The sequence below is a fragment of the Pseudoalteromonas luteoviolacea genome, from assembly GCF_001696455.1.
Lineage (GTDB): Bacteria > Pseudomonadota > Gammaproteobacteria > Enterobacterales > Alteromonadaceae > Pseudoalteromonas > Pseudoalteromonas luteoviolacea_C.
The window spans coordinates 1-42,176 of record NZ_MAUJ01000019.1 but is presented as its reverse complement, the minus strand read 5'-3'; the positions used below and the strand labels follow the sequence as shown (position 1 = coordinate 42,176).

At 43.3% G+C, this 42,176-nt stretch carries 39 protein-coding genes and 10 tRNA genes; 22 read left to right on the top strand and 27 right to left on the bottom strand.

The features are described 5' to 3' along the window. Positions 1–135 precede the first annotated feature (135 nt). A complete protein-coding gene (locus A7985_RS24735) occupies positions 136–948 on the top strand; it encodes a DUF4437 domain-containing protein (protein ID WP_218061307.1) in 813 nt (270 codons plus the stop codon). 135 nt (positions 949–1,083) lie between these two features. Here the strand turns inward: A7985_RS24735 and A7985_RS24730 are convergent, their stop codons facing one another. From A7985_RS24730 to miaB, 7 genes are all read right to left on the bottom strand, one after another. Continuing rightward, on the bottom strand, positions 1,084–1,620 hold the full coding sequence (locus A7985_RS24730) for a GNAT family N-acetyltransferase (protein WP_081310729.1): 537 nt from the start codon (positions 1,618–1,620) through the stop codon (positions 1,084–1,086). Then, a complete protein-coding gene (locus tag A7985_RS24725) occupies positions 1,617–1,874 on the bottom strand; it encodes a hypothetical protein (protein ID WP_065793058.1) in 258 nt (85 codons plus the stop codon). The genes A7985_RS24730 and A7985_RS24725 overlap by 4 nt, the downstream gene beginning before the upstream one ends. A 188-nt stretch (positions 1,875–2,062) precedes the next feature. Beyond that, complete coding sequence (gene lnt / locus A7985_RS24720; protein ID WP_065793057.1) at positions 2,063–3,640, bottom strand: apolipoprotein N-acyltransferase; 1,578 nt, start codon at positions 3,638–3,640, stop codon at positions 2,063–2,065. After that, a complete protein-coding gene (corC, locus tag A7985_RS24715) occupies positions 3,618–4,496 on the bottom strand; it encodes a CNNM family magnesium/cobalt transport protein CorC (protein WP_065793056.1) in 879 nt (292 codons plus the stop codon). Before corC ends, lnt begins: the two co-directional genes overlap by 23 nt. Positions 4,497–4,514: 18 nt before the next feature. Further along, positions 4,515–4,976: an rRNA maturation RNase YbeY gene (gene ybeY / locus A7985_RS24710; protein WP_065793055.1), complete on the bottom strand. Its 462-nt coding sequence runs from the start codon at positions 4,974–4,976 to the stop codon at positions 4,515–4,517. Next, positions 4,973–6,022 carry a PhoH family protein gene (locus A7985_RS24705; RefSeq protein WP_065793054.1) on the bottom strand — a complete coding sequence of 350 codons (1,050 nt, stop codon included), beginning with the start codon at positions 6,020–6,022 and terminating at the stop codon, positions 4,973–4,975. The genes ybeY and A7985_RS24705 overlap by 4 nt, the downstream gene beginning before the upstream one ends. Positions 6,023–6,076: 54 nt before the next feature. Beyond that, positions 6,077–7,510 (bottom strand): tRNA (N6-isopentenyl adenosine(37)-C2)-methylthiotransferase MiaB, encoded by a 1,434-nt coding sequence (miaB, locus tag A7985_RS24700; protein ID WP_065793053.1) that lies wholly within the window; start codon positions 7,508–7,510, stop codon positions 6,077–6,079. A 265-nt stretch (positions 7,511–7,775) separates the two neighbouring features. Here miaB and A7985_RS24695 point away from each other — a divergent pair, with 265 nt between their 5' ends. Further along, complete coding sequence (locus tag A7985_RS24695) at positions 7,776–8,939, top strand: FAD-dependent oxidoreductase (RefSeq protein ID WP_065793052.1); 1,164 nt, start codon at positions 7,776–7,778, stop codon at positions 8,937–8,939. A gap of 201 nt (positions 8,940–9,140) precedes the next feature. On the opposite strand, the gene A7985_RS24690 is transcribed toward A7985_RS24695, so the two are convergent. From A7985_RS24690 to lolB, 15 genes are all read right to left on the bottom strand, one after another. Continuing rightward, a tRNA-Leu gene (locus A7985_RS24690) sits at positions 9,141–9,225 on the bottom strand. Positions 9,226–9,256: 31 nt separating this feature from the next. After that, positions 9,257–9,331, bottom strand: a tRNA-Gln gene (locus tag A7985_RS24685). A gap of 37 nt (positions 9,332–9,368) precedes the next feature. Then, a tRNA-Leu gene (locus A7985_RS24680) sits at positions 9,369–9,453 on the bottom strand. Between the two features lie 23 nt (positions 9,454–9,476). Next, positions 9,477–9,550: transfer RNA gene (locus tag A7985_RS24675), tRNA-Gln, on the bottom strand. 145 nt (positions 9,551–9,695) lie between these two features. Continuing rightward, positions 9,696–9,780, bottom strand: a tRNA-Leu gene (locus tag A7985_RS24670). 22 nt (positions 9,781–9,802) lie between these two features. Further along, a tRNA-Met gene (locus A7985_RS24665) sits at positions 9,803–9,879 on the bottom strand. A 2-nt stretch (positions 9,880–9,881) separates the two neighbouring features. Then, positions 9,882–9,956, bottom strand: a tRNA-Gln gene (locus tag A7985_RS24660). 33 nt (positions 9,957–9,989) lie between these two features. After that, a tRNA-Leu gene (locus A7985_RS24655) sits at positions 9,990–10,074 on the bottom strand. Between the two features lie 46 nt (positions 10,075–10,120). Further along, positions 10,121–10,197: transfer RNA gene (locus tag A7985_RS24650), tRNA-Met, on the bottom strand. A 320-nt stretch (positions 10,198–10,517) separates the two neighbouring features. After that, positions 10,518–11,609 carry a redox-regulated ATPase YchF gene (gene ychF, locus A7985_RS24645; protein ID WP_063358081.1) on the bottom strand — a complete coding sequence of 364 codons (1,092 nt, stop codon included), beginning with the start codon at positions 11,607–11,609 and terminating at the stop codon, positions 10,518–10,520. Between the two features lie 46 nt (positions 11,610–11,655). Further along, entirely contained in the window at positions 11,656–12,240 is a 585-nt protein-coding gene (gene pth / locus A7985_RS24640) for an aminoacyl-tRNA hydrolase (RefSeq protein WP_065793051.1), read from the bottom strand. Between the two features lie 19 nt (positions 12,241–12,259). Next, complete coding sequence (locus A7985_RS24635) at positions 12,260–12,868, bottom strand: 50S ribosomal protein L25/general stress protein Ctc (RefSeq protein ID WP_046356450.1); 609 nt, start codon at positions 12,866–12,868, stop codon at positions 12,260–12,262. A gap of 200 nt (positions 12,869–13,068) precedes the next feature. Further along, a complete protein-coding gene (locus tag A7985_RS24630; protein ID WP_063358080.1) occupies positions 13,069–14,016 on the bottom strand; it encodes a ribose-phosphate pyrophosphokinase in 948 nt (315 codons plus the stop codon). 84 nt (positions 14,017–14,100) lie between these two features. Continuing rightward, positions 14,101–14,955 (bottom strand): 4-(cytidine 5'-diphospho)-2-C-methyl-D-erythritol kinase, encoded by an 855-nt coding sequence (gene ispE / locus A7985_RS24625; RefSeq protein ID WP_065793050.1) that lies wholly within the window; start codon positions 14,953–14,955, stop codon positions 14,101–14,103. Then, positions 14,956–15,543 (bottom strand): lipoprotein insertase outer membrane protein LolB, encoded by a 588-nt coding sequence (lolB, locus tag A7985_RS24620; RefSeq protein ID WP_081310730.1) that lies wholly within the window; start codon positions 15,541–15,543, stop codon positions 14,956–14,958. It abuts the gene before it with no gap. 83 nt (positions 15,544–15,626) lie between these two features. Between lolB and hemA the strand changes: the two genes are divergently transcribed. The 12 genes from hemA (at position 15,627) to A7985_RS24560 (ending at position 28,108) form a co-directional block, all read left to right on the top strand. Then, positions 15,627–16,883, top strand: a complete 1,257-nt coding sequence (gene hemA / locus A7985_RS24615; protein WP_065793048.1) for a glutamyl-tRNA reductase — start codon at positions 15,627–15,629, stop codon at positions 16,881–16,883. A gap of 7 nt (positions 16,884–16,890) precedes the next feature. Next, on the top strand, positions 16,891–17,976 hold the full coding sequence (gene prfA / locus A7985_RS24610) for a peptide chain release factor 1 (protein WP_065793047.1): 1,086 nt from the start codon (positions 16,891–16,893) through the stop codon (positions 17,974–17,976). After that, on the top strand, positions 17,966–18,823 hold the full coding sequence (gene prmC, locus A7985_RS24605) for a peptide chain release factor N(5)-glutamine methyltransferase (RefSeq protein WP_065793046.1): 858 nt from the start codon (positions 17,966–17,968) through the stop codon (positions 18,821–18,823). The genes prfA and prmC overlap by 11 nt, the downstream gene beginning before the upstream one ends. A 63-nt stretch (positions 18,824–18,886) precedes the next feature. Continuing rightward, the gene (locus tag A7985_RS24600) at positions 18,887–20,434 is read left to right on the top strand and encodes a DUF3369 domain-containing protein (RefSeq protein WP_065793045.1); all 1,548 of its coding nucleotides are present in this window, start codon (positions 18,887–18,889) and stop codon (positions 20,432–20,434) included. Between the two features lie 7 nt (positions 20,435–20,441). After that, a complete protein-coding gene (locus tag A7985_RS24595) occupies positions 20,442–20,816 on the top strand; it encodes a SirB2 family protein (RefSeq protein WP_065793044.1) in 375 nt (124 codons plus the stop codon). A 139-nt stretch (positions 20,817–20,955) separates the two neighbouring features. Then, positions 20,956–21,759 (top strand): tetratricopeptide repeat protein, encoded by an 804-nt coding sequence (locus A7985_RS24590; protein ID WP_065793061.1) that lies wholly within the window; start codon positions 20,956–20,958, stop codon positions 21,757–21,759. Between the two features lie 458 nt (positions 21,760–22,217). Then, on the top strand, positions 22,218–23,069 hold the full coding sequence (gene kdsA / locus A7985_RS24585) for a 3-deoxy-8-phosphooctulonate synthase (RefSeq protein WP_065793043.1): 852 nt from the start codon (positions 22,218–22,220) through the stop codon (positions 23,067–23,069). Positions 23,070–23,166: 97 nt separating this feature from the next. Continuing rightward, on the top strand, positions 23,167–24,060 hold the full coding sequence (locus A7985_RS24580; RefSeq protein ID WP_065793042.1) for a transcriptional regulator GcvA: 894 nt from the start codon (positions 23,167–23,169) through the stop codon (positions 24,058–24,060). Positions 24,061–24,070: 10 nt separating this feature from the next. After that, positions 24,071–24,715 carry an alpha/beta family hydrolase gene (locus tag A7985_RS24575; protein WP_256096852.1) on the top strand — a complete coding sequence of 215 codons (645 nt, stop codon included), beginning with the start codon at positions 24,071–24,073 and terminating at the stop codon, positions 24,713–24,715. Then, the gene (locus A7985_RS24570; RefSeq protein ID WP_065793040.1) at positions 24,708–25,076 is read left to right on the top strand and encodes a DUF423 domain-containing protein; all 369 of its coding nucleotides are present in this window, start codon (positions 24,708–24,710) and stop codon (positions 25,074–25,076) included. The genes A7985_RS24575 and A7985_RS24570 overlap by 8 nt, the downstream gene beginning before the upstream one ends. A gap of 16 nt (positions 25,077–25,092) precedes the next feature. Further along, entirely contained in the window at positions 25,093–26,178 is a 1,086-nt protein-coding gene (rlmM, locus tag A7985_RS24565) for a 23S rRNA (cytidine(2498)-2'-O)-methyltransferase RlmM (protein WP_065793039.1), read from the top strand. Positions 26,179–26,479: 301 nt separating this feature from the next. After that, a complete protein-coding gene (locus A7985_RS24560) occupies positions 26,480–28,108 on the top strand; it encodes an FAD-binding protein (RefSeq protein WP_065793038.1) in 1,629 nt (542 codons plus the stop codon). A 60-nt stretch (positions 28,109–28,168) separates the two neighbouring features. On the opposite strand, the gene A7985_RS24555 is transcribed toward A7985_RS24560, so the two are convergent. Then, the gene (locus A7985_RS24555) at positions 28,169–29,383 is read right to left on the bottom strand and encodes a glycerophosphodiester phosphodiesterase family protein (RefSeq protein WP_065793037.1); all 1,215 of its coding nucleotides are present in this window, start codon (positions 29,381–29,383) and stop codon (positions 28,169–28,171) included. A 63-nt stretch (positions 29,384–29,446) separates the two neighbouring features. After that, on the bottom strand, positions 29,447–30,172 hold the full coding sequence (gene cysZ, locus A7985_RS24550; RefSeq protein WP_065793036.1) for a sulfate transporter CysZ: 726 nt from the start codon (positions 30,170–30,172) through the stop codon (positions 29,447–29,449). Positions 30,173–30,405: 233 nt separating this feature from the next. On the opposite strand from cysZ, the gene A7985_RS24545 reads away from it, so the two are divergent. Together A7985_RS24545 and A7985_RS24540 are read left to right on the top strand one after the other, a co-directional pair. After that, positions 30,406–30,678, top strand: coding sequence for a hypothetical protein (locus A7985_RS24545; RefSeq protein ID WP_065793035.1), 273 nt, complete (start codon positions 30,406–30,408; stop codon positions 30,676–30,678). Between the two features lie 52 nt (positions 30,679–30,730). Beyond that, positions 30,731–31,324, top strand: coding sequence for a hypothetical protein (locus A7985_RS24540; RefSeq protein WP_065793034.1), 594 nt, complete (start codon positions 30,731–30,733; stop codon positions 31,322–31,324). A 62-nt stretch (positions 31,325–31,386) separates the two neighbouring features. On the opposite strand, the gene A7985_RS24535 is transcribed toward A7985_RS24540, so the two are convergent. After that, entirely contained in the window at positions 31,387–31,680 is a 294-nt protein-coding gene (locus A7985_RS24535; protein WP_065793033.1) for a hypothetical protein, read from the bottom strand. Between the two features lie 245 nt (positions 31,681–31,925). On the opposite strand from A7985_RS24535, the gene A7985_RS24530 reads away from it, so the two are divergent. The 6 genes from A7985_RS24530 (at position 31,926) to msrB (ending at position 40,213) form a co-directional block, all read left to right on the top strand. Then, positions 31,926–32,657: a TrmH family RNA methyltransferase gene (locus A7985_RS24530; protein ID WP_065793032.1), complete on the top strand. Its 732-nt coding sequence runs from the start codon at positions 31,926–31,928 to the stop codon at positions 32,655–32,657. Between the two features lie 46 nt (positions 32,658–32,703). After that, the gene (locus tag A7985_RS24525; RefSeq protein WP_065793031.1) at positions 32,704–36,093 is read left to right on the top strand and encodes a chromosome segregation SMC family protein; all 3,390 of its coding nucleotides are present in this window, start codon (positions 32,704–32,706) and stop codon (positions 36,091–36,093) included. A 16-nt stretch (positions 36,094–36,109) separates the two neighbouring features. Then, positions 36,110–36,826, top strand: coding sequence for a cell division protein ZipA (zipA, locus tag A7985_RS24520; protein WP_065793030.1), 717 nt, complete (start codon positions 36,110–36,112; stop codon positions 36,824–36,826). A gap of 97 nt (positions 36,827–36,923) precedes the next feature. Beyond that, complete coding sequence (ligA, locus tag A7985_RS24515) at positions 36,924–38,945, top strand: NAD-dependent DNA ligase LigA (protein WP_065793029.1); 2,022 nt, start codon at positions 36,924–36,926, stop codon at positions 38,943–38,945. Positions 38,946–38,982: 37 nt separating this feature from the next. After that, positions 38,983–39,456, top strand: coding sequence for a DUF2919 family protein (locus A7985_RS24510; protein WP_065793060.1), 474 nt, complete (start codon positions 38,983–38,985; stop codon positions 39,454–39,456). Positions 39,457–39,760: 304 nt separating this feature from the next. After that, complete coding sequence (gene msrB / locus A7985_RS24505; RefSeq protein WP_065793028.1) at positions 39,761–40,213, top strand: peptide-methionine (R)-S-oxide reductase MsrB; 453 nt, start codon at positions 39,761–39,763, stop codon at positions 40,211–40,213. Positions 40,214–40,261: 48 nt separating this feature from the next. Here the strand turns inward: msrB and A7985_RS24500 are convergent, their stop codons facing one another. Together A7985_RS24500 and A7985_RS24495 are read right to left on the bottom strand one after the other, a co-directional pair. Then, on the bottom strand, positions 40,262–41,890 hold the full coding sequence (locus tag A7985_RS24500; protein WP_065793027.1) for a response regulator: 1,629 nt from the start codon (positions 41,888–41,890) through the stop codon (positions 40,262–40,264). A 147-nt stretch (positions 41,891–42,037) separates the two neighbouring features. Continuing rightward, positions 42,038–42,113: transfer RNA gene (locus A7985_RS24495), tRNA-Val, on the bottom strand. Positions 42,114–42,176: the final 63 nt, after the last annotated feature.

Sequence of the window (42,176 nt, the reverse complement as noted above, 5' to 3'; positions counted from 1 at the left end):
CGGCTTATTCAATTATCAATAAAATCTTAATTATGTTTTCTCTTTTGTGCTTGTTATCAGCTTTAGCAATAGGAATTACTCTATGGTTTGGAAGGAGCCAATGGGCTCTTATCAGCGGAGCACATAGGAGTAATTGTGATAAGCCGTTTTAAGATAATTTTAGTAGGTCTATTTTTATTCAATAGCCATATCGCCAGCAGTAATGAATTAGAAGTACGCTCTAGCGAACAGCTTAAGTGGGGCCCTTTAAACCCCGCAAGGGGTGCCGCCAGCCCTCAAGCTGCTGACTTATGGGGCGATCGTAAAAGCAGTTCAGCCACAGGCTTTTTGGTTAAGTTTAAGCCGGGTTTTGAATCGCCACCACATATTCATAATGTGACTTATCGAGGGGTTGTTATTGAAGGGCTTATTCACAATGATGATCCAGAAGCCACAGCCGCGTGGCTACCGGCCGGATCTTTTTGGACGCAGCCTGCTGGTGAAGCACACATTACCGCAGCAAAAGGGACGCACAGTATTGCCTACATTGAGATTGATAATGGCCCTTATTTGGTGCATCCAAAAGAGCAAGCGTTTGATAATGGTGAGCGAGCCGTGAATGTGGATCAATCAAACCTAGTTTGGCTTGGTGCGAATGACATCAAATGGATTGATACTCCGCAAGATATCAAACGCGCATTTTTGTGGGGAAGTACCTCTAAAGGCCAGTTTAATGGTAGCTTCATTAAGCTTCCAAAAGGCTTTCTCGGACAGATAAAAAGTGAAGGAAGCGTCTTTCATGCTGTTGTGATTAGTGGTCAATTAAAACCTATTAATCAGCAAACAATGCTTAACCCCGGTAGTTATTTTAGTCACGCAGGTAATGCGTCACATATTGGTGCGGTCAGTGATGAAGTGATAATTTATGTTCGTACTAATGGCAGACTTCATATTTTAAGTAGTAAATAATGCAATGTACTTGCTGTTTATTTTTGTAATCTTAAAAGCGATATATTAATTGTTTTGTCAGCCAGCTGCTTTGCCTACTGCTATAGTCACCTTTGGGCCCTCGATAGAGTGCCCATTTTATCTGTAAACAAGTATTTAGCCCAGTGACGACTTGTTGGCTGCAAGGTATTTATAATAGTAACTCGTGCTATGTAATTGCCCCGACGTGTCAGATACGTAGTAAGGGATCTGCCCAACTTTGGTGTACCCTGTTGAATGATAAAACTGCTCAGCTTTGTCACCACTTTGAGTATCTAAAACCAACAGTTGAACACCCTGTTGCAACGCATCTGACTCAACATATGCCATCAGTTTTGAAGCATATCCTTGACGGTGCGAGCCTGGATGAACGAGTAATTTTTCAACCTCTGCGCGATGACGGGCATTTTGTTTTTGGCACAATGCCAGCTGCACTGTGGCATGTATCTCATTGTCATCATAAAGCACATATAACAATTTTTGATTATTGCTAATATCTCGTGCCACCATTTTCCAGTATAGAGCCAACTCACAGGCTTTGGCTGGCGCGTAAAAGCCCAAAGAGGCCCCCTGATTAATGCAAGCACTTAAGAGCGTGTGTAAACTCTCAATGATTGGCTGTTCTAATAGAGCAATGCGTTCAATTGTTATCACTTGGTCACCATGCACTTTAACTCAGCGATATGCGCATCTAAATCAGAAAGCTGTTTAAATAGATTGCTACGTTTGATTTGCAGTTGAGCTAATTGTTGTGCCTGAGTGGCATTGTGCGCGCGCACGGCTTTATATAAACGCTGTTGAGAAATATGGCATGATTTGGCACTTTCGCTAATGCTTAGTCCTTTTTCGTTTACCATTTGTATTGCTCGGCGCAAATTATTTTGTTTGTTTAAAGTCGTTATATCCATGGGAGGCCCTTTTTCACTTGTTAGAAAAATAACGAGAAGAAAGATTAGTGCCATATTTCAAGTGCAATAAAATCAGTTAGATATATTTTTCAATATGTGAGTTTTGAGCCATAAAGGTGCTTTGTCTCCAGACTTGCACCAAAGTGGGGGCATGGATTGGTTGGTTTTTTCGCTCTATTAACTCAAAACTAGAAGAATGCTTTTTCCATTTTAGAAGACAAGTAACTTTTGGCATTTGTAAAAAATACCAAGAGTAATAATAAGCCAACGAACAACCATACAGGGGTATGTCCTTGTTTACTAAAAAAACTATGGCCGGATATCAGTTTTAATTCTGTACTGAGTACCTCACTGGCAAACTGCGGTATCGTGACCTGTTGTTGAGATAGCGGATCATACACGCCGCTTATCCCATTATTTGTCACCCGCACCATGGGCCTTTGCAGCTCTAATGCGCGCATTCTTGCAATTTGCATATGTTGATGCGGGCCATGCGAGTCGCCAAACCATGCGTCATTACTGACTGTAAATAAGATATCTGACTCATGGGTATAGTTACCACGTACCAGCTCGCTAAATGCAATTTCATAGCATATTGCGGGTAACACATGAAGACCATTGGCAAGCAAGTTATTTTGTACTGCATCCCCACGAGAAAAAGAGGACATCGGCAGGTCGAATAGTGGGGCAAGCGGTCTTAACACATCCTCAAAGGGCACAAACTCCCCGATGGGCAGCAATTGGTGTTTTTGATAGCGATTGCGATGCAGGTATCGATAATGACCCTCTTGATCATCACGCTGCTTTTTGCCGAGTACGATAAGGGTGTTGTATACATTGCGTGTATCAAACTGGTAGTCTGGGATCCCGGTTATCAATGCGGTGTTATTGAAGGCCGCTGCTTTATCTAAATTGATTAAATAGTCGAACGCATAGTCTTCAATCTCAGGGATAGCCGCTTCAGGCCAAACAACCAAGTCAACGTCTGCCCAATTAGGTCTGGTCATGTCTTGGTATTTAGACATAGTTGGCCAAAACTGCTCTGGGGCCCAGCGTAGGCTCTGTTCAATATTGCCCTGTACCAGCAAGGTTTTAAGTTGTTGGCCACTGTAGCGATTATCTGTGCTGTACGCACTGAAAAGATACAATAAAGCGATAGGAGTGAGTGTCACCATGACACTTTTATAGTGCCTGTATCTAAGCAGCCAGTATCCGGCATAGCCAAGTGCAACACAGATGAGCGTCAAGCCAAATTCGCCTATCCAAGGTGCCAAGCTATTGAGTGGCGAATCTGTCAGTGTGTAGCCAAAGCTGAGCCAAGGAAACCCTGTCAGCAGGGTACCTCGAAGGTACTCTGTGATTGCAAATCCACTGATGAGTAATGCCAATCGTTGCCAGTGAGACTTGCTATAGCGATTTGCAAAAGCAAAAGCCAGTGCGGGGTAAATGGCTAAATAAGCACACAGGAACGCCATTGCAAGCAAAGAGAGTGCAATTGGCAGCCCGCCAAATTGTGCAATAGAAACATGGACCCAGCTAATACCTAGCGCGAACCAACCAAATCCAAACAAAAAACCATATTTAGCGGCTTGTTTGGGGGTGGGTTGATCGGTGACATAAATTGCTATTATCAAGCAGACAAATGTGAGGGGCCACAGGCCAAATGGCGCATAGGCGAGTGTAAGCGCACAGCCTGCAATAAGAGCAAGCCATGCGTTTTTATCTTTACATAGGGTAGTGAGCTTATTCAGTTGTGTCTTCAACATGCTCAGTTTTAGGCACCGTTACTTGCAATTGCAAAATACGGCGATTGTCAGAATTGGTTACTTTAAACTGCAACGGTTCGACATCAATGGTTTCACCTTTGCTTGGCATATGACCAAACGCATGCAAGATAATACCACCGATAGTATCCGCTTCTTGGGTGTCATATTCTGTTTTAAAGTACTCGTTAAACTCTTCAAGTGGCGTGAGCGCCTGCACATTAAATACATGCTTAGAAAGTTGACGTATATCTTGTTGCTCATCTTCATCGTCGTGTTCATCTTCGATTTCACCCACGATGGTTTCGAGAATATCTTCAATGGTAACTAAGCCTGATACACCACCATATTCATCAATTACGATAGCCATGTGATATCGCTTTTGTCTGAATTCATTAAGTAAAGTATCAACCCTTTTGCTTTCGGGTACTACAATAGCCGGACGTAAGTACTCTTTGATTGCAGGCAGTGAGCCATTACGCTTGAGAATTAAAGGTAAAAGATCTTTTGCGAGCAATATACCTTCAACATGGTCTTTGTCTTCACAAACCACGGGGAAGCGTGAATGACTAGACTCAACCATCGCTGGTAGTTGAGACTCTAAGTCTTGCTCTACATCAAGCGTTATCATTTGAGAGCGCGGGATCATGATGTCGCGAACTTTGAGCTCAGAAACACTCAAAACACCTTCCATCATGTCTTTAGTCTCAGGGTCGATAAGTGCTCTTTCTTGAGCGTCAGCAATGACTTCTACCAACTCTTCTTTGTTTTGGGGTTCCCCTTGCAGCATCTGAGTGATGCGTCCAAGCCAGTTTCTGCTAGAAGAACCCTGGCTACTTTGCGAGTTATCGTCGCTCATTGTAGTCTTTTACTCCAATTAATTAATGTCATCTCGATATGGGTCAGCAATGCCCAAATCGGCTAAAAATTCTTTTTCAAGACTTTCCATTTCCATGGCGTCTTGTTCATTTATATGGTCAAAGCCCAACAAATGCAAGCACCCATGAATGACCATATGAGCAAAATGATCATGGAAAGATTTTTCTTGTTCCTGAGCTTCACGAAAAACCACTTGAGGACAAATAATTAGGTCTCCAACAAGCGGCAATTCAATACCCGGTGGTGCTTCAAAAGGAAATGACAGTACGTTCGTCGGCTTGTCTTTTCCTCTGTATTGGCTATTCAATTCTTGGCTTTCAGTTTCATCAGCAATGCGAATTGTCACTTCAGCATGTTCTCTATACGGAAGTAGCGCTTTTTCAGCCCAGTTTTGAAACTGGCTTTCGCTTGGCAATTCTTTAAACTCACAGGCGAGCTGTAAATCTACATCAACACTCATGATTCTGGACCTTGTTGTTCAGCTGCTTGCTGTCTTGCTCTTTGCTTCGCAACTTTTTCTTGACGCTCTTGCTCTTCTTTCTCTTCGTATGCTTCCACAATTCGTGCCACAACTGGGTGACGGACAACATCATGTGACTTAAAGAAGTTGAATGAGATTTCATCTACATTACTGAGTACTTCTATCGCGTGACGTAATCCTGAGCGCGCTCCACGGGGTAAATCAACCTGTGTGATATCTCCGGTGATGACCGCTTTTGAGTTGAAGCCAATACGCGTCAAAAACATTTTCATTTGTTCTGTTGTGGTATTCTGGCTTTCATCGAGAATGATAAAGGCATCATTTAAAGTTCGTCCACGCATATAAGCAAGAGGGGCAACTTCTATGACATTTTTTTCGATTAAACGTTCAACTTTTTCAAAACCCAGCATCTCAAACAATGCGTCATAAAGCGGGCGTAAGTATGGATCAATCTTCTGTGTTAAGTCACCTGGCAAAAAGCCCAGCTTTTCACCTGCTTCGACTGCAGGACGAGTCAAAAGAATACGTCTTATCTCTTGACGCTCTAATGCGTCTACGGCAGCAGCAACGGCTAAATAGGTTTTACCTGTTCCCGCAGGACCAATACCAAAGCTGATATCGTGAGTCAGAATATTTGCAACATACTGGCTTTGATTCGGGTTTCTCGGTTTAACTACGCCACGACGTGTTTTAATAAAGACTTCTTTTTCCCACACATTAGGCGTGTCTTGTTCAAGGCAATTCGCTTCGGTGATTGCCAAATGCACGTTGTCTGGCTCAATATCTTTGGCTTTACCTTTTACAGGTTGAGTATCAACGTACAGAGACTTTAAAATATCGACCGCAGCTTTGGCTGTGATTTGATTACCTGTGACTTTAAACCAGTTATCTCTGTGAGCAACTTCGACGCCAAGTCGGCGTTCTATTTGTTTTAAGTTATCGTCAAAAGGGCCACAAAGAGAAGATAGGCGGTTGTTGTCGGCAGGTTCTAGATAAAACTCAATATTTTTTACTTGATTGCTCAAAATGACTTCCTAAGATTGAATGCGCCAGCAAGGAGCTGGCGCAAAACGTTCGTTCTATGGAGTGAAGGTAGCAACACCTAACTCGTTAGCTTCAGGTTCCGATGGTGCGCGATTTAAAATGTCCGATGGGGCAACATCACGACGCAAATCCATCTCAGCTTCGGTTCTGAGCAATTCACCGCGAAGTGAATTTGGTAGCGCCTCTGTAATACGTACATCAACAAATTGACCGATCACTGAATGTGGCCCTTCAAAGTTAACCACGCGGTTATTTTCAGTACGTCCACGTAGCTCCATTGGGTTTTTCTTAGATGGGCCTTCCACTAAAATACGTTGCTCAGTATCAAACATCTTGCGGCTAATATCTTGTGCCATTTGGTTGATACGATTTTGTAAAATGTAAAGGCGCTCTTTTTTCTCTTGCTCAGGTACATCGTCAGGCAAGTCTGCGGCTGGCGTACCAGGGCGAGCAGAATAAATAAAGCTAAAGCTCATATCAAAGCCAATGGCATTGATAAGGTTCATTGTTTCTTCAAAGTCCGCCTTAGATTCACCTGGGAAGCCGATGATGAAATCTGAGCTCATGCTCAAATTAGGACGCACTTTGCGAAGCTTTCTGATTGTTGACTTGTACTCAAGGGCCGTGTGGCCGCGCTTCATCAGGTTAAGTACGCGGTCAGAACCACTTTGAACTGGTAAATGTAGGTGATCTACAAGCTCTGGCACATCTTTGTACGCTTCGATGATATCTGGCGTAAATTCCACAGGGTGTGATGTTGTGTAGCGAATACGGTCAATACCGTCAATCGCAGCAACATAACGCAGTAAATCTGAGAAATAACAGATCTCACCGTCGTGCATTTCACCACGGAACGCATTCACGTTTTGACCTAGTAGGTTGACTTCACGAACACCTTGTTCGGCAAGTTGAGCAACTTCTAAAATGACATCGTCAAGTGGGCGACTCACTTCTTCACCACGTGTGTATGGCACCACGCAGAAAGTACAGTATTTAGAGCAACCTTCCATAATCGATACAAAGGCGGTAGGCCCTTCAGCTTTTGGCTCTGGTAAACGATCGAACTTTTCAATTTCTGGGAATGAAATATCGACCACTGAGCCTTCTTTACCCTGTACTTGTTTGATCATTTCCGGTAGGCGATGCAGTGTTTGCGGGCCAAATACAATATCAACAAAAGGGGCACGTTGACGGATAGTGTCACCCTCTTGAGAAGCCACGCAGCCACCGACACCAATAACCAAGTCAGGGTTATCTTCTTTTAGTAATTTCCAGCGACCTAATTGGTGGAAAACTTTTTCCTGCGCCTTTTCACGAATTGAACAGGTATTGAGTAGGATCACATCCGCCTGCTCAGCCTCTTCTGTCAGCTGATAGCCATTGGTGGAGTCTAGTAGATCCGCCATTTTCTGGGAGTCATACTCATTCATTTGACAGCCCCAGGTTTTGATATGCAATTTTTTACCCATTGAAATAAAGCCTCGTTTTCAATTCGATGATAAGCACAACGCCTCGCCAGTTAATAAAATACCCCTATAACTGACTTACACTTACTAAAATAGCTTAAAAAGAGGCGTATTTTATATGACCTGTAGTCACTAGCCAAGTATAGATTTCATCTTTCAAAGTGGGGATCAATGACGGGTGTAATTATTCAGCTACAATCGTCGGAAGAGATCTTTTTTCTAGGATTTAAGATACAATGTATATACACCAAAAAATGTAGGCAAATTTATGAAAAATAACGTGTTGATAGTCGGTGGGGGCATGGTAGGTGCCGCGGCAGCGGTAGAGCTAGCGCGCCAAGGTTGCCAAGTCACTGTCATTGAGAATAATCCGATAGATGCGAGGGCGGTACTTGAAGGAGAGCAAGTAGATATTCGAGTATCGGCAATCAACCGTTTTTCGGAGGCATTACTAGATAAATTGGGTGCGATGGATTTAATTCGATTGAGTCGCAATGCACCATATCATCAATTAGAAGCCTATGAGCAGGGCAGTGAACACTTGCTGTTTGACAGAGAAGAGGTCTCAACGTCGCATTTGGGGCACTTGGTTGAAAATAGCATTATACAAGCCGCTTTGTGGTCTCAATTTGAAGAAAACAATATTCAGGTTGTTGAGGTTAAAGACGCCCCAATAGCCGTTGAGCAGCACCTAAGCAGTATTGAACTAGTCTACCCAGAGCAAAGGTTTACAGCGGATCTCTTGATCGCTGCTGATGGAGGGCGCTCGCAGCTCAGACATTTAGCTGGTATTGGTGTTACCGGCTGGCAATACCAGCAACACTGCATGGGGATTTTGATTAAATTAGATGCCCCGCAACAGGTTAAAACATGGCAGGAATTTAAACCGACAGGCCCAATTGCATTTTTGCCGATGCAAGCGCCTTATGCCAATCTCATCTGGTATCACCACAGCTCAGAGCTTAAGCGTTTGCAAACGCTCTCTAACGAAGCGCTTAAAGAAGAGGTGCTTTCACAGTTCTTTGACCTACCAGGAGATTTCACAATCGAACAGCGCGCTGTTTTCCCACTTGCGCGTCAACACGCTAATCAATACAGCAAGGGGCGATTGGTGTTGGTTGGAGATGCTGCCCATACGATCAACCCACTGGCTGGGCAGGGTGTTAATCTTGGATTTAAAGATGTTGCTGCATTAGGTGGTTGCTTACAAGGGGGTGATGATGTGGGTGAGTTATCTCAATTACATCAGTATGAAAAAATGCGCCGCAAAGATAACTTATTAATGATGAGCATGATGGATGCCTGCTACTTTGGTTTTTCAAACGAGTTAAAGCCTCTCAAATCACTACGCAGCTTGGCATTAACGCTCGCGAATAAAGCCGGCCCACTTAAAAGAGAAGTATTAAAGCATGCAATGGGTGGCAGTTTTTAAGTAATGTAAGTTTTTAAGTTTTGAAGAGAGGGAGCGAATGAGCTTCCTTTTTTATTGCGCAAAGGGGTGATTAAACAACACTATGAGGCTTTAAATTACTTTATAAGTAAACGAAAAAATGAATTTGAGAAGGTATCGAATAAAGTGATTGATAGTAACAGGAATAAAGGGAGTGCATTAAAGTAAGAAGATATTTAAACATGGTGCGGAAGGAGAGACTTGAACTCTCACATCCGAAGATACTGGAACCTAAATCCAGCGCGTCTACCAATTCCGCCACTTCCGCAATGTTTAATAATTATCTTATAGAAGATAATTGGCTGGAGTACCAGGATTTGAACCTGGGAATGGCGGGATCAAAACCCGCTGCCTTACCGCTTGGCGATACTCCAACTAGGTAGTCGATTATTTTAGTTCTTATCGAGAACATGGTGCGGAAGGAGAGACTTGAACTCTCACATCCGAAGATACTGGAACCTAAATCCAGCGCGTCTACCAATTCCGCCACTTCCGCAATATTTTATCTCTAAAGAGAGATGGCTGGAGTACAGGATTTGAACCTGGGAATGGCGGGATCAAAACCCGCTGCCTTACCGCTTGGCGATACTCCAACAAAAATTTCAAATCTAATTTGTTGGTCCCATGATTTGAATCTGGGGGTGGATGAGTGAGGGATCAAAACCTCTCTCTTCTGTCCTTACCGCTTTGCGATACTCCAACAATGGTAGTCGATTATTTTAGTTCTTATCGAGAACATGGTGCGGAAGGAGAGACTTGAACTCTCACATCCGAAGATACTGGAACCTAAATCCAGCGCGTCTACCAATTCCGCCACTTCCGCATGTATTTTCTTTTTAAGAAAATGGTGGCTATGCCCTGATTTGAACAGGGGACCCCATCATTATGAGTGATGTGCTCTAACCAGCTGAGCTACATAGCCATTGGCTGGAGTACCAGGATTTGAACCTGGGAATGGCGGGATCAAAACCCGCTGCCTTACCGCTTGGCGATACTCCAACGAAACGATTATTTTAGTTCTTATCGAGAACTTGGTGCGGAAAGAGAGACTTGAACTCTCACATCCGAAGATACTGGAACCTAAATCCAGCGCGTCTACCAATTCCGCCACTTCCGCACATCAGGTAGTTAGTTTTAAAGTTGCTAATCAACTTGAAAAAGCATGGTGGCTATGCCCTGATTTGAACAGGGGACCCCATCATTATGAGTGATGTGCTCTAACCAGCTGAGCTACATAGCCATCTCTTTTTCGTTTATCACCATCGCTGGTGCGGGGCGTATTATGCGTATATGCCCCCATGCCGTCAACACCTTTTTTTGAAAAAATCTCTTATCACAGATTGTTTGCAGATAAATTAAGCGAAACGGCCTGTTTTTATACCAAAACAAATCTAAAAGTACAAACTAGATTAACGATAAGTACTAAAAAGTCATCGCTTCAATAGGAAATTGAATATAGGGGCGCGCGTGATTTTTTGCACGCAAGAGATTTTTGTGGGCTTAAAAACGAAAAAAGCTCCAATAAAAAGGAGCTTTTTTGACATACGTATAATTGAGCGTTTATACGTTGAATAGGAAGTTCATTACATCACCATCTTTTACGATGTAATCTTTACCTTCTTGACGCATTTTACCCGCATCTTTTGCACCACTTTCGCCTTGGTACTCTATGTAGTCGTCAAAGCCGATAGTTTGCGCACGAATAAAGCCTCGTTCAAAGTCTGTATGGATCTTACCCGCTGCTTGTGGTGCAGTTGCGCCTACAGGAATCGTCCAAGCTCGCACTTCTTTGACACCCGCTGTAAAGTAAGTTTGTAACTTGAGTAGCTCGTAACCGCCACGAATCACTAGGTTAAGACCTGGCTCTTCAAGGCCAAGATCAGCCATGAATTCAAGCTTGTCTTCTTCTTCAAGTTCAGAAAGCTCAGATTCAATCGCAGCACATACAGGGATAACAACAGCGTCTTCTTCAGCTGCGATCTCACGTACTTTGTCGAGGAATGGGTTATTTTCAAAACCATCTTCAGTAACGTTTGCGATATACATCGTTGGCTTGATAGTTAAGAAGTTAAGCGGCTTAATCGCAACTAGCTCTTCTTTAGTTAGCTCTAAAGAACGCAGTGTTAAACCTTCATCAAGGTGTGCTTTCACTTTTTCTAACACTTCGTTTTGGAATTTAGCTTCTTTATCGCCGCCTTTTGCTTTCTTAGCATTACGCTGCGCTGCGCGATCTGCCGCTTCCATATCAGCCAAAACAAGTTCGGTGTTGATTACGTCGATATCATCGGCAGGGTTTACCTGACCTGAAACGTGTACGATATTTTCATCTTCAAAACAGCGAACAACATGGCCAATAGCATCAGTTTCACGAATATTGGCTAGGAACTGGTTACCTAGGCCTTCACCTTTTGATGCACCTTTTACCAAACCTGCAATATCAACAAACTCCATTGTGGTTGCAATGGTTTTTTGCGGATTAACAATCGCAGCCAGTTGATCTAGACGCGGGTCCGGAACGGCAACAACGCCTGTGTTTGGTTCGATTGTACAAAACGGAAAGTTTGCGGCTTCGATTCCCGCTTTAGTTAATGCATTAAATAGGGTTGATTTACCAACGTTCGGTAAACCCACAATGCCACATTTAAAACCCATAATTTTGAACCTTCAGTTAATCAAATTGTTGCCGTATGAATATGTCTTACGGCTTAAATGAATGTAGTCTGTTTTGTGCTTTTAACACACCGTCTTTCGCTAAAATTTCCATGCAGCGAACTGCTTCATCAACGACCGCATCAATTTTTTCTTGGTCAGCTTTGGGTGCTTTACCCAGAACCCAGCCCGTGACTTTATCTCGGTGACCTGGGTGACCAATGCCTATTCGTAAGCGCATAAATTCTTTGTTGTTGCCAAGCTTAGAAATAATGTCTTTCAAGCCATTATGTCCACCATGGCCACCGCCTTTTTTAATTTTGGCGATACCAGGGTCCATATCCATTTCGTCATGTGCAACGAGAATGTTTTCGGCTGGAATTTTAAAAAAGTTTGCAAGGCTTGAGACTGCTTTGCCACTTAAATTCATATAAGTGGTGGGAATAAGCAATTTGAATTCTTGGTTATTGATAAGTACTTTGCCTGTCAGGCCATGATACTTAGAGTCAGGTTTGAGAATGCAATTGTAGCGTTTTGCCAGTTCTTCTACGAACCACGCACCGGCATTGTGACGAGTGTTTGCATATTCGGGGCCTGGATTAGCCAGGCCCACAAGCATTTGAATATTATTCAAGGTGTTAACACCTTAAAAATTACTCAGCAGCTTCTTCAGCTTCTTCTTCAGAAGCAGCGCCTTTAGGAGCGTTCAAAGTAACAACAGCTTGGTCGTGGTCCGCACCTTTAGCTAGTTCTACTGAAACAACACCTGCAGGTAGTACAACGTCAGAAAGGTGTACAGTTGCACCTACTTCTAGCGCAGCAACATCAACTTCTACGAACTCAGGAAGCTGAGCTGGTAGACAAGTGATTTCGATTTCTGTTACGTGGTGAGCAACAGTGTTACCGCCTTTAGTAGCAGCTTCTTCGTTGATGAAGTGTACTGGTACCTTAGTGTGGATCTTCTGAGAAGCATCAACACGTTGGAAGTCTAAGTGAGTGATCTTAGGCTTGTACGGGTGACGCTGGATGTCTTTAACGATAGCTTCAACAGACTCACCGCCAATGTTTAGCGTAAGGATGTGAGTGTAGAAACCTTCGTCTTCTTGCATGTGGATCACTTTGTTGTGATCAAGAGTAAGAGAAACAACTTCTTTACCTAAACCGTAAAGGATTGCAGGAACTTTCTCAGCGCGACGTAGGCGGCGGCTCGCACCAGTACCTAATTCTACGCGTACTTCAGCGTCTAAAACGTATTGTGACATAACTGTCTCCAAAATATATAAAGTTAATAATGTCAGAAAACTCGCGACCAAATTTTCTGGCGTATACCTATCAAGCTCACAAATTGTAGGCTCAATAGGTAAAAAAGGCGCGCTAATATAGCACTATCATGGTTAGATTAAAACCATTAGGGCAATAAAAAAGCACCAATAGGTGCTTTTTTATTTATTCCTGCAATGAATTAGTGTTCGAACATTGCTGAAATTGATTCTTCATTGCTGATACGGCGGATTGTTTCAGCCATCATATCAGCTAAGGTTAATACTTTAACCTTATCAAGTGCGCGTAATTCGTCTGATAATGGAATTGAGTCAGTTACAATGACTTCGTCAATAACAGAGTTGCGTAGGTTTTCAGCTGCGTTGCCAGAAAGTACTGGGTGAGTAGCGTACGCAAATACACGCTTCGCGCCGTGCTCTTTAAGTGCCGCGGCTGCTTTACATAACGTACCACCAGTGTCGATCATGTCGTCAACGATGATACAGTCACGACCTTCTACGTCACCAATAATGTGCATGACTTGAGAAACGTTTGCTTGTGGACGACGCTTGTCGATGATCGCAAGGTCTTTGTCGTCAAGAAGCTTCGCAATAGCGCGTGCACGCACAACGCCACCGATGTCTGGTGATACAACAACAACATCGTCGAAATCACGCTCTTTCATGTCTTCGATAAGCACAGGGCTACCAAATACGTTGTCCACAGGGACATCGAAGAAACCTTGAATTTGTTCTGCATGTAGATCCACAGTTAAAACGCGGTCAACACCTACACTTGATAGGAAGTCTGCTACCACTTTTGCAGTGATTGGCACACGTGCTGAACGAACGCGGCGGTCTTGACGTGCATAACCAAAGTATGGGATCACTGCTGTGATACGGCCAGCAGAAGCACGACGTAGTGCATCAACCATAACGATAAGCTCCATCAGGTTATCGTTTGTTGGTGCACAAGTTGATTGAATAATAAAGACGTCTGAACCACGTACATTTTCATTGATTTGAACGCTGATCTCACCGTCACTAAAACGGCCTACAACGGCATCACCTAACTCAATAAATAAACGTTTTGCAACTTTTTGAGCTAGCTCGGGTGTTGCGTTACCAGCGAAGAGCTTCATGTCGGGCACGGTAGGGTTCCTCAGGCACTGAATTTTTGGACTAACATGCAAAGACTTAAATAGCACAGTCAATACAGGCTAACTTAAACTAATTTACTTCTCTTTGTTTAGCCACGTAGCGAGTTGCTTGTGAGTAATCGATTCACTTGCACTTTTTGCTACAAAGCCTTGCCAAGAAGCTGGTATATCTTGGAGTACACGCTGTGCTGTTTGCTCGTCATCAAATGTGGCAAAGCAGCAACTTCCAGTTCCAGTCATTCTTGACGGCGCATATTTTAGCAACCACGTCAGGGTCTTTTCAACCTCAGGGTAAAGCTTTTTAACTAACTCTTCACAGTCATTGCGAGTTTCGGCCATACTCCACGGTGCTTTTAGTTTAGGTGTACTGCGTGGTAAAGCCGGATCTGTGAACACTTTTGCCGTGCTGACATGCACACCTGGGGCGATAACTAAGTACCATTTATCAGCCTGTTCATATGTGGTTAATTGTTCTCCAACCCCTTGAGCTAGTGCCGTTTTCCCATTAATGAAAACGGGCACATCGGCACCGAGTTGTAAACCAATAACCGCCAACTCAGCTAACGATAATTGACAATTCCACAATACATTGAGAGCGAGTAACGTTGTTGCTGCATCCGATGAACCGCCACCAACTCCTCCGCCCATGGGTAAGTGTTTAGTTAAATGTACAGTTACACCTTTTTTCAAGGTTCGGTATGTTCGCAAAGACATCGCGGCTTTGTAGATTAAGTTGTCTTCTTTGGGAATGCCATCAACATCGCCTGATATGTTGATAGAGTCTGATTCTGTCAACTCAAATGTCAGTTCATCACCAAAGTCTAGCATAGTGAATAAACTTTCAAGTTCGTGATAACCGTCTTCTCTTCTGCCATTTATATGTAAAAACAGGTTTAATTTGGCCGGTGCTGTCAGTGTTAATTTGTTCATTTATGTATCAAAGTGCCATGCGTTTATTTGAATTTTTATTGATATATCTTGATGTGAAAGTGTAAGTCGCGCAGGTAATGTTAGCCCATCAAAGTTGCGATATCGTTGGTACTTAATGGTCCACACCTTGCCTTGTTCGTCTTGCCAGCTAGCTTCGCTGATATTACCTTGCACATCAAGTTCATAATGATCATTTAGGCGAGTCGCTGTGAACCAATTAGGCGCCTGTTTAATAGGCAGTTGCCACCCACTGATCCGTTCAATAAGCGGGCCGCTTTCAGGTCCGGTGTAAGGTTTACCATCTACGATAATTTCACTGTGGTGGGCGAACTCAGTCATTTTTAAAACTTGCGTGCCGATAAAACTAGACAGTGTTAGTGATTGCTTGTCGTTTTGTAATTGCCAATTAAAATTAACGGATTGGCGATCATCGTCGGATATAAAGGCAATTTTGCCTCGTGCTTGCCAGACGTTGAACGTATTTAGGGTGTTTAGGGTCGCTTGTCCCTGAACTGGGCTCTTAGGTGACTGCGCACATCCACCTAGAAATAAAAAAAACATGAGCAAAATCAAATGAATTTGTTTCAAATGGGGTTCCTTACTTTCCATATTCGGTTGATTTTTGGTAAAATTGGCCGCTTTAAAGCAGGGCTCGGGCAACACTGGCATTTATGACCATCATCGCACTAGGTATTAATCACAAAACCGCTTCAGTTGAATTACGTGAAAAAGTCGCATTTTCACCAGAGCAATTGTCGAGAGCTTTAGAGCAGCTTAATAAGCTATCAGCGTTTCACGAATCTGTGATTGTGTCTACCTGTAACCGTACCGAAATCTATTGTAGCCTCGAGCAAGATAATTCCCAAGCACTACTCAGTTGGCTTGCTGAATTTCATCATATCGAAGAGCAAGAGCTTGCAGAGAATGTGTATATTCACCAAAACCAAGACGCCGTGAACCACCTAATGCGAGTTGCATGTGGCTTAGACTCCTTAGTGCTTGGTGAGCCGCAGATCCTTGGCCAGATTAAACAAGCTTACAACAGCTCCAAAGTACATCATGTGATCCAACCGATGTTTGAGCGTTTGTTTCAAAAAACATTTTCGGTGGCTAAGCAAGTAAGAACAGAAACAGATATCGGTGCCAGTGCTGTTTCGGTTGCTTACGCAGCAGTAAACTTAGCAAAGCACATTTATGGCAAACTCGATAAAACCAGAGTGTTACTGATCGGGGCAGGTGAAACCATCGAATTGGTGGCTAAACACCTATCTCAGCATCACCCACAGCACATTACTGTGGCCAATCGTACCATTGAGCGTGCTAAAAACTTGGCGCAAGAGATTGATGGGAGTGTGATTTCGCTGGCGCAGTTACCAGATGAATTACACCATGCTGATATTGTGATTAGCTCTACCGCGAGTACCTTACCCATCATTGGTAAAGGTGTCGTCGAGCAAGCCTTAAAGCGACGTAAATATCGCCCTATGTTGTTTGTTGATATTGCGGTGCCTAGAGACATTGAAAGTCAGGTGAACGAGTTAGATGCAGCATATCTCTATACGGTTGATGATTTACAAGCAATCGTAAACGAAAATATTGCCAGCCGAGAACAAGCGGCTAAGCAAGCGCAGGATATTATTGACGAGAAAACGCGAGAATTCGCAGACTGGCAACGCTCGTTAAAATCTGTCGATGTTATTCGCCAATACAGAACTTCGGCACAAGAAATAAAAATAGAGCTCGTGGAAAAGGCTGTAAATCAGCTACAATCGGGTAAAGATTCAGAAAAAGTCTTGCTAGAACTGGCAAATAAATTAACTAATCGACTCACTCATGCCCCGACGCACGCTATTCAGAAGGCGGCAAAGGAAGGGGACACTGAGCGATTGGTGTTGCTAAAGCAGGCATTAGGTATTGAACAGGAATAAAATTTAGATGAAAGAGTCTGTCTATCGTAAGTTAGAAAGCTTAGTTGAACGTCATGAAGAAGTAGAGGCGATGCTGGGCGATCCAGAAGTGATTGGCGATCAGAATCGATTTCGTGCACTTTCTAAAGAATACTCAGAGTTAGAAGATGTCGTGAAAACGTTTACGGCGTATCAGCAAGCACAAGAAGACGTTGCTACCGCAGAAGAAATGCTTAAAGACTCTGATCCAGATATGCGTGAAATGGCGCAAGAAGAGTATAAAGAAGCCAAAGCTGCCATTTCAGAGCTTGAAGATCAGTTACAAGTACTCATGTTACCGAAGGATCCTAAAGACGATAATAACGTTTACCTTGAAGTGCGTGCAGGTACTGGTGGTGACGAAGCGGCGATTTTTGCCGGGGACCTATTCAGAATGTACAGCCGTTACGCTGAAACACAGAAGTGGCAAGTTGAAATTGTCAGTGCAAATGAAGGCGAACATGGCGGTTATAAAGAAGTCATTGCCAATATTAAAGGTGATGGCGTGTACGGCAAACTGAAGTTTGAATCAGGCGCGCACCGTGTGCAACGTGTACCTGAAACTGAATCGCAAGGCCGTGTACATACATCCGCATGTACCGTTGCGGTGATGGCTGAAATCCCAGAAGCGGAAGCCATCGAAATAAACCCTTCTGATCTTAAGGTTGATACCTTCAGAGCATCGGGAGCCGGTGGTCAGCACGTTAACAAAACAGATTCTGCCATTCGTATTACACACATTCCAACAGGTGTCGTTGTTGAATGTCAGGATGAGCGTTCGCAGCATAAGAACCGTGCCAAAGCACTTTCAGTACTCGGTGCTCGATTACAGCAAGCGGAAGATGAAAAGCGTCAAGCTGCGGAAGCAAGTGAGCGTCGCAACCTCGTAGGTAGTGGAGATCGTTCAGAGCGTATCCGTACATACAACTACCCACAAGGCCGTATAACGGACCATCGTATAAATTTAACCTTGTATCGACTAAATGAAGTGGTCAGTGGTGAACTTGGGGCGATTATTGATCCTTTACTGCTTGAACACCAAGCAGATCTGTTGGCGGCAATGGGTGACGATTAACGTGACCTGCCCGTCGAATGCCCAAGCACTAGCTTGGGCTACAAAATTACTCGCCAACCTCTCCGACTCCCCAAAACTCGATGCTGAAGTTTTACTACTTCATGTGTTAGATAGACCACGTAGTTATCTGTTCACTTGGCCAGAAGAAGTGTTATCTGAACAACATTACGCAAAGTATAAAGAGTTGCTTGAAAAGCGCTGTGAAGGCCTTCCTGTTGCGCACTTGACTGGTGAGCGAGAGTTTTGGAGCTTACCTTTCTACGTTAATAACAGCACCCTGATCCCGCGCCCAGATACTGAGACGCTTGTCGAGCAAGCATTGGCACTCGAGATACCTAACGATGCCAAAGTTCTCGACTTAGGAACAGGGACTGGGGCCATTGCATTGTCCTTGGCGTCAGAAATGCCTAAATGGCAGTTATGGGCAGTTGATTACTCTGATGATGCAGTCTTGCTCGCGAAGAAAAATCAGCAGCGGCTAGACATTACTAATGCAACGATTTTACAAAGTGACTGGTTTACCAATGTACCAAAGCAGCGCTTTGATCTGATTGTGAGCAACCCTCCGTATATAGAAGAAAACGATGTTCATTTGTCACAAGGTGATGTTCGTTTCGAGCCGCTTTCGGCACTCGTCGCTCCTGAACAAGGCTATGCGGACATACGCCATATTGCTAAAAATGCGCTCGACTACCTGATGATTGGCGGGTATATCATGGTAGAGCATGGTTACGATCAAGGTGTGGGTGTGCAAGAGATTTTTGCACAAATGGGGTATGGCAATATACTTACAATAAAAGATATGGCAGGCTGTGACAGAGTAACATTGGCACAAAAGTTACAATGATGCATAGAATGCAGTAAAAATTTTTAAATTAGCGAGCGTCGAAACAAGCGTTAAGGACTCTATATGGATGATTTTTTGTTTTCAGATGAGCCGACCGATGTCACTGAAACTGAACAAAGTGGCAGTTGGAAAGTAATAATAGTTGACGATGAGCCCGAAGTGCACGCAGTAACTAAACTTGCTCTGAGCGACTTTGAATTTCAAAAGAAGAAGCTTGAGTTTTTGAGTGCTTATTCAGGGGAAGAAGCCAAACAAGTTGTCATGGAACACCCCGACGCAGCTATCGTGTTACTCGATGTTGTGATGGAAACAGATGACGCGGGATTAAAAGTCGCACAGTATATCCGTGAAACTGCCAAGAACAATAACATACGTATTATTTTGCGTACTGGTCAACCTGGCCAGGCTCCTGAGCGTCAAGTCATCGTTAACTACGACATCAATGACTACAAATCAAAAACAGAACTGACAGCGCAAAAGCTATTTACCGTAGTGATGTCTAGCTTGCGCTCATACCGTGACATACTCTCCATCGACCAGTCTCGTCAAGGCCTAGAAAAGATCATTACTGCATCAAGGGATATTTTCGCCACACACTCAATAGAGCAGTTTATTGAAGGTGTGATGCAACAGCTTACGTCGTTACTGGGTACGGTTGATGAGGCAATGTACGCTACGTCATTGGTTGCAAGCAATGAACCAGACTCTAACGGAGAAGCGTTAATCGTCTTTACGGGGCGTGGTGAGTTTGAGAAGTGTGAAGGCAAGCCGATAGAAGATGTGCTTAACGAAGAGCAGTATCAGGCTTGTAAAAAAGCATTGATCGAGAAAACCATAGTCTACAAAGATAACTATTTGTTCTCTTATTGTTCAAGTGAGTACAACCATGCTTCTATGCTGTTTGTCTCTGGTATCCCGGAGTTCTTGACGGATACTCAAAAGCACTTAATTGAAATCTTCTCGCAAAACGTTCAGTTAGCATATGAAAATGTGCAACTACAAGCCGAGATTGAGGATACACAACAAGAGCTGGTTTATCGCTTAAGTGAAGCGTTAGAAATGCGCTCTACTGATTCCGGTAATCATGTAAAGCGAGTCGCGCATATTTGCCATGCGCTTGCTGTGGGGTATGGTTTAAGCAACCGAGAAGCAGATCTGGTGAGAATTGCCTCTCCACTTCATGATGTTGGCAAGGTGGGTATTCCTGATGCTATCTTGAACAAACCGGCCAAGTTAGATGATGATGAGTGGCAGGTAATGCAAACACATGCTAAAAAAGGCTATCAGCTGCTCCGTGATTCAAGAAGAGAAATTGTTAATGCTGGGGCGTTAATTGCTAGAGATCACCATGAGAAGTGGGATGGCACAGGGTATCCAAAAGGTGCAAAAGCTGAAGAAATTCATATTTTCGGCCGTATCGTCGCGTTGGCAGATGTCTACGATGCTTTGAGACATCGTCGCTGTTATAAAGAAGCATGGGATTTACCTGAAGTGGTCGAAGAAATAAACAATCAAAGCGGCAAGCATTTCGACCCCAAATTGGTTGCTGTGTTTAACGACATCATTGAAGATTTGGAAGCAATCCTAACTCGCTTCCCTGATAAATTATGAGGTTAATGTGGATTACATTGCTTTAAAGCACACGCATATGGCGTTTGCACTACTGAGTGTTACGCTATTTTACACGCGTTCAATATCCCGCTTAGTGTCGGGCAAAATCGCCAGCAAAAAAGCGGTATTTATCGCAAGCCATGGCACTGATACCTTATTGCTCATATCTGCGGTTTACCTTGCTGTAATGGCTGGGTTAACACCTTCCACTCAACCGTGGCTAATGGAAAAAATAATTTTGGTATTTGGCTATATTGGGCTGGGGTTGGTGATTGCAAAATCTAAGCAAAAGACGAAGCAAATATGTGCACTGCTTGGTGCTACCATCATTATTGCTGCAATAGGCTATCTAGCAGGAACGAAAAGCGCCTTTATTTTATAACCCCTCTTAAGGCATACAGTACTGTGTGGGCTTTGCGTGTGAAGTTCACACAACGCCTGCCAAAAATAGCACTTGGGAATGCCCCAAAAAATGTTACACTACGTCCTTATTATTTACACGTGGGTTAGCAGTACAGTCTATGACAGATACCTGGTTTGATGAACAACAAGAGTTAGGCATGAATTATTCGGTTCCTGCATTGTTGCGAAGTATATACGCTGAGCAACGTTGGGATGCGCAGGCTGATACTGAGCAAACTCTGTGTTTGCTTGCCGAGCTTGAGCTAGCTATCGAAGAAATGAGTGTAAAAGAAAAGGATTTGCACAAGCGCGTTGACTTACTGTTAGATACCTTTTACACCCAATGGTTATTTAGTGGCACAGGCCAAAAAGTGCCTGAATATTTGCTCAATAACATAAGTTATGTGCTCAAAATGCGCAGCGGAACTAGCACCGCACTTGCCTTACTATTAGCTCACTTGCTGGAGCGCGCTGGGTTTAATGCCACAATTGCACTTCTGCAAAATGAGGTCATGGTGCATGTAGCTTTAAGTAGTGAAGAAGGTTACATCATAGATCCTAGCTCTGGGCAGCAATCTTGGTATATCTCCCCTGAAAATGGTGAAGAGAAAGAGCAAGAACCCATGGAGCTAATCATAGGCGATGAGGCTTTCAAACTTTACTTAGCGCAGCAAAAGTGGTCGTTTATAGCTGCTGAAAAGTTTAGTCACGCATTGAGCTGTGTTGAGCTGCTAATGGAGCTGTTAGGTGATGACCCATATGAACGACGTGACCGTGGTTACCTTCTAAACCAGTTGAACTGTCCTAAAATGGCGAAGGATGATCTGCAATATTTTGTCGATGAATGTCCAGATGACCCGACAATTGACATCATTCAAAGCCAAATAGAAGAGCTGACAGATCACAATAATATTTTGCATTAATTCAATCGCTGAACATACGTACCAAATAAGCAAAAAGTGATATTTTGAGCTCATATATCGACTATCAGTGAGTAGTCAAAGTCGCCGTTAGATTATATCCTCTAAAGGGTGGTAATATTATCGGCGATAAAGTGTGTTATGTACGTATATGGCCAAAGTGTGAATGAACGATGTTCATGATAATACGGTTTGTGGATTTGCTGATATTATGCAGATCCTATTAAGGCTTATATTTTCACGGTATTTTAGACTCAAAAAATGCTCAGCCTAAACTTAGTATCCCACCAATTTATTACCATAAGTTTAAGATATAATTAAAAATTCAAGTGTTGGCACGGTTTAATTGCGTTATGGACAAGCTGTTATGAAAAAGAGCTAAACCTTGCTGAACGTATACACAATATGCTGGATGAAGCGATAAAGCTTTTCAGCACATGTAGTTAAATTTGGAATTGAATATGAATACACAAATAATAAAAGTTGGTACAACCGAAGTTGCTAACGATAAGCCATTTGTTCTATTTGGTGGCATGAATGTTTTGGAGTCGAGAGATTTAGCGATGCAAATTGCGGAACACTATGTTGAAGTGACTTCAAAGTTGAATATTCCCTATGTATTCAAGGCATCATTTGATAAAGCGAATCGCTCTTCAATCAATTCATATCGTGGCCCTGGCATGGAAGAAGGGCTAAAGATCTTTGAAGAGATTAAACGCACCTTTAACGTACCAGTGATTACTGATGTACATGAACCTTTCCAAGCGGCACCTGTGGCAGAGGTTGCGGATGTAATTCAATTACCTGCATTCTTGGCTAGACAGACAGACTTAGTTGTTGCAATGGCGAAAACGGGTGCTGTTATCAATGTAAAAAAACCACAATTCTTGGCTCCTCACGAAATGCGCCACATCATTAAAAAACTAAATGAAGCTGGTAATGATCAGGTGATTCTATGTGAGCGCGGTAGCAGCTTTGGTTACAATAACTTGGTTGTCGACATGCTTGGTATGGATGACATGAAGCATATGGCCCCTGTTATTTTTGATGCAACTCACGCATTACAACGCCCAGGAGGTCGAGCGGACTCAGCCGATGGTCGTCGTGCTCAAGCTGCTGAATTAGCGCGCAGTGGCATGGCGCTTGGTCTAGCTGGCCTGTTCATTGAGGCGCACCCAGATCCAAACGTTGCTAAATGCGATGGCCCATGTGCGCTACCTTTGGCAAAGCTGGAAGGGTATTTGACGCAAATGAAAGCAGTAGATGAGCTGGTAAAAAGCTTTGAGCCTTTAGATACAAGTGCCAGCCTTTAAGCTGTATAAAAAGCACAGCGTAATTTCAAAAAACGAGAAGTTACGCTTCAGCTCATATTAAAACCCCGACTTTAAAAACATGTAAAGGCGTCCTGCTATGTCGAGAAGGTTACCACCGCTGAATGCTTTAAAAGCGTTTGAAGCTGCTGCTAGGCACCTAAGTTTTACTAAAGCTGCTGAAGAGTTGTTTGTTACACAAGCAGCAATAAGCCATCAAATAAAAACACTAGAAGAGCATTTAGGCCTAAAGCTTTTCTTACGAAAAAATCGCTCGTTGTTGCTCACAGAAGAAGGGCAGGGCTATTTTTTAGACATTAAAGATATTTTTTCTCAGTTAATTGACGCAACGGAGAAGCTACTTGCGAGAGGCGCTAAAGGTTCCTTAACGGTGAGTCTGACACCAAGTTTTGCGATCCAGTGGTTGGTACCAAGGCTAAGTAAGTTTAATGAGTTGTTCCCTGATATCGATGTGCGTATTAAAGCGCAAGATTTAGATGAGAACTCACTAACGGATGATGTAGATGTGGCCATTTACTATGGTCGAGGCAACTGGAATGGTGTGCAAACCCATAAGCTACATACTGAATATTTGGTGCCATTGTGTAGTCCATTATTGTTAAATGGCCCTAAGCCGCTTAACAGCCCCAATGATCTTGCCAACCATAACTTATTACATGACACGTCGCGCCGCTCTTGGAAAGCTTGGTTAAAAACGGCTGGTGTACGAAATGTCCCTGCGAATACAGGCCCTATCTTTAGCCACTCTTCAATGGTGTTGCAAGCCGCTGTTCACGGTCAAGGTGTTGCGCTTGGAAATAGTGTGTTGGCAAAGCCTGATTTAGACGCCGGCCGATTAGTCATTCCGTTTAGTCATAGTTTGGAAAGTAAAAATGCATACTATTTGGTGTGTCGAGAGTCTCAAGCTGAACTGGGCAAAATAGTCTCGTTTAAGGACTGGATGCTCTCAATGGTAGAGCAAGAGCAGATATAAAAAGAAGGTTATGATGACAGAAACCGTCGCAATACAATGGTTTGAGGCTAAATCTCCGATTGCGCAATTTGTCTTTGCACATGGTGCTGGGGCCGGGAGTGATTCGGACTTTATGCAGGATATGGCTAAAAAGCTGTCATTGGCAGGAATCAATGTCGCTTTGTTTGATTTCGAGTACATGGAAACAGCCAAAGCACAAAATAAAAAACGTCCGCCAGATAGAGCGCCTAAATTGTTAAATCGTTATCAGCAGGTACTATCTCAAATAGATACTGACCTGCCGTTATTCATTGGTGGTAAGTCAATGGGGGGACGAATGGCATCTATGCTGGCATGTGAGACGCAATCGCCAGTGTGTGGCGTAATTGCATTTGGTTATCCATTCCACCCACCGGGTAAACCAGACAAGTTGAGAGTAGAACACTTTGGCGATATCCCATGTCCTTTTTTAGTCTTGCAAGGTGAAAGAGATACGTTTGGTACTAAGAGTGAAATTTCAGATTTGTCTTTCGACATGACCCCGCACTTTGTTTGGCTTCCTGATGGGGATCATTCGTTAAAGCCTCGTAAGGCAAGTGGCTTTACCGAGCAACAGAACCGGCAAGAGGCTGTGAATAGTACACTTCAATTTATTCAAGGCATATGCCATGGCTAAGCTATTTTTAATCATTGGCAGTGCTTTTTGTATGTTGTCAGTCGCATTAGGGGCGTTTGCAGCGCATGGATTGAAAAATCACGTCAGTGACTATGCGGTAGGTATATTTAAAACTGCAGCCGAATACCAGATGACGCACGGTTTAGCGATAATTGCGGTGGCGTTTTTGCTAAAATGGGGTATGCAAATGAGGTGGGCTGGCTACTTATTTATCGTCGGTATCTTGCTATTTAGTGGCAGTCTATATTTGTTGGCACTGACCAGTGCTAAATGGTTAGGCCCAATCACGCCAATTGGTGGAATGTGTTTTATTTTTGGCTGGCTGGTAATAATTTATAAATCAGCTAAGCAGTCATTTTAATTTGGGATCATTTTAAATGTCGAGTGTTGTAATTTATTGTCGCAGTGGGTTTGAAAACGACGCAGCCGCTGAAATCAATCATCATGCTCAGCTACAAGGGGTAGCAGGTTATGTAAAAGCAAAGCCCAATACGGGATTTGTTTCTTTTGAGTGCTTTGCAAACGAGGATGCTGAGAGACTGCTCAAACAAATCGATTTCAAAAGTTTAGTATTTGCAAGGCAGTGGTTTGCTGGCACGCTGTTATCTAAAATGCCACTAGAAGACCGCGTTGGTGAGATAAAGCAATGTGTTGCTGACTTTCCGTTGTGTGGCGATCTCAGAGTTGAGACGCCTGATACCAACGAGGGCAAAGAGCTTTCTAAGTTTTGTAAAAAAATCTCGACGCCACTGGCGAAGTCACTGGAAAAACAAAATAAGCTAACACGCAATGTAAAGCCACAAAAGCCAGTATTACATGTGTTGTTTTTAGCTAATGACACTGCGTTTGTGGGTTTTTCTTTTAGTGATAATAACTCGCCATTTTTCATGGGGATCCCACGTCTCAAAATGCCAGCGGATGGACCGAGTCGTTCAACGTTGAAACTTGATGAAGCGTTCAATGTGTTTTTAACTAAGGAGCAAGCAGAAGAGCGCGCTCGCCCGGGTATGCGAGGGGTCGATCTTGGCGCATGCCCTGGTGGTTGGACTTATCAACTCGTTAGACGAGGCATGTTTGTTGCTGCCATCGATAATGGTCCAATGAATGACAAATTGATGGAAACCGGGCAAGTAAAGCATTTTCGCGAAGATGGGTTTAAATACCGCCCAGAAAAGCGCAACATAGATTGGCTTGTGTGTGACATGGTTGAAAAGCCAAGTAAAGTCACTCAGTTAATGATTGATTGGATAGTTAACGGCTTTGCTAAAGAATTAATCTTTAACCTCAAACTTCCCATGAAAAAGCGCTTTGATAGCGTTTATGAATGCTTGCAATTAATCGACGACGAACTTGCGCATTACAATGTGGGTTACAAGTTACAGGCCAAACATCTGTACCATGACCGCGAAGAAGTAACGGTACATATTCAGGTAATGAAAGTACCGCAAAATTTGTATAGTTAACTATATGGTAAAGCCTCAGGGAGGAGGTTTCAAATATCCAGCAGGTTTTATTTCTCACCCCTTTTTACGCTCAAGAAATATTTTGATACATGTTTGAGTAAGTGCACACTGACTCTATAGCCCATTGAAAATAATAATATTTCAACAGAGTATTTCCATCGCCAGTTATCCTTTAGTCTAATTTATATACAGCTTTCGTTCTGTTTGTTGCTACATTGGAAAACCACGTATATCACCGTGCCGAAATTGGCTGGTGGCCGGAGCTATGTGGTTGATAACAATAACATGTAAGGAAAGTACTATGGATAACAATGATAAAGGTAAATCGTCACAGTTAAGCGAGCAGACCTCTCGTCGTAGCTTTTTGAAAAAGTCGTTAGCGGTTGGGGGCGCCATTGGCGCTGCGCCGTTGGCACTAAATTCGACATCGGCACAGGCGCGAGGAGAATATGGCCAATATCACAAAGTATATGGTAATGACCCTCGATATATTTCGATGCTGCTTGGTTCTAATATGCGGTTTTTAAGTCAGCCAACCTATATTGGCGCTTGCAGTTCGGCCCATGAAGTTTATATGGCAGCCCGCGATGCAATCGCACAAGGAAAGCGGATCACTGTTCGTGCTGGTGGGCATTGCTATGAAGGGTTCGTCAATAATGATAATGGTGTCGTAATTGATATCAGTAATATGGACCGCATATACAAAGAGGGGGATTTTTATGTGGTGGAAGCGGGCGCCAATCTAGGCCATACCTATAAAACCTTGTTTAAAGAATTTGGTAAAATCATTCCTGCTGGCTCATGTTTTGGTGTCGGCATTGGTGGGCACGTTTGTGGCGGCGGTTTTGGTGTCCATTCGCGTCAGTACGGACTGTCTAGTGACTACTTGGTGGGGGTAGAGCTTGTTTCGTTCAATGAATGGGGAGGGCAAGCAAATTATCCAAGGACGTACTTCAAAGGCCAATCGGCGCAAGCAGATGAAATCGTGTGGGCGCACCAAGGTGGGGGCGGTGGAAATTTTGGGATTGTGACCAAATACTATTTTAAAGATTTACCAGATGTCCCTGCCTTTGTTCATGCGCAAGAAATATCGGTCCCGTGGGCCAGCTTGGATTACACGCAATTTGCAGCATTGCTCAAAAATTACGGTGATTTTTGGACAAAAAATAATGGCCCTGAGAGTCGCTTTAATCCGTTGAACTCAGTATTGGTCTTGCCCAATTCGGTAGGTGGTTCAGGGGATATCCGAATGCAGCTATTCAACAGCGGGGACCCCAGTTTAATAGATGAATTTCTTGATGCAGTATTCTCATCAGCACAATTAGCAACCGCTAAAATGGGTTTGCGCACCTCGGATCATATTGGTTTGCAGAGTCAAGAAGACGCGCCGCCAAGGCCGACTCCGCCGGGGAGCTATTTTAGTCTACCTTGGTGGTATGGGACGCAATATGTTGCAGGGCCATTGATTGGCGCACGAGGGAAAAACAAATCCGCGTATATGAACACGTCATTTCCAGAGTCACAACTGCGTATTTTATGGGATGAACTGAGAAACGGGGACTACTTGAGTCCCAGCGGTATGCTTCAAATCAATTCATATGGTGGTCAGATCAACGCTCTGTCATCAACTGATACTGCGGTATCCCATCGAAGCTCAGTAATGAAACTACAGTATCAAACGTATTGGTTTGACGCGAATCAAGACCCTTATCACCTTGGCTGGATAAACAGTCTATACGAAAAAATGTATGGGAAATCGGGGCCGGTGCCAGACGGTACAATGGATGGCTGTTATGTCAATTATGCTGATACAGATATTCAAAACTGGCAGTATCTTTACTACAAAGAAAACTACCCTAGATTGCAGCAAGTGAAGCGTTTGTTAGACCCACACAATCGCTTGAATCATGCTCAGTCTATAGAGATCTAGTTGTTCTAACACAAGTAATGATGCGCACTATGTTGCGCATCATTATGTGCATATCAGGGGTTAGTAACGGTTCATGCAGTTAGCATAAAAAGTAGTTGTTGCTGGCCAATCACTGAAGACGCCCTTTACGCCTACTTGTCTCGCTAGTACATCTAAGACCGTATAAACATCACCTTCTGTTTTGATAGCGTCACTGATCCCTTGATAGTACCAGCCACCACCTTGGGAGATAAGGCCGGAGCGCTCGAGTGTCCAAGTAATGATTTTGAGGTTAGCGTTTTTAGCAGCGCGTGCATATTCAGAAGGTACAATCTTGCCTTCATCGTCGAGTGTGAGTAACACCCAAAGAGGCGGCGCTATGATATTCACACCACTGGCTTTGATGTCTTCCATCGATGGCTGCCATGTGTGTGGATTACTTGGATCAAACTTAGGGTCGTCATATCGTCCGTCAAGATAAACCCCTTTTCGTCCATATCGGGTATTGTGGCGCCAGTACTGCACGTCTTCAATGTTGAATGATTGTGGCAGTACTCTGTGTGCAGGGACGCGAGCAGCTCTGTATTCATCAATCATTTTTTGTGCGTAATCTTGTTGAGTCATCCCTTCATAGGGCATAGGCACTTGAGGTGCTTTTAGTTCAGGCGTCATTTTAACACGCAACGACTTGAACAACTCTATACTCTCAGCATGGCTCATCAGTGTACCTGTTGCTGAATATAGGTCTGTGCGCCAGTTTGCCGTGCCTTTAACATATTCTTCTACTGTTGTTGCATTGACGTTTGCACCGTCCATTTTACCTTTGAGCTGTTTGAACTCTTCTAAGGTTAAATCTGATGCACAGCATTGTACGCTTGCAGGTGTACCAGTTTCAGGATCCGCAGGTGTAAATGGCTGAGAGCATTTTGCTGCAAGCTCGGGTCTCAGTAATATATCGGTGCTAGTATGCAAATCGCATTGAGCGTGGCGACAAACAAGTTCTTTGTCTTTGGTGAAAGTGACGTCACATTCTAGAACACCCGCGCCCATTTTTGCAGCTGCAATGTAGGATTCTTTTGTGTGCTCTGGGAATTGTGTCGGTGCACCTCGGTGGCCGATAGAAAAGTCGCTCTTAAAAAAGGGGCGGTTTACACATCGAGAGAGTTTAGTTTTTAGTGCGCTTGGTGCCATCTGATCCAATAAATAAAAGGGGCGAGGGCCAAGCTGTGCAGTGGCATTAGCATAGGCACTGCTAAGCAGTGCCGTGCTGATAACGATTTTAGCTAAAGTTTTCATAACGTCCTAGTATGGTTTTTTTTTAGCTATTATCGGTATGAATTGTGACGTTTATATGAGTGCTTAGCGATAGTTATTACGGTAGTTTTCAACCCAAAGTTTGGTTGCACCACATACCGCCGCAGGCATCACGATTAAGTTTACAAATGGGATAGCAGTGAGCACAAATACTGCAAAGCCAAAACCGTAAGACAGGCCTTGTTGACCTTTCAGCTCTTGTTTCATTTGATTGAAACTGATCTTATGGTTATCAAATGGATAATCGTTGTATTGCACGTTGTACATCCAGCAGGTAAACAATACCCAGAGAATTTGACCAAAAACGGGAAGGAACCAGAGCATCAAGAAAAAAATAAAAGCACGTGGTAAATAGTATTTGAGTTTTGTCCATTCCCGACCGATCATGCGAGGCACATCTTTTAGGACGTCGGCAAAACCATCATCGTTAATTTTCTGACCAGTAAGGTGCATTTCAACTTTTTCTGACAATAGTCCGTTAAATGGTGCCGCGATAAAGTTTGTGATCATCGTAAATACCATGCTGTAGCTAAACAGAATAATTACAATGGCCAAAGGCCATAATACCCACTCTAACCAGCTCAAAATACTCGGCAACATTGATCTTAAGAAGTCGAAACCTTGTGTAAGCCAATCAAAAAGAAAAAATAGCGAGCTACCAAATAACACAATGTTGATTAGTAGTGGAATAAAAACAAAGCGCTTAAGTCCTTTTTGACCCAGCATGGAAAATCCAGCAATGAAATACTCCATCCCTTTGGTTAATTGCATAGGTAAACTCCAAATTAGGAACAGTTGCTGTCTATTATAATCGCTTCTGAAAATTAGCGTAGGGATTTTTTGATCTGCATCATTGCAAATAAAACATAGCAAATTCAGATATTAGGGGAGTAATGTCACACTCTCTTACAATTCTACTGGGTAAATAGTTTGGGGACCCCTCTTGTAAACAGGCAAGTGAGTCCATACACTAATTTGTAGACCTAATTGGAGAATCATTGACTATGCGTATCTTTCATGTGCTGTTTGCATTGAGCTTTGCGACGTTACTTTGTGTAACGGCGGCGGGCGCTAATGCGGCTGATGAAAGACAGCAGGTTGTTGAAGTCTTAGCTGATATTGATGTTCAGTTTTTAGATGTCGACCTTGATGATGCTTTAACGATAGACGCCTCTAGTCGTGACGCTGCTTGTGCTGAGTGCAATCTTGTCACACGCTTTATCGTTCAATCCAACTCCACACTTACCAAGCAAATCCGCGCACCACCCACACATTAAACACGCTTAGTTTTAAATTTTCTTTATTTAATAATCGTGATTGAGGTGAACCATGAGCTATTATCGTGCGCTTGAAACAAATGCGGTAAATAACAATACCGTTGCAAAAACAAATTCAAATTTAATGGCTGATATTGCTGCCAATGAAGTACAAGAGCAATTACCAGCAGAACAATTTTTACACCCTTTACCAACCACTGAGGTTGACCAACATGCCACCATTGATGAAGTTTTGTTGGTTTTAGATAAAACTCACCAAGCAACAGCACTTGTCATTGATGTGAGTGGCCAGGCCCTGGGCTTTATTTCTATGGCGCAATTGGGCAGTCGCTTCATTCTGGCAAAAGCACAGGCCTTGGGGTGTACCCGCAATGAGTTGACTGTCAGTGATGTCATGGCTCCGTTATCGGCACTTCGTCAGATTTCGACTGCTCAAGTATTGAATGCGAGAGTGGGCGATATCATGGCGACGATGGAAGAAGATGGACTCGCCTATTTATTAGTGACCGGCCAACAAGAGCATGCTGTTGGTTATTTTGATTTTATCGATATGGTGAAAAGCAGTAGCCGCACTATTACTGGGCTTAAGCCTAGCAGTGCATTTAAAGATGTCGTAGAAAGCGTGCTGCACCATAGAGAAATGTAACAGTTCCCCCAAAGTTAATGTAAATTAAAGCCAAGGCATCTTTATGATGCCTTTTTTAGTGATTAAGGCAGCTTAACGTTATGGCGTTTGGCATACCAATAAAATAGTGGGAGCTCGATTAAGGTAAAGGTGATAAGGGTGAACCAAGCCCAAGTTACGTTGAATAAAATTAAGCTAAACTCAGCGCCCGAGCCAAAATATACCGACCCAACGATGCTCAATGACACCACCGATGCGATAAAGTCCTGAAGCGAGATTTTTCTAAAATCATTACCGGCATATTTGGGATAAATTAGGAAATACGCTATCAATAAAATAGCGGCATTGAGTATGATTATGTTTAGCTCTGGGGACATAACTGCGTCTCAGATAGTTAAAAATAGGCGAATTACATTGGGTTATAAAGCTTTTAACTCAATATGGCAGGAGTTTAGATGCTCTATTGGTTGCCATTGTAATCGTATATCCACATGTCTGCAAAGTAATCAAAGCAGAGACAATGATTTCATTTGCTCTGTATAGACGTTGCGTTATACGTAATTGCACTGCCTTTTATGCTTGATTCTGTATATACTTCGCTCCTTAACCAAATGAGGTGAGTATGCTGTCTAAAAACCAACAAAAACTAGTTAGAGCGCTGGCGCAAAAGAAATACCGTAAGCAACACGGCCTTTACTTGGTACAAGGTGAAAAAAATGTACTAGAGCTTCTTACGGCTCAAATTGAAGTACAGCAAATTTTTGCCACACCTCAATTTATCGGTTCTCACCAAAATGAATTAAAAAATTGCAAAGTCACTGAATGTGACGAGCAATCGCTCAGCAAGGTCAGTACTTTAGTTAGTAATAATGCTGCTATAGCGATAGTCCCGATCCCTGAGCAACAAAGTATTGATAAAAGCGACTTGGTGTTGGCACTGGATGGCGTATCGGATCCAGGTAACTTAGGCACGATTATTCGCGTTGCAGACTGGTATGGGCTCAAGCAAGTTGTCGTGAGTGAAGACTGCGCAGATCATCTCAACCCAAAAGTGATCAGTGCAACGATGGGCTCGTTTGCACGCGTTAATGTCGTCCGTACAGACCTCGCGCACTTTCTAAGTCACTATCAAGGTGCAATATATGGCGCTTACTTAGATGGCCGGAGTGTGCACCAAACCCAATTTAGCCAAAAGGGTGTATTGGTTATGGGCAGTGAGTCCCATGGAATAAGCGCTCACTTACGCCAATATATAAACCAACCGATCACTATTCCCGCTTTTGGTGGCGCTGAATCACTCAATGTGGCGATGGCGACAGGTATCATTCTTGATAACATACGTCGCTCAGTATAGCAGTGGATACTGCAGACAATTTCTGGTTTTATAAGAAATACTCGCTATGCGCTTAAGTCACATTAAACTGGCTGGTTTTAAGTCCTTTGTAGACCCGACTAAGATCCCATTCCCAGATCAAATGACCTGTGTTGTTGGCCCTAATGGGTGTGGCAAATCAAATGTAATAGATGCGGTGCGCTGGGTACTGGGTGAAAGCTCGGCCAAAAATCTGCGTGGTGATGCCATGACAGATGTTATTTTTAACGGTTCTACACATCGAAAAGCCATTTCTCAAGCTTCTGTTGAGCTCATGTTTGATAACACACAAGGGACGCTACCTGGGTCGCTGGCTGATAGAAATCAGATTGCGATAAAACGTTTGGTTACTAGAGATGGTCAATCTCTGTATTACCTCAACGGAAGTAAATGTCGTCGCCGTGATATCACCGATATTTTTTTGGGCACCGGCTTAGGGCCGCGCAGTTACGCCATTATTGAGCAGGGTATGATCTCGCGCCTTATTGAAAGTAAGCCTCATGAACTGCGCGTATTTTTAGAGGAAGCGGCGGGCGTATCCAAATACAAAGAGCGTAGAAAAGAGACACAAACACGTATCAAAAGTACACGTGATAACTTGGAGCGTTTACTCGATATGCGCCAAGAGCTGCAATCTCAGCTCGACAGGTTAGCCAAGCAGGCAGAGTCGGCGCGCAAATATAAAGATTTAAAAGCGCAAGAGCGAACACTCAAAGGGCAGCTTGCGGTACTAAAGTGGCGTGACTTTAATGACAAGCTTCAACAAAAAGTCGCTGAAATTGGTAAGCTGGATGAAAAGCTAAACTTCTTAGAGCAAGCCCATGGCGGACAGAACGATGTGATAGCGAGCTTTGAGCAACAAGTGGTGCACCTAACTGATGCATTAACCGTCGCACAGCAGTCGCTGCATAAAACGCATACCGAGCTTACTCGTGCAGAACAACAAAAAATACACTTAGGTGAAAAACGCCAAGAACTCATTGAGTCACAAAGTAAGCTTGGGCAAGAACTTGAAAGTGCACAGCAACTTCTAAATGAGCAGCAACACGCAAGTGAAACACATCAACAACAATGTGATAGTGCCGCGCAGGCTGTGGCGATATGCGAAGCTGAGCTAGATGAAGTGACTGCGCTATATGAAGAGGCTCACGAAAAAACCGAGCACATTGAACATCAGTTAGAGTTAGCGCAATTAAAATTAAGTGAAGCGCATACGGCCCTAAGTCATGAAAGTAGCAAGTTGCAGCAATTGGAGCAAGCGTACTCGCATCAACAAGAAAAGCGAAAAGGGTTAACTGACAAGCAATCTGCTTTGATGGCGCACAGCAGTGCAGAGACGTTATCTCAAGAACAATCTAAGCAACAGGCAATGGTCAAAGAGATGGCTTTGTTACAAAGCCATTCGCAAAAACTGGTGGAGAAAGTAGCGGCATCAGAGCGACAAGTTAAAGCATACGACAATGAGCTATTAACACAGAAGCAACAGCTATTGGAGCAAACCACGGAAAGGGACATGTTATCAGGTTTACTGGGGTCGACAGAACCTGAAAAGAACCAACGCTTTCTGAGTCAGTTAAAAGTAAACTCAACGCATACACAGGTCGTTGAACGGGCATTGCTTAGCATTACAGAGCTGCATTTAACGGAGCAAAGTGAACAAGGAGGCGTGTGGCCCTCAGAGCTTACGCCTCATCCTGAAAGTGTCGCAAATTTGATTGACTCTGGTGTATATCCAAGTTTTTTAAACCACGTCAAATGGCTTGGTCAGTCTCGCCAGTTTGTGCCATGTGCTCAGTTTTTCTTGGCGATTGACGACTTAGGTGAGCTATACGGTGAAAACTTTATAACTGAGCCGAGCAATAATGAAAATTGCGAGCTTGCCAAATATGCCAGACTTGAAGCGCTATCGAACGCGATACCTGAACTAGAACAATTAGCGAGTCAGACCGAAGGGCGCTTGACTGAGCTCAAAGAAATTCACGCTGAGCTTGTGACACAAGTTGAAATTAATAGACAAGATATTCATCGCATTGCGCAAGATATTGCTGGTAATAAGAGTCGCATCGAAGTCTTACAGCAACAGCATGTGCAATGGACACAACAGTCCGAGCAATTGGTCAGTGAATTAAAAGATGTTGAAAACACTTTAGTTCGGTACGAAGAAGAACGTGAAGTATTGGTTGTTCAACATGAACAGCAAGCAGAGCAGACTGAGACATTACAAAAGCAAGCAGCTGTTTGTAAAGATGCGGTGGAAAAGCATAAACGAGAATATAGCCATATACAGCTTCGCAAAAACCAACTTCAAGAACGTGTGCACCAAGCCAAATTGACTTTGCAGCAAGCACAAAGCACGCAGCAACTTAGCGCTACAAAGTCGGCACATTTACAACATAGCTTAGCGCAATGTGAAACATCTCTGAACGCTAACAAAGCGCAGTTAACCCAATTAGAAGCACCAACGAAAGAAATTAAAACGCAAATTCAAACCTTAATAGGCGAGCATCAAGCACAAAAGTCACAGTTGGAAGGGTTAGAGTTAGAGGTAAAAGATGCCAAGCAGCAGCTCAGCGAAAAACAATTATCAGTGCAAGATTCACAAGCACAAAGTCTAAAATTGAAGGAACAAAAGCAACAGCTGCAATTGCAAGAGCAAAGTTTGGTCGTCAAAGCGCAATCCGCGCTCGAGCCGCTTCTTGAGTTAAAGCAGACTTTAAAAGGGGTTCAAGCCACCTTAGACAAAGACATGACTCAGGGCGTTTACCAAAGCAAATTAACAGCGACGGGGCAAAAGTTATCGCTATTGGGTGCGGTCAACCTAGCGGCCATTGAAGAGTTTGATGAAGCGTCAGCTCGCAAACAATATCTTGATGAGCAGCTCAATGATCTAACCGCGGCTCTTGAGACACTTGAAAATGCCATCCGTAAAATTGATAGAGAAACCAAAACACGGTTTAGGGCAACGTTTGATGAAGTGAATAGCTCGCTTAGTGAGCTATTTCCCAAAGTTTTTGGTGGGGGTAGTGCGTATTTAGAACTCACGAGTGATGATTTGTTGGAAAGTGGTGTTACTATAATGGCAAGACCACCGGGGAAGAAAAACTCGACAATTCATCTGCTAAGTGGTGGAGAAAAAGCGTTGACCGCATTATCATTGGTATTTTCTATCTTTAGATTAAATCCAGCGCCGTTTTGTATGTTGGATGAGGTAGATGCACCGCTGGATGATGCGAATGTTGGGCGTTTTTGTCGCCTAGTAGAAGAGATGTCACAAGCGGTACAATTTATTTATATAAGCCATAATAAAGTGGCGATGGAGATGGCCGCAAGGCTGACGGGGGTGACTATGGCGGAACCAGGTGTTTCTCGTGTAGTTGCCGTGGACATAGAACAAGCAGTGCAGATGGCACATACATAATAAGTAAAGGTGAACAATGGCCACAGAGTTAAGATGGGCATTAATCGTGATCAGTGCGTTGATCATAGGTGGATTACTGATTCATGGGTTATGGTCTGTTAGAAAAAAAGAAGATAAAGATGGTAGTAAACAGGATGTGCCAGCACCGATGGATGATGTGAAAACATCAGAACCAGAACTTAATGATATGAGCTTTACGGCAGTAGAAGAAGAACCTAAAGCCACAATAAAAGAGCCTGTTTTACATGATTCTGTTGATGAGCAACATGAGGCATCAGAAACGAACTCCACATCAGAGCCTGCGCAGGGGTCTGCTCCTGAACCTCAAGATTTTATTATCTTGCATATTCAAATGCCTGAAGGGCTTACGATGGCCGGCTCGAAGCTGCTTCCAAGTGTACTTAGCTTAGGCTTTAAATATTCAGAAGAAGGGTTTTTTAACCGCCATTTAGAGTCTTCTGGCAATGGACCGGTACTTTTCCGTTTAGTGAATATGTATAACCCAGGTACGTTTGATATCGACAACATGGAGCAGTTTAGCACTGCTGGAGTGAGCCTGTTTATGACATTGCCTTGTGAAGGCGATAGTATGGCGGCATTTAATATGTTACATGGTGCAGCTAAAAAACTCTCAGACGAGTTTGGCGCACAAGTACTCGATAGCGCGCGCGAACCACTGACGGTGGATACCATCAGGGCATATGTTGAAAAAGTGCGTGAGTTTGCCGCATAACGTGTAGTTATGCTTTTTGACCTGCAATGGACAAAAGCAAAAGATAAAATGAGCCACTGGTAATAGCCGGTGGCTTTTGTGTTATTAAGAGGTTGAAATGTCCGAATCTATCAGTAATAGAATCAATGAATTAAAGGCGCAATTAGAAGATCATAATTATAAATATTATGTTTTAGATATGCCGTCAGTCCCCGATGCTGAATACGATAGGTTAATGCGCGAACTGGTAGACTTAGAAACGCAGCACCCAGCGCTTCTAAGTGTTGATTCTCCTTCTCAAAAAGTTGGTGGAGTGGCGCTTAGCAAGTTTGAACAAGTTACGCACAAGGTTCCGATGTTATCGCTCGACAATGCATTCGATGAAGATGAATTTAATGCATTTAATCGCCGCATAAAAGAGCGCTTGTTAGAAAGCCAAGAATTGAGCTTTTGTTGTGAACCTAAGCTAGATGGTTTGGCGGTGTCCATCTTGTATAGAAATGGAGTGTTAGTACAAGCTGCAACCCGTGGAGATGGCCAAGTCGGTGAAAACATTACTGAGAATGTGAAAACGATACGCAATATACCACTGCGCCTAAGAGGGGAAAATATCCCTGTAGAGGTAGAAGTACGTGGTGAAGTATTTATGGATAAGGCTGGCTTTGATCGCCTTAATGAGGTTGCTTTAGCTAAAGATGAAAAGACTTTCGCAAACCCACGTAATGCGGCTGCGGGTAGTTTGAGACAGCTAGATTCAAAAATCACCGCGCAAAGGCCTTTGATGTTTTACGCCTACTCAATGGGGACGATTGAAGGGGCTGAACTGGATATCACGCATTTCGGTCAGTTAGAGCAATTGAAACAGTGGGGCTTACCTATGTGCCCAGAAACCCGCAGGGTGGCAGGGGCAGCGCAGGCGATTGCTTATTACCAAGATATTCTCACTCGTCGCGACGATCTGAGCTATGAAATAGATGGCGTGGTTATTAAAGTCGATAACAAACAGCAACAGTCACAGCTTGGGTTTGTGGCACGTGCACCACGTTGGGCGATTGCCTATAAGTTTCCAGCCCAGGAAGAAGTTACTCAACTATTGGATGTTGAATTCCAAGTAGGGCGTACTGGTGCGATCACACCCGTCGCTCGACTTGAGCCCGTTTTTGTGGGAGGAGTGACAGTCTCGAATGCAACGCTTCACAATCAAGATGAAATAGATCGCTTAGGCATCAAAGTAAAGGATCATGTGATCATTCGTCGTGCAGGGGATGTGATCCCACAGATCACACAAGTTATTTTAGATAAACGTCCCGATGACACGCGAGAGATCGAATTTCCAGATACATGTCCCGTTTGTGACTCTCATGTAGAGCGTGTAGAGGGGGAAGCTGTTGCGCGATGTACAGGTGGGTTAGTTTGTCAGGCTCAACGAAAAGAGGCAATCAAGCACTTTTCTTCACGTAAAGCACTCGATATTGATGGCCTAGGTGACAAAATAGTTGAGCAGCTGGTGGACAGAGAACTGATCAAGACACCTGCTGAACTTTTTAAACTGCGTCAAGGACATTTTGAATCATTGGAGCGTATGGGACCAAAGTCCGCTAAAAACTTAGTGAATGCATTAGAAGCTGGCAAAAAAACAACGCTAGCGAAGTTTTTATACGCGCTGGGTATACGTGAAGTTGGGGAGGCGACCGCACAAAATTTAGCAAATCATTACCTAACCCTTGAAAATGTGATGGATGCCTCCATTGAGAGTTTACAGGAAGTAAGTGATGTAGGTGTGGTTGTCGCTCATCATATTGGTGCGTTTTTCAAAGAGCCACATAACCAAACAGTGGTATCTGAGTTGTTAGAAGTTGGGATTCACTGGCCAGAAATTGAAGCACCTTCTGAGCAAGCTCAACCATTGGCTGGGTTAACGTATGTATTAACGGGCACGATGAGTGAGTTGAATCGAAATGATGCCAAGGCACGTCTTCAGGCGTTAGGTGCAAAAGTAGCTGGAAGTGTATCGAAGAATACTGATGCACTGATTGCTGGCGAGAAAGCGGGTTCTAAGCTGACTAAAGCGCAAGATCTGGGCATTGATATATTAGATGAAGCAGCACTAATAGCCTTATTTGAACAGCATCAAGGTTAAGCTGAACTAAACACACGGGGGCGCAGTGAGTAAATTAATAGGTCGTTTTGGACCAGAGTATTGGGACAAGTACGGTGTATATCGAACACCGATAGGCTTTAATTTGACCTTAATTGTCCTATTACGCCCTTTTTTAATTTGGCTGATGTCGGCGCTCACCTGGCGCCCTGACTTAGATATTATGAGTTTGTTCTTTCCCTCTAAAAGTAACTTCTTTGTTGCTATTGGAATTGCTGCTATTGCGCTGATCCCCGCGTTGGTATTTTCAATGCGCCGCCCGAGTAGTGCTGCTCGTTGGGGGGAGTTATGGGGGTACATGCGCTGGCCTTTGTTAATTGCTGCATTTCTTGATTTAGGTTGGCTTTTAATGCAGGCTGCAAATGGCCACTACCAATTTTCATTTTATCTAGCGAGTCAGATCGTATTGGTTTCTTGGGTAATTTTGTACCTAATAAATAGCCGTTACTTAACGTGTTTTTTTAGTGATTGGCCTGAACCAGAGGCCAAATAGCTTGACGCAAAAGCGGCCAAAAGCCTAAATGTAAAGTAGGGTTTTGTCGTTCTCGTGGACGTAAACTGTGACGGGTTAAGAGGCGAGCTAACTTATTTTTACTTGATGAGAAGTCACGAACTTTTCGACGACTTTTTGTTAAAGCTCATCGAATGTATACCAGTTGTTAATTTTATAGGAACTGGTATTGTGTGAACCTAGATATGTCATGAAGTTAGTGTAAGGTGTATCCGTACATCGAGAGAGGCGAAATAGTGTTATTAGCTGAAAACATTAACAAAAATATATTACTAGGAATATCAACATGTTAATTTGGCAAGATATCCTCAAACTAGCCAACGAGGGCAACCCTACACCACCACGAAGGGTTGAAAAGAGTATGATGCAATGGCAAGCTTTGTTAGAGCCTTCTGTGTTTCATATTACTCGAAACAAAGGCACTGAAAGACCATTTAGTTCGCAATCATGCAGCTTGTTTGAGCCTGGGCAATATGAATGTGCTTGCTGCGGTGAGTTACTTTTTGATGCGCATGAAAAGTTCGAAAGTGGCTCAGGCTGGCCTTCATTCACACAGCCAGCTGACCCCAGCGCCATAGCCTATATTTTAGATGACTCGCATGGTATGGCTCGTGTTGAAATTGTTTGCAATGTCTGTGACGCACATTTAGGACATGTCTTTCCCGATGGGCCTAAACCAAGCGGATTGAGATACTGCGTTAATGCACTGGCGATGGTGAAACAAGAAACAGTCAGTTAATACTGGATGAGGGGCTGTAATGTGCCCCCTTTGCTCAACATTATTTATCTAATGGGCGAGTCCCATTTCCTTCATTTGCGCAAGTAACTTATCGAAACGAGTGAGTTGCTCGGAGTCGAGATCCGCGTCTTGTAATACCTTTAAACACTTTTTGGCTAAATTGGTGTTGAAAGTAATGCCCTTTTTGCCTGTCGCATCGGTTAAACACTGTAATAAATTTAGGGCAATGCTCGCATTTTTAGGCATAACTCTAAACGCTTGAGAAAAGGCTTCCAAGGCGACATCAAGCTCTCCTTTGTTGAACTGTTTTACTGCGTGATTATTGAGCTCTTTGGGGCCCATTGTAATGTCTTTACGTTCATCATGTTGCTGATGTAAGTAGCGCATCATAACGGGATCTTCTTGAGCTTGATGGCGTTCACAATGATCTATGATTTGCCCAAACAACGCTTGTGCTTTATGTTGGAAACCCAGCTCATGGAATGCTTTGGCTTTGTCCAGTGCCGCGTCTACTGAGCGGATCACCGGCTCGTCTTCAAGCTGCTCCATAAGGTGGCGTGCTTTCTTATGCTCATCTTTTAAATAGTGCATTCGCGCGTTAAGCACATCCACTTGCGTTTGATTAATCGCATTTGGGAATTGCTTTTTTAGATCCGTTAAATATTGCTGAGTTTGTCGGGTGATCTTTTGGATCTGCTCATGCTGATCTGTCGCCAATGCAAAGTCGATTCCAGCCCTTGCAGCATTTAGGTATACTTCGGGGCTATCGTGAATTGAGTAACGTGCAAAGCTGGCGATTTCTTTTTGCGCATTATAACTGCACTCATAATCATGATTGATCATCGCTACGGTACTCAGAGACTTCTGTCGGGATAAGTTTCGGGGAGCAATTTGTGAAGCTTCGTGCAGTGCTTTTTGGGCGTGTTCAAATTGATTAAGCTTAATTTCTAGGCGTCCGAGTAAATCCAATGCAGCAAGTCGCGTTTCGCTTTTTTCGATTAATCCTTTTAGAAACTTTTGTGCTGTCAAATCCTCATTATTTGCAATGAGTGCTTCTACTAATCCTAACTTTGCCCAAGTGAACTTTTGTAATTCTAGAGCTGATTTATAAAACTGTTTTGCTTCATCAAAGCGTTTCAACTTAAGTAGCGTTTCCCCCTTGAGCTTTAGCAACATAACGGAATAGGTTTGCTGTTGGCCGTCAAGCTCACTATTAATAAATTTTAGCGCTTTAGAATAGTTCTCGTCATCTATGAGCGTATAGATTTTTCTGAGGCCTTGTTTTCTTTTTAGGATCCTTTCAATACGAGTTTTGAGATCTTTCATCGTAAAAGGTTTAACAAGAAAATCGTCAGGCTGAAGTTCTACGACACTATGTACGAGTTCTGGGCTGGTCTCTGCTGAGGTGAAAATAAATCCAGTACAGCGTTTGATTAAGCGCTTTTTCAAAAGTTCTTCGTAAAGCTGATAGCCGTTTTGGCGCTTACTTAAATCAAAAGAGCAGATGATAAGTTCGAATTTATTTGTCTGACAGCTCTCTTTAGCAACTGCAGCAGATTCTGCAATAAATACATTGCGATAAGCCAAGCGTTCCAGCGATTGTTTTAAATAACTAAGCGCCAGAGGTTGTTCTTCCACAATTAAAATTTTTGAATTAACAAATGGTTGAACTGGCATATTGATCTAAATGAATTGCTCCCAATGTTTTTAGTCTAGTCGTTTCTTCTAAGTTTTAAAACAGTTCGTCTAAAGATGACATGCGCAACAAGAAATAACCGACTTGAATTAAACATCTGGAAATTTTTTCTAGAGATGAAAGTAGAATGGTGGGTTGTACTGGACTTGAACCAGTGACCCTCGCCTTGTAAGGGCGATGCTCTCCCAACTGAGCTAACAACCCAAATATAGATTTAGTGGATTTATATCCAACCGCATAGCGGATTTTAATTGGTGGGTTGTACTG

Coding starts and splice junctions, on each gene's coding strand:
- A7985_RS24725 (WP_065793058.1), bottom strand. CDS start 1,874: ATGGATATAACGACTTTAAACAAACAAAATAATTTGCGCCGAGCAATA.
- lnt (WP_065793057.1), bottom strand. CDS start 3,640: ATGTTGAAGACACAACTGAATAAGCTCACTACCCTATGTAAAGATAAA.
- corC (WP_065793056.1), bottom strand. CDS start 4,496: ATGAGCGACGATAACTCGCAAAGTAGCCAGGGTTCTTCTAGCAGAAAC.
- ybeY (WP_065793055.1), bottom strand. CDS start 4,976: ATGAGTGTTGATGTAGATTTACAGCTCGCCTGTGAGTTTAAAGAATTG.
- miaB (WP_065793053.1), bottom strand. CDS start 7,510: ATGGGTAAAAAATTGCATATCAAAACCTGGGGCTGTCAAATGAATGAG.
- A7985_RS24695 (WP_065793052.1), top strand. CDS start 7,776: ATGAAAAATAACGTGTTGATAGTCGGTGGGGGCATGGTAGGTGCCGCG.
- ychF (WP_063358081.1), bottom strand. CDS start 11,609: ATGGGTTTTAAATGTGGCATTGTGGGTTTACCGAACGTTGGTAAATCA.
- A7985_RS24635 (WP_046356450.1), bottom strand. CDS start 12,868: ATGTCACAATACGTTTTAGACGCTGAAGTACGCGTAGAATTAGGTACT.
- ispE (WP_065793050.1), bottom strand. CDS start 14,955: ATGAACAAATTAACACTGACAGCACCGGCCAAATTAAACCTGTTTTTA.
- hemA (WP_065793048.1), top strand. CDS start 15,627: ATGACCATCATCGCACTAGGTATTAATCACAAAACCGCTTCAGTTGAA.
- prfA (WP_065793047.1), top strand. CDS start 16,891: ATGAAAGAGTCTGTCTATCGTAAGTTAGAAAGCTTAGTTGAACGTCAT.
- A7985_RS24600 (WP_065793045.1), top strand. CDS start 18,887: ATGGATGATTTTTTGTTTTCAGATGAGCCGACCGATGTCACTGAAACT.
- A7985_RS24590 (WP_065793061.1), top strand. CDS start 20,956: ATGACAGATACCTGGTTTGATGAACAACAAGAGTTAGGCATGAATTAT.
- kdsA (WP_065793043.1), top strand. CDS start 22,218: ATGAATACACAAATAATAAAAGTTGGTACAACCGAAGTTGCTAACGAT.
- A7985_RS24580 (WP_065793042.1), top strand. CDS start 23,167: ATGTCGAGAAGGTTACCACCGCTGAATGCTTTAAAAGCGTTTGAAGCT.
- A7985_RS24575 (WP_256096852.1), top strand. CDS start 24,071: ATGATGACAGAAACCGTCGCAATACAATGGTTTGAGGCTAAATCTCCG.
- A7985_RS24570 (WP_065793040.1), top strand. CDS start 24,708: ATGGCTAAGCTATTTTTAATCATTGGCAGTGCTTTTTGTATGTTGTCA.
- rlmM (WP_065793039.1), top strand. CDS start 25,093: ATGTCGAGTGTTGTAATTTATTGTCGCAGTGGGTTTGAAAACGACGCA.
- A7985_RS24560 (WP_065793038.1), top strand. CDS start 26,480: ATGGATAACAATGATAAAGGTAAATCGTCACAGTTAAGCGAGCAGACC.
- A7985_RS24555 (WP_065793037.1), bottom strand. CDS start 29,383: ATGAAAACTTTAGCTAAAATCGTTATCAGCACGGCACTGCTTAGCAGT.
- cysZ (WP_065793036.1), bottom strand. CDS start 30,172: ATGCAATTAACCAAAGGGATGGAGTATTTCATTGCTGGATTTTCCATG.
- A7985_RS24545 (WP_065793035.1), top strand. CDS start 30,406: ATGCGTATCTTTCATGTGCTGTTTGCATTGAGCTTTGCGACGTTACTT.
- A7985_RS24540 (WP_065793034.1), top strand. CDS start 30,731: ATGAGCTATTATCGTGCGCTTGAAACAAATGCGGTAAATAACAATACC.
- A7985_RS24535 (WP_065793033.1), bottom strand. CDS start 31,680: ATGTCCCCAGAGCTAAACATAATCATACTCAATGCCGCTATTTTATTG.
- A7985_RS24530 (WP_065793032.1), top strand. CDS start 31,926: ATGCTGTCTAAAAACCAACAAAAACTAGTTAGAGCGCTGGCGCAAAAG.
- A7985_RS24525 (WP_065793031.1), top strand. CDS start 32,704: ATGCGCTTAAGTCACATTAAACTGGCTGGTTTTAAGTCCTTTGTAGAC.
- zipA (WP_065793030.1), top strand. CDS start 36,110: ATGGCCACAGAGTTAAGATGGGCATTAATCGTGATCAGTGCGTTGATC.
- ligA (WP_065793029.1), top strand. CDS start 36,924: ATGTCCGAATCTATCAGTAATAGAATCAATGAATTAAAGGCGCAATTA.
- msrB (WP_065793028.1), top strand. CDS start 39,761: ATGTTAATTTGGCAAGATATCCTCAAACTAGCCAACGAGGGCAACCCT.
- A7985_RS24500 (WP_065793027.1), bottom strand. CDS start 41,890: ATGCCAGTTCAACCATTTGTTAATTCAAAAATTTTAATTGTGGAAGAA.